Annotated in this window: 50 protein-coding genes and 2 pseudogenes (1 of these 52 running past the window's edge); 12 read left to right on the top strand and 40 right to left on the bottom strand. The window is 36.4% G+C overall.

The window, feature by feature from the left end; all coding sequences use genetic code 11:
• On the bottom strand, positions 1–103 hold the start of the coding sequence (locus DT250_RS27765) for an alpha/beta hydrolase (protein ID WP_149214047.1). Its footprint begins 806 nt before the window's first position; the window shows 103 of its 909 coding nt (coding positions 1–103); its start codon is at positions 101–103; its stop codon lies off the left edge, out of view.
• A gap of 47 nt (positions 104–150) precedes the next feature.
• The gene (locus DT250_RS27760) at positions 151–1,284 is read right to left on the bottom strand and encodes an NADH-dependent flavin oxidoreductase (RefSeq protein WP_149214046.1); all 1,134 of its coding nucleotides are present in this window, start codon (positions 1,282–1,284) and stop codon (positions 151–153) included.
• Between the two features lie 284 nt (positions 1,285–1,568).
• On the opposite strand from DT250_RS27760, the gene DT250_RS27755 reads away from it, so the two are divergent.
• Together DT250_RS27755 and DT250_RS27745 are read left to right on the top strand one after the other, a co-directional pair.
• Positions 1,569–2,114: a TetR/AcrR family transcriptional regulator gene (locus DT250_RS27755; protein ID WP_149214045.1), complete on the top strand. Its 546-nt coding sequence runs from the start codon at positions 1,569–1,571 to the stop codon at positions 2,112–2,114.
• 429 nt (positions 2,115–2,543) lie between these two features.
• Positions 2,544–3,431: a DMT family transporter gene (locus tag DT250_RS27745; protein ID WP_149214044.1), complete on the top strand. Its 888-nt coding sequence runs from the start codon at positions 2,544–2,546 to the stop codon at positions 3,429–3,431.
• A 168-nt stretch (positions 3,432–3,599) separates the two neighbouring features.
• Here DT250_RS27745 and DT250_RS27740 read toward each other — a convergent pair whose 3' ends face one another.
• Positions 3,600–4,367: a TSUP family transporter gene (locus DT250_RS27740; RefSeq protein ID WP_087957554.1), complete on the bottom strand. Its 768-nt coding sequence runs from the start codon at positions 4,365–4,367 to the stop codon at positions 3,600–3,602.
• A 109-nt stretch (positions 4,368–4,476) separates the two neighbouring features.
• Here DT250_RS27740 and DT250_RS27735 point away from each other — a divergent pair, with 109 nt between their 5' ends.
• Positions 4,477–5,262, top strand: a complete 786-nt coding sequence (locus tag DT250_RS27735) for a TrmB family transcriptional regulator (RefSeq protein ID WP_149214043.1) — start codon at positions 4,477–4,479, stop codon at positions 5,260–5,262.
• A 91-nt stretch (positions 5,263–5,353) separates the two neighbouring features.
• Here DT250_RS27735 and dnaB read toward each other — a convergent pair whose 3' ends face one another.
• The 12 genes from dnaB to DT250_RS27675 all read right to left on the bottom strand — a co-directional run bounded on the left by dnaB (position 5,354) and on the right by DT250_RS27675 (position 18,941).
• Positions 5,354–6,640: a replicative DNA helicase gene (gene dnaB / locus DT250_RS27730; RefSeq protein WP_149214042.1), complete on the bottom strand. Its 1,287-nt coding sequence runs from the start codon at positions 6,638–6,640 to the stop codon at positions 5,354–5,356.
• Positions 6,637–7,497: a DnaD domain-containing protein gene (locus DT250_RS27725; RefSeq protein WP_149214041.1), complete on the bottom strand. Its 861-nt coding sequence runs from the start codon at positions 7,495–7,497 to the stop codon at positions 6,637–6,639. The genes dnaB and DT250_RS27725 overlap by 4 nt, the downstream gene beginning before the upstream one ends.
• 197 nt (positions 7,498–7,694) lie before the next feature.
• Positions 7,695–8,021, bottom strand: coding sequence for a nucleoside triphosphate pyrophosphohydrolase (locus DT250_RS27720; RefSeq protein ID WP_149214040.1), 327 nt, complete (start codon positions 8,019–8,021; stop codon positions 7,695–7,697).
• A gap of 52 nt (positions 8,022–8,073) precedes the next feature.
• Entirely contained in the window at positions 8,074–8,817 is a 744-nt protein-coding gene (locus DT250_RS27715; protein ID WP_149214039.1) for a MerR family transcriptional regulator, read from the bottom strand.
• An 8-nt stretch (positions 8,818–8,825) separates the two neighbouring features.
• Complete coding sequence (locus DT250_RS27710; RefSeq protein WP_149214038.1) at positions 8,826–9,077, bottom strand: hypothetical protein; 252 nt, start codon at positions 9,075–9,077, stop codon at positions 8,826–8,828.
• A gap of 3 nt (positions 9,078–9,080) precedes the next feature.
• Positions 9,081–9,419: a magnetosome magnetite crystal formation protein family gene (locus DT250_RS27705; RefSeq protein WP_149214037.1), complete on the bottom strand. Its 339-nt coding sequence runs from the start codon at positions 9,417–9,419 to the stop codon at positions 9,081–9,083.
• A gap of 200 nt (positions 9,420–9,619) precedes the next feature.
• Complete coding sequence (locus DT250_RS27700) at positions 9,620–10,615, bottom strand: PD-(D/E)XK nuclease family protein (RefSeq protein WP_149214036.1); 996 nt, start codon at positions 10,613–10,615, stop codon at positions 9,620–9,622.
• A gap of 26 nt (positions 10,616–10,641) precedes the next feature.
• Positions 10,642–13,086, bottom strand: coding sequence for a restriction endonuclease-like protein (locus tag DT250_RS27695; RefSeq protein ID WP_149214070.1), 2,445 nt, complete (start codon positions 13,084–13,086; stop codon positions 10,642–10,644).
• Positions 13,061–15,595 (bottom strand): MrcB family domain-containing protein, encoded by a 2,535-nt coding sequence (locus tag DT250_RS27690; RefSeq protein ID WP_149214035.1) that lies wholly within the window; start codon positions 15,593–15,595, stop codon positions 13,061–13,063. Before DT250_RS27690 ends, DT250_RS27695 begins: the two co-directional genes overlap by 26 nt.
• A gap of 91 nt (positions 15,596–15,686) precedes the next feature.
• On the bottom strand, positions 15,687–16,658 hold the full coding sequence (locus DT250_RS27685) for a tripartite tricarboxylate transporter substrate binding protein (RefSeq protein WP_149214034.1): 972 nt from the start codon (positions 16,656–16,658) through the stop codon (positions 15,687–15,689).
• Entirely contained in the window at positions 16,655–17,332 is a 678-nt protein-coding gene (locus DT250_RS27680) for a response regulator (RefSeq protein WP_149214033.1), read from the bottom strand. Before DT250_RS27680 ends, DT250_RS27685 begins: the two co-directional genes overlap by 4 nt.
• Before the next feature lie 19 nt (positions 17,333–17,351).
• Positions 17,352–18,941, bottom strand: a complete 1,590-nt coding sequence (locus DT250_RS27675; protein ID WP_149214032.1) for an ATP-binding protein — start codon at positions 18,939–18,941, stop codon at positions 17,352–17,354.
• Between the two features lie 225 nt (positions 18,942–19,166).
• On the opposite strand from DT250_RS27675, the gene DT250_RS27670 reads away from it, so the two are divergent.
• The gene (locus DT250_RS27670) at positions 19,167–20,489 is read left to right on the top strand and encodes an MFS transporter (protein ID WP_149214031.1); all 1,323 of its coding nucleotides are present in this window, start codon (positions 19,167–19,169) and stop codon (positions 20,487–20,489) included.
• 592 nt (positions 20,490–21,081) lie between these two features.
• On the top strand, positions 21,082–22,029 hold the full coding sequence (gene blaIII / locus DT250_RS27660) for a class A beta-lactamase BlaIII (protein ID WP_149214030.1): 948 nt from the start codon (positions 21,082–21,084) through the stop codon (positions 22,027–22,029).
• Positions 22,030–22,246: 217 nt separating this feature from the next.
• Here the strand turns inward: blaIII and DT250_RS31875 are convergent, their stop codons facing one another.
• From DT250_RS31875 to DT250_RS27630, 9 genes and pseudogenes are all read right to left on the bottom strand, one after another.
• Entirely contained in the window at positions 22,247–22,405 is a 159-nt protein-coding gene (locus DT250_RS31875) for a hypothetical protein (RefSeq protein ID WP_000548946.1), read from the bottom strand.
• 110 nt (positions 22,406–22,515) lie between these two features.
• Complete coding sequence (locus DT250_RS31870) at positions 22,516–22,677, bottom strand: hypothetical protein (RefSeq protein WP_016513667.1); 162 nt, start codon at positions 22,675–22,677, stop codon at positions 22,516–22,518.
• Positions 22,678–22,965: 288 nt separating this feature from the next.
• Positions 22,966–23,370 (bottom strand): alpha-ketoglutarate permease, encoded by a 405-nt coding sequence (locus tag DT250_RS27655; protein ID WP_149214029.1) that lies wholly within the window; start codon positions 23,368–23,370, stop codon positions 22,966–22,968.
• A gap of 653 nt (positions 23,371–24,023) precedes the next feature.
• Entirely contained in the window at positions 24,024–24,995 is a 972-nt protein-coding gene (locus DT250_RS27650) for an ABC transporter ATP-binding protein (RefSeq protein WP_142314899.1), read from the bottom strand.
• Positions 24,988–25,272 (bottom strand): annotated as a pseudogene (locus DT250_RS27645) (oligopeptide/dipeptide ABC transporter ATP-binding protein); the annotation flags it as partial. The pseudogene DT250_RS27645 and the gene DT250_RS27650, both read right to left, overlap by 8 nt.
• Positions 25,273–25,467: 195 nt before the next feature.
• Positions 25,468–25,635, bottom strand: coding sequence for a hypothetical protein (locus tag DT250_RS31865; RefSeq protein ID WP_179952868.1), 168 nt, complete (start codon positions 25,633–25,635; stop codon positions 25,468–25,470).
• Positions 25,625–26,602, bottom strand: coding sequence for an ornithine cyclodeaminase family protein (locus DT250_RS27640; protein WP_149214028.1), 978 nt, complete (start codon positions 26,600–26,602; stop codon positions 25,625–25,627). The genes DT250_RS31865 and DT250_RS27640 overlap by 11 nt, the downstream gene beginning before the upstream one ends.
• A gap of 19 nt (positions 26,603–26,621) precedes the next feature.
• Positions 26,622–27,674: a proline racemase family protein gene (locus DT250_RS27635; RefSeq protein WP_149214027.1), complete on the bottom strand. Its 1,053-nt coding sequence runs from the start codon at positions 27,672–27,674 to the stop codon at positions 26,622–26,624.
• A 186-nt stretch (positions 27,675–27,860) separates the two neighbouring features.
• Positions 27,861–28,322 carry a VOC family protein gene (locus DT250_RS27630; protein WP_149214026.1) on the bottom strand — a complete coding sequence of 154 codons (462 nt, stop codon included), beginning with the start codon at positions 28,320–28,322 and terminating at the stop codon, positions 27,861–27,863.
• Between the two features lie 132 nt (positions 28,323–28,454).
• On the opposite strand from DT250_RS27630, the pseudogene DT250_RS27625 reads away from it, so the two are divergent.
• A pseudogene (locus tag DT250_RS27625) lies at positions 28,455–28,655 on the top strand (YflJ family protein); the annotation flags it as partial.
• Positions 28,656–28,796: 141 nt separating this feature from the next.
• Here the strand turns inward: DT250_RS27625 and DT250_RS27620 are convergent.
• The 6 genes from DT250_RS27620 to DT250_RS27595 all read right to left on the bottom strand — a co-directional run bounded on the left by DT250_RS27620 (position 28,797) and on the right by DT250_RS27595 (position 34,550).
• Positions 28,797–29,750, bottom strand: coding sequence for a TRM11 family SAM-dependent methyltransferase (locus tag DT250_RS27620; RefSeq protein ID WP_149214025.1), 954 nt, complete (start codon positions 29,748–29,750; stop codon positions 28,797–28,799).
• Positions 29,751–29,900: 150 nt separating this feature from the next.
• Positions 29,901–31,523: an N-acetylmuramoyl-L-alanine amidase gene (locus tag DT250_RS27615; RefSeq protein WP_149214024.1), complete on the bottom strand. Its 1,623-nt coding sequence runs from the start codon at positions 31,521–31,523 to the stop codon at positions 29,901–29,903.
• Positions 31,524–31,787: 264 nt separating this feature from the next.
• A complete protein-coding gene (locus tag DT250_RS27610; RefSeq protein WP_149214023.1) occupies positions 31,788–32,837 on the bottom strand; it encodes a M42 family metallopeptidase in 1,050 nt (349 codons plus the stop codon).
• A gap of 149 nt (positions 32,838–32,986) precedes the next feature.
• Positions 32,987–33,313 carry a nucleoside triphosphate pyrophosphohydrolase gene (locus DT250_RS27605; protein ID WP_046953867.1) on the bottom strand — a complete coding sequence of 109 codons (327 nt, stop codon included), beginning with the start codon at positions 33,311–33,313 and terminating at the stop codon, positions 32,987–32,989.
• Positions 33,314–33,330: 17 nt separating this feature from the next.
• Positions 33,331–33,648, bottom strand: a complete 318-nt coding sequence (locus tag DT250_RS27600; protein WP_149214022.1) for a hypothetical protein — start codon at positions 33,646–33,648, stop codon at positions 33,331–33,333.
• A 113-nt stretch (positions 33,649–33,761) separates the two neighbouring features.
• Positions 33,762–34,550, bottom strand: coding sequence for an enoyl-CoA hydratase (locus DT250_RS27595; protein ID WP_098095717.1), 789 nt, complete (start codon positions 34,548–34,550; stop codon positions 33,762–33,764).
• Positions 34,551–34,861: 311 nt separating this feature from the next.
• On the opposite strand from DT250_RS27595, the gene DT250_RS27590 reads away from it, so the two are divergent.
• Complete coding sequence (locus DT250_RS27590; protein WP_149214021.1) at positions 34,862–36,241, top strand: O-antigen ligase family protein; 1,380 nt, start codon at positions 34,862–34,864, stop codon at positions 36,239–36,241.
• 175 nt (positions 36,242–36,416) lie between these two features.
• Here DT250_RS27590 and DT250_RS27585 read toward each other — a convergent pair whose 3' ends face one another.
• Both DT250_RS27585 and DT250_RS27580 read right to left on the bottom strand, forming a co-directional pair.
• Positions 36,417–39,062: an S-layer homology domain-containing protein gene (locus tag DT250_RS27585; RefSeq protein ID WP_149214020.1), complete on the bottom strand. Its 2,646-nt coding sequence runs from the start codon at positions 39,060–39,062 to the stop codon at positions 36,417–36,419.
• A gap of 540 nt (positions 39,063–39,602) precedes the next feature.
• On the bottom strand, positions 39,603–41,453 hold the full coding sequence (locus tag DT250_RS27580; RefSeq protein WP_149214019.1) for an S-layer homology domain-containing protein: 1,851 nt from the start codon (positions 41,451–41,453) through the stop codon (positions 39,603–39,605).
• Positions 41,454–41,716: 263 nt separating this feature from the next.
• Here DT250_RS27580 and DT250_RS27575 point away from each other — a divergent pair, with 263 nt between their 5' ends.
• The gene (locus DT250_RS27575; RefSeq protein ID WP_149214018.1) at positions 41,717–43,150 is read left to right on the top strand and encodes a glycosyltransferase family 39 protein; all 1,434 of its coding nucleotides are present in this window, start codon (positions 41,717–41,719) and stop codon (positions 43,148–43,150) included.
• A gap of 12 nt (positions 43,151–43,162) precedes the next feature.
• On the opposite strand, the gene csaB is transcribed toward DT250_RS27575, so the two are convergent.
• On the bottom strand, positions 43,163–44,251 hold the full coding sequence (gene csaB, locus DT250_RS27570) for a polysaccharide pyruvyl transferase CsaB (protein ID WP_001241586.1): 1,089 nt from the start codon (positions 44,249–44,251) through the stop codon (positions 43,163–43,165).
• Positions 44,252–44,381: 130 nt separating this feature from the next.
• Entirely contained in the window at positions 44,382–45,902 is a 1,521-nt protein-coding gene (locus DT250_RS27565) for a putative polysaccharide biosynthesis protein (RefSeq protein ID WP_149214017.1), read from the bottom strand.
• A gap of 251 nt (positions 45,903–46,153) precedes the next feature.
• Here DT250_RS27565 and secA2 point away from each other — a divergent pair, with 251 nt between their 5' ends.
• Together secA2 and DT250_RS27555 are read left to right on the top strand one after the other, a co-directional pair.
• Positions 46,154–48,517 (top strand): accessory Sec system translocase SecA2, encoded by a 2,364-nt coding sequence (secA2, locus tag DT250_RS27560; protein WP_149214016.1) that lies wholly within the window; start codon positions 46,154–46,156, stop codon positions 48,515–48,517.
• A 13-nt stretch (positions 48,518–48,530) separates the two neighbouring features.
• Positions 48,531–49,409, top strand: a complete 879-nt coding sequence (locus tag DT250_RS27555; RefSeq protein ID WP_149214015.1) for an accessory Sec system S-layer assembly protein — start codon at positions 48,531–48,533, stop codon at positions 49,407–49,409.
• Positions 49,410–49,501: 92 nt separating this feature from the next.
• On the opposite strand, the gene DT250_RS27550 is transcribed toward DT250_RS27555, so the two are convergent.
• A complete protein-coding gene (locus DT250_RS27550; protein ID WP_000278032.1) occupies positions 49,502–49,861 on the bottom strand; it encodes a hypothetical protein in 360 nt (119 codons plus the stop codon).
• 218 nt (positions 49,862–50,079) lie between these two features.
• The gene (locus DT250_RS27545) at positions 50,080–51,558 is read right to left on the bottom strand and encodes a SulP family inorganic anion transporter (protein ID WP_149214014.1); all 1,479 of its coding nucleotides are present in this window, start codon (positions 51,556–51,558) and stop codon (positions 50,080–50,082) included.
• Positions 51,559–51,745: 187 nt separating this feature from the next.
• Between DT250_RS27545 and DT250_RS27540 the strand changes: the two genes are divergently transcribed.
• Positions 51,746–52,210, top strand: a complete 465-nt coding sequence (locus tag DT250_RS27540) for a hypothetical protein (RefSeq protein ID WP_088057384.1) — start codon at positions 51,746–51,748, stop codon at positions 52,208–52,210.
• An 89-nt stretch (positions 52,211–52,299) separates the two neighbouring features.
• Here the strand turns inward: DT250_RS27540 and DT250_RS27535 are convergent, their stop codons facing one another.
• Positions 52,300–53,148 (bottom strand): MerR family transcriptional regulator, encoded by an 849-nt coding sequence (locus DT250_RS27535; protein ID WP_149214013.1) that lies wholly within the window; start codon positions 53,146–53,148, stop codon positions 52,300–52,302.
• 79 nt (positions 53,149–53,227) lie between these two features.
• Between DT250_RS27535 and DT250_RS27530 the strand changes: the two genes are divergently transcribed.
• Positions 53,228–53,860, top strand: a complete 633-nt coding sequence (locus DT250_RS27530) for a GNAT family N-acetyltransferase (protein ID WP_149214012.1) — start codon at positions 53,228–53,230, stop codon at positions 53,858–53,860.
• A gap of 120 nt (positions 53,861–53,980) precedes the next feature.
• On the opposite strand, the gene DT250_RS27525 is transcribed toward DT250_RS27530, so the two are convergent.
• The 3 genes from DT250_RS27525 to DT250_RS27515 all read right to left on the bottom strand — a co-directional run.
• A complete protein-coding gene (locus DT250_RS27525; RefSeq protein WP_149214011.1) occupies positions 53,981–55,537 on the bottom strand; it encodes a fatty acid--CoA ligase in 1,557 nt (518 codons plus the stop codon).
• A 205-nt stretch (positions 55,538–55,742) separates the two neighbouring features.
• Entirely contained in the window at positions 55,743–57,233 is a 1,491-nt protein-coding gene (locus DT250_RS27520; protein ID WP_149214069.1) for a coproporphyrinogen III oxidase, read from the bottom strand.
• Positions 57,234–57,375: 142 nt separating this feature from the next.
• Positions 57,376–57,671, bottom strand: a 296-nt coding sequence (locus DT250_RS27515) for an LPXTG cell wall anchor domain-containing protein (RefSeq protein ID WP_149214068.1), incomplete at its 5' end; no start/stop codon positions are given.

Raw genomic sequence — 57,671 nt, 5'->3', positions numbered from 1 at the left:
CGATAAGAACTGGGTACTTCTTGTTATCATCCATTTCGTTTGGTACATGAAGATTACCAGCCATGTTCAAATTATATTTTTTAAACGTTACTTGCTTTTTCATATTAACCTCTCCATTTCATATTCGTTTTTATTAATACATTTTCATAATTAATCTTCGATGTTAAACCATGGTCCTGAAGCCTGAATAACATTCCACAGCTTTTCTGAAAGCTCCAGTTCACTTACTGTTGATTTCTTAATTGATACTTGAATTTCATCTTCTTTTCCGCCTTGCACTTTCTCTACCCAGTCTGGATTCATAATTAACCCGTGGCCGATTGCCGCAAGTGTGATTCCTTTTTCTAGCGCTAACGAAACATCATCTGGCGTTACCATAGAACCAGCTGCCATTAACGGAATTCTGCCGTTTACATGCTCGGCGATTAACTCAAGGTACGTTTTCTCGTCCTGACTATCCACTGGTTTTGCAGTAAGGGCACGTGCTAATGAAGCGTGAACGTAATCAATATTTGCTCGGATAAGATGATTGATTAACTCATACGTGTCTTTCATTCTTAAAGCACCTTCTTGCGGTTCGTCAGGTGAGAATCTGTAACCTAATGCGAACGGCTTCTTCGCGTGCTTTTTAATAACGGATTGAATTTCACGAACGACCGCTAGCGGGAAACGTAAACGATTTTCTAAAGAACCGCCCCACTCATCTTCACGTCTATTAAAGAATGGTGATAAGAAGTTTTGTAGTAAAAACCCGTGTGCGCCGTGAATTTCAACGCCGTCAAAACCAGCTTCAATTGCTCTTCGCGTCGTTTCTCCAAAATCACGAATCACTTCTAAAATTTCATCATGCGAAAGTTCTCTCGGTAATACAGATGGTGCAAACGGAGAAGCTTCTGTTTCTAAAGCACTGGCACTCACTACATCTCCGCCCGGCGTGAAATTAGGTAATGCTTTGTTCCCTGCATGGAAAATTTGAAGAATAGCTGGAGCTCCGCCGCTCTTAGCCGCATCCGCTAACTTACGTAAACTCGGGATGAATTTATCATCGTAACCTGCAAACTCATTTGTAAAACCGATACCGTTCGCCTGTACATGTGTACATCCCGTAATCACAAGCCCGACTCCGTTCACTCTCTTTTTGTAATACGTTACTTCTTCATCTGAAATCGTATAATCATCATTACTAGCCCAAGTTGTCATCGGAGCCATCACGACGTTATTTTTCAGAGTAACGCCAGATTTAAATGTAAATGCTTCAAATAAGTTGTTATATTTCGGATTCATAATTGACCTCTTTCTCGTTGTTTTTCATATATAAAATTGTCATTATTTTGTTATTTGTTCTTTTGAAGAAAGTTACTTAGAGCACGAAATGTGACTGCATCCCCCTCTCTCATTAAGAAATGATACTCGGAAGAATTAATGCGCGTTGATGTATTATCTCTCCCGTGTGTATAATATAAAATGAAAAAGAGATGTTTTCAAACGTCAATTTTAGTGAATTCACGCATTAATACACACATCCATAAAAATTGTGTATTAACTATAAAGAAAGTTTGGTGAAGACGATGGAAAAAGTAGATCGAAGGATTATTAAATCAAAAGAAGCAATCAAAAACGCTTTTATTGAACTAATGGCCGAAAAAGGATTTGATAAAATTACAGTAAAGGACATTTGCACCACGGCGGACGTCGGAAATAGAACATTCTACCTTCATTATCTAGATAAATATGATTTACTCGACAAACTCGTTGTAGAACGTATCGAAGCGCTAAAAACACTGTGCGCTCCCCTCCATGATTTAAGCTTTAGAGAAGCTTGCATCGCTTGGTTCGAAAACATGGAACAGCACTACTACTTCTTCTCAACGATGCTAGCAGGAAAAGGAGCTTCCGCTTTCCGCAAACACTTCTTCGACTACATCATCGAACAAATAAAAGATGACATAGATGTTAAAGAAGGTGTAAACAAAGGATTTAGTGAAGACATGATCATCACATTCTTCGGCTACGCTATCGTAGGAGTCGTGGAGACATACTTTATGAAAGGACTTCCTGATCCACCGGAAGTTGTCGCGGAGCAGCTTGGGTTGTTGCTAGATAGGAACTTTTAAATGAAAAGAGGCTGTTTTATAAACCGATTGAACCGGATTATAAAACAGCCTCTTTCTTATTGGGTAAAGTTCAACTAATCGGACATTTACGGGCAACCCGACTCCCACCTAACTCCTTTGTTAAAACCGAATTTTGAGGTGGGAATTTTACAGCCCGTTATAATGCCGGGAAAAACGTCGATAAATTTAAGTTACAAATATTCAGAATTAATATTAAAATGAAGAATGGGGATAGGGGTATGGGATTATAAAGTGAAACTTTAATCAGTGGGGGTTTTGTTCATCCCCCACTGATTATTAGTTGAACCAATCGGGCATTTACGGGCAGTTGATCTCCCACCTAACTTCTTTGCTCCAGCCGAATTTTGAGGTGGGAGTCTTACTGCCCGTTAATGCGGGGTAAAATTTATACATAACGAGGGAATAGAAATGAAACTACAATTAAAAGCGGATTTAGGACTACTACTAGTTACATTCTTTTGGGGTGCATCCATCTTACTTACAAAGGTTGGACTTGAAGGCATAGAAGAATACAACTTAATCGCATTACGATTTATCATTGCCTTTCTTTTATCAGGTTTAATATTTTACAAACATTTATTCAAAGTCGATTTTAAAACTGTAAAATATGCATTTATACTCGCTTCTGTCTTATTTATCGTTTACATTTTCGCGACTTTCGGCACAAAGTACACGAGTGTTTCTAACGCTGGTTTCTTACTATGTCTCACAGTCATCTTCATTCCGATCTTTTCAGCTATATTTTTAAAACACATTCCGGAAAAGAAAGTTATAGTAGGAATCATTTTAACGATAATAGGAATCGGCTTATTAACATTAACGAGCGAATTCAAGATCGGTAATGGCGATATATTTTGCATACTGTCAGCCTTATTTTATGCGATTCACGTCATCATCACTGGCAGTGTAACGAAACATGTGAACTCCATTGCACTTGGAGTCATACAACTCGGTTTCGTCGGCCTATTTAGTCTTATTTTTTCATTCATTATCGAAACGCCAAAACTGCCTAGCACAACCAACTCATGGCTAATCATCCTAGCCTTAAGCATATTTTGCACCGCAGTCGCATTCATCGTGCAAGTTATCGCCCAGCAATACACGACGCCTACACATACAGGACTTATCTTCTCATTAGAACCTGTCTTTTCCGCAGGCTTCGCTTTCGTTTTCACAGGTGAAACACTTACTGGGAAAGGATACTTAGGCGCGACACTTATATTAGTGAGTGTGTTGATTGCTGAGGTGGATTTTAAGGGGTTGTTGCGGGTTAATTATAAGAAGAATATGGAATAGTTATTTCGCTAAAGTACATAAACATACCCCGAAAATATTCGTTTGTATTATTTTCATCCTCTTACCTTAATATTTTAGATGCTATCTTCGAATAAGGTAGCATCTAAAACATGTTACAAAGAATTATTATATTTATGTAGCCTGCATAGTTAACCTTTTCTACATTACTTACTGTACATAGTCATAAAGATTTTTCGCTAACAATAAACAAGTTACTGTAATGAAAAGAGCACGAACATACCCGCTTCCTTTTTTTATAGCAAATTTGGAGCCAACAATCCCTCCAGCAATTTGAGCAATCCCCATTATAAAACCATACGCATAGTTTACTTGCCCCACATACATAAATATCAACAATGCACCAACATTACTTCCTAAATTAAGAAACTTCGCATTACCTGCTGCTTTTAAAAAATCATACCCAATAAATAAAAGAGCGAACATTAAAAACGAACCTGTGCCAGGCCCTAGAAATCCATCATAAAAACCAATAGCAAAAATAAAAAAGGTAAAAATAATGACGTGTTGACCAGATAATTTCTTATGAGTAGAAATACTACCCCAATCCTTTTTAAATATCGTATAAATAGCGACTGCACCAAGCATTACCAACATCAACGGCTTCAGTACTTCTGGGTTCATTAAATGAACGGTCCATGCACCTACTATAGAGCCTATGAAAGTGATTGGAAATAATTTTAAAGCCGATTTCAAATCAAGATTGCCAGAACGATAAAACACAATATTACTAGTTGCACTTCCCATTGTCGATGCTAATTTATTCGTGGCTACTGCACTTGCCGGATTCAGCCCTGTAAATAATAAAGCTGGTAAGGCAATGAGTCCACCACCGCCTACAACTGAATCTATAAATGCAGCCACAAACCCAAAAACAATCAAAATAATTAATATAGATGGGTCTAAATACAAATCCATACTAGTAGCCTCCCCTTTAGTCACTATTGTAATAGTAACTACCAATTTGCTAAATGTAAAGAGTTATTGTAACGTTGAAATATAAAAGCAAACATCGGAGGACGAAAAAGTGGACTACATAGTACAACAGCTTAAAAAAATTGGTTTTAATGAATATGAAGCTAAATCTTATGTATCTCTTGTGAAACAGGGGCCTGCTACAGCCTACCAAGTAAGTAAGGATTCAGGGGTCCCAAGAGCACGAATTTATGAGATTTTAGGTAACCTTGTAGAAAAAGGAATCGTCATGAAGGAAGAAATAAATGACACCACTCGCTATTCACCTCTACCTGTTGAAATCTTTTTACAGAAAGCGCAATCAGAATGGCAGTCTACTTATGAAGGAATCAGTGATTCATTAAAAAAACTCGAAACTTCCGAGAAAAAAACGGATAATCGAGTGATTACTTTAAAAGACAACAAAACAATCATTAGCTATTGTCAGGCATTAATAAAAAAAGCAGAACACCGTATTGTCATTTCAATGTGGGATGACATGTATGAAGCGTTAAAAGAGGAACTATGTGAGGTAGCTGATAAAGTTTCAGTACAAGGTATTACCTTACATGTTGAAAACCCAATTAAAAATTTAGAAGCTCATCGTATCACACCTTATACAGAAACCCTCTCTACAGAACATTGGTTTATTTTATCGATAGATTCTAAAGAGATGATTTATGGACCATCAATTGAAGAGCGTAACATTGCTTTTTATACAGATGACCCAGTTCATATATACTTACTAGAGGATTATGTATGGCATGATGTTTTAGTGAATCGACTTGTCCGACGTAGCCAAGATGATTTGCAGCAATGGATCACTGCAGAGAGAAAATCCTTCTTTATGGGAAGATAAGAAATATATTAAAAGAATCAAAGAATAAAGCATAAGTTAATGAAATGAAAAACTTATGCTTTATTTGCAAAGTCATACTCAAGTCTTTCAACTATTTCCCCTCCACAAACCGCCCAAACTCCTTCAAAAACCTCAATTTAAAACTCCCCACAGGCCCATTTCGATGCTTCGCCACATGAATCTCCGTCATCTCTTTCTGCACCGTTTCCTTATCATAATAATCTTCGCGATACATAAGCATAATGACATCCGCATCTTGCTCAATTTGTCCTGTCTCTCTTAAATCAGATAAAAGAGGGCGCTTATCTTGACGTGCTTCTACCGAACGAGACAACTGCGACAACGCTACTACACAAACATTTAATTCACGCGCCAATACCTTAAGCTTACGAGAAATTTCACTAATCTCTTGAAATCGATTGCCCTTATGCTTCGGATCACCCGTAATAAGCTGCAAGTAATCTACAATAATTAAAATCTTTTTATCACCGTGCTTCCTCTTTAACTTACGAGTTTGCATCCAAATATCTTGCACCGTAACACCTGCATTGTCGTAAATCTCAAATGGCAGTTCACCAATCTCCGCAAACGCCTTACTCACCTTTTCCCAGTCCTCTATCGCAAAACGATGCTTCGGATTTTTCAGCCTACCTCCTGACACCTCGCCTACGCAAGACGCCATCCTTTTTAACAGTTGCTTACTACTCATCTCTAACGAAAACAACCCAACCGCCGCTCCAGATTTCGCCGCATGCAGTCCAACATTTAGCGCAAACGCAGTCTTCCCCATAGAAGGGCGTGCACCAAGGACGACAAAATCACCATCCTGCAATCCGCACGTCATTTTATTGAGCGACGTATAACCAGTCTCAATACCAGTAATCTCTTTCGCATCTTGATGGAGCTCTTCATATAAATCTACTAGCGCATCCTTCAAATCAAACTCACATACACAGTCCTTTTCCTCTAACTCACAAAGTGCCGTAATCGTCTCACCAATAATTTTCTCACTCTTCTCCGCAATAAGGCGCTCTCCCATCTTGTGCCCGAGAACACCCGCCTGATACATTTTCCAGGCACCTCGAACAAGCCCCTCATAATAAGAGAAGTTGGCAGTTGTCGGCACACCATCCATTAACCCTATAAAATACGCCATTCCCCCGATCCCCTCTAAAAACTTCGGATCTACCCTAGAAATGAACGTTACAAGATCAATCGGTTGCCCCTCTTCTTCCATCTTTCGCATTAACTGAAATATAGACTTGTGCACTGACAGAGAAAAATACTGCTCCGTCAAACGGCACTCCTTAATAAGCTCTCCATCAAGTAATAGAGAACCTAACACCGTCTTTTCCGCCTCCACATTTTGAATACTCATGGACGCCACCCGCGCTCCGCTAAAAAGCGCTGCAACTCTTCCTCAGACGGCGCATTCTTCTCCCACTCCTCACACCTCGCCAAAAACTCCTCCGTCTCCCCCGTACTAACAGACGACTCCTTCTTCCGAAAGCTCGCCGTATCCGCCTCAACCTCACAAACTTTCGTAAATCCTTTTCCGTGCCACCCTCTCAAAATCCCCTTCACATAAGCAACCGTCCGCTTATTATTCTCAAACGCAATTTGAAGAGCCTTCAGCACAAGCTCCTCTGACAAATCTTCCATCCACGCACTCAGTTCCTCCACAGTATGCGGAGACAAACTACCGAAATGTTGCTCATAAAAAGAAAACACGCGACTCCCCGTTTCTTCCTCTATAACCTCTTCTTCCTCTGTCTCCTCGCCAACTGGCTCAACATCATCCACAGCCAAATCACTCGGCATGCCGAAATGCGCTAAAAGCATCGGAACATTCAGCTCCTCCTCAACGCACTTCTGAAGAAACATATGTACAAACTCCTTATTCTTCACACCCTTAAGCTCACGAAGCACACACTTCTCCACATTCGTATTCGTCACCGGATTATAACGAAGCCAATTTAAAACGAATAACTCCCGTGTATCCGCATCATAAAGAATCTTCCCATAATCAATGAAGCGCTGCACAAGCTTATCAACAGTCTCCCGATTATAACCCGTCTCCATCTCAGCTAACCGCTTCGGAAAAGGAAAAATCCCACACTGCGTCGTCTTCGAACAAGTTAACAAGTACACATAAAAATACCGCTCCTCCGGCGTCAAATCCAAAACAAAATCATCCTGCCAAAAATTCACCTGCACAGTACGATACACCGCCATCCCAATTCCTCCCGTCTCCATTCAAAAATGAAAATTTCCTCTTTGTACTATATATAGGAAGGAGGGCCGGGTTTTTGGCGTGTTATTTCAAATTTTTTTTCGACTCCTACTACGGTGTTTGTTGTTGTTTTTGTTTTGTTATGTTTTTTCTTAGTGATTTATTACTTGGTAGGGGCTTGTAAGGGGCTTATGAGGGGCTAGTTATCGGTTACTTCGATTAGGAAGACTCGATCTGAAAAGCCACCTCGTTCTTCTGCTTTCTTTTTACGGATGTTGTTGATTTCTTCTAGTGTTGTGCCTTCGTGTTCCGCTAGGGCGTTTATTATTTCTAGGAGGTCGGATAGTTCTTCAAGTTTATCGGGTTTTGTTTTTGCTTCGATGTATTCTGTTAGTTCTTCTTGTGTTTTCTTGCAGAGTTCCTCTATGTATTCATCTTCGTTTAGGATTCTTGTTGTAGGTGTTTTTCCATTAGCTTTTATTATTTGTGGGATTTTGTTTCGGATTAGTTTGTTGTAGGTTGGCATGGGGTTTTCCTCCGTTTGGTTTTTCTTCTATTATAATGGAAAAGCAGTTTAACTAGTTGTTAAACTGCTTCATTGCTTCTTTTATATAGTTTTCTTCTTTGGTTGTGAAGAGGGTTGGTAATTCGGATAGTGGAAGGTTCGATTTTTGGATTATATCCTCTATATCACTTTGAGGTGTATCAAGATAATTCGTTATCTCTTCTATTACATTGAAAAATCTCTTCAAGGTAACTTGAACATCTTGATGACTCGGATCCTTCTCTTCTACTTTATACTTTTTCAACTTCCCTATCACATCCATAAAGCGCCGATCGAACTTTTCTTTTAGTTCCTTATTATTATAAAAGGCTCGAACACTATCCGTTGAAAAGTGTTCCTCTAGCCATTCCTTATTTTCTTTCTCCCATATGAATGTTTGCAAAAACGAAGAAAACAAAGCGACATCCACTCGTTCTTCCTTTTGAAACTTCTTCGTCATCTCATCCATATGCGAAAGCACCTTAGCAATTCTTTCTTGCTCTGCTAAAAGCAATTCCCTTTGAAAATGCATTTGTCTTAAAAAGTCATCAGTCTCTACATCACGCTGCAATATAATATTTTGAATTTCCCCAAGCGAAAAACCGAGATGCTTAAACGATTGAATTTGCTGCAGCGCATACAAATCATCTTTCGTATATAACCGATGCCCGCCCTCAGTATAATCGCTCGGCTTTAATAAATTAATCTTGTCATAATAACGAAGCGTCCGCACCGTAACATCCCCAACACTTGCAAACTCACTAATCATCCACGCCATATCATCACCTACTCCGATAACTTCTGTTTTACATACTGAAGCATACGAGAAAAATTCATCTCGTTCTGCCTACAATATTGAAACAAACCTAAAACAAGTAACAAAAAAGGAACATTACCTCTATAACGATTTTCATATTCACTAATACCATCATAAAAGCACTCATACTTTCGTCTTCGTAAAACGATATAAATCGCAACAAACAACACTGCAATCATAATAAAAATTCTCTTTCCCCTTATCTCCACTTCTTGTTTCATCACCTATTCTCCTTCCACGATATACTTATCTTCTTTAAATAAAGGAACTCGAATGAAATAACGATATGGTTCGTCGCGTATTACTTTCCACGCAACAATAATCACTTGAACGACCTCAAAGGCAAACACAATCCAAAACAAAACACCACTAATACGCGAACTAATATTAAATAGAAGAAAGATTAACAAATGAAAGTTGAACGCCTTGCGGCAATGGTATTTGTACACTTCATTTTTACGTGCCAGCGTGATGTACATGAGTAGTGGTGAAAAGATTCCTATTGCGGCTGAAAGTAATAGCATGATGATGGTGTTTCTTTTTTCTTTTGTGGTGGTTTTCATGGTTGGTGTAGTCACCCCTTTTTGATTTGTCTTCTTTAGGTTAGGGGGTGACGTTGGGGGAGGTGCAAGGGGATATATAGAAAAATTGATTAATACTCATATAGATAAAATCAGATCTTTACCTTGACAGGGTGGAGGTCATCATTTTAAGATTTCGCATCCACGTTATTTACAATTTATCCGACTAATATTTATCTAATCTATTTCACAATTACATCTATTGTTTTTAAAAATTTCTCCACTTCACCTAAAACTCCCATCGTTCCAGGAATATCAATTATCCCTTTTCCATCTCCCACTCTATAATCCCTCACCACAGCAACCGTCATATATCGCCCATTACCAAATCTAGGTTTCTCCACATTGAAAGAATAATTATGATTTCGTTCGATTAGCGCTTTACTCCACTTATCCCTAAGTTCTTTTCTTCTATCCTTATCAGCAACATGTATCTTAAAACATAATCTGCCTTCTTCTAACTGCAAGTACTGCCTGCAATCATTATCCTCTTGTTCATTCCACCATAAGGCATAGAATCCACCATTCGGATTAGCTACATACCCGTATTGACCTTTGATCCCACGTTGCTTTAGTTCCTCATAAAACCCTTCCCAAGCTTCACCTTTCCACTCACTTAACGGAAGTGTCTTATATGAATCATATTCTTGCTCTATTTCTCTTAAATAAAAATAATAATCTAAAAATATTTGATCTTGAACGCCTCTATCTGTATTTTCTTGTAAAAATTCAAGCATTTGTTTTCTTGTAAACAACATATACTTTGCATCAATCACTGCTGAATAATCACTTTGATTACCTATTTTATAATAGATAGGCAACAAGTCATTTTCTTCATATTTTTTAAATTTCATTACATCTTCATAATAACGTTTCAGTTGATTAGAATGTTCTTTTGTATACGTTTTATCTTCAATTAAAATAGCCTGATTACCGTTAATTTCAATGAGTATATCTAAACCTTTAAATTGTTTCGTAATCTTAATTTCTTTAATAGCGGCTGGAAAGTTCTTTTTATGTATGTCATATATTCTTCTAATAAAATCTATACCAGCTTCATGTAAGTATTCATCGGTTTCTTTATAGATTGGTTTCGCCCACTCTGCTAACCAACAAATAAAAGCATCTTGCGACAACTCACTTGTTCCATGTGAAAATAAATTCGGTCTCTTATCCATTATTTAATCCCCTTTGTATCTAAACTCTATTCCCTAACATTTAACACTTCTAAAACTTCCCTAAACAACACCGATCCTCTCCCAACAACCAACTCCAAAGCAACCTCTTTAACTAGCCCATCTCTCCCCACCATAACAACCTCATTCTCATAATCAACCCAAATCTGAACATCCTGCACGTAATAACTCTTAATAGAAGAAGCCTCATCTAAATTACTGTGATCCAACTCAACCTTAACCTGCTTTGTGAAACGACGCAGCGTTTTCCAAAGAATTCGTTCTTCTTTTGATTTCATAAATAGTTCTGGGAGTTCTTGTACTTCTTTTAATAACGACATAGTTGTTATTGTGTATGTTTGAATGCCATATCCTACTGGACGGATGAGGTGGTCTAGTTTTTTCCATGGTTCTAGTTCGAAATGTACATAATCATCGTTTTGTTGCATTTGAATATGCTTGATTTTGGCGACGTATTGAATTCCGCCTTTTTCTCCATACCATTTTTTCGGTGCATATAACGCTATGTATTTCGCTTCTTGCCATCCTGGTTTTAACTGTGTGACTGGTAACTGGTATAAGCCTTCTTTTCTATATGCTTCATAGTCGGCTTCAGTTTTCACACTGCCCACTAATACTTTTTCTTCTAGTGAGGAGTGCCATTCTTCTTTTGTTCCTCTTGGAAGAATGCCTTCTCTTATAATTTCTTCTGGGCTTTTTTCAATGAGATGATCTAGAAATTGTTCAACCAGTCTTGTTGCGTTTGGTAAGAATGGAAAGCCACCGATATTTACTTTTTCGATACTTTTATAAAATGGATGGTTCTCGTACGCTTCCTCTTGGTTCCATGGGAATAATACGTACGCTCCGTAAGCTGTCCGCTCAAAAGGCCCCTCTTGTTCCACTACTAGTGCGTCTCTGTAACGGTGCATTGTATTAATGTCTTCTTCCATTGGACCAGGGGTGCCATACTTCCTTTTATAATGAGATCTTTCAGCAAAATCAATTCGATATTTCGCATCAAAAATGTATTGATATTGATAGCTCTTTCCCTTTTTCTCAATAGCAAGCATCGTATCTGGTTTTTGTGTAACTGTTGGCAGTCTACCGTTTCTTTTCTGGAAATACAGTTCTATTATTTCATCAGTGACTGGATGCTTGAACGTTCTTTTTGCGGTTTTACTTTCATCTAACGTTACGTACAAACCGTCTCGTTTAACTTGAATTACATCTTGATGGAGCGGTATATATTTTTTTGATAGAATTTGTCCAAGCTTTAAATACGTCCAGTATTCGTATAACCTTGCAACATCTTTTACCGACATTTTGAAAATTTGTCCTCGCAATGTTAAACCTCGCGATAGCCTTAAGAAGATTTGATATGCATCTCTATAGCCTGCTGCCATTTGGATCACGAGTGAAAAGACTGAACGATCTAAATTTCCGATTCCTCTCCAAAATCGATCGTTCAATTCATTTTTCATTCGATACTTCATATTTTTTACACGCTCTAGCAAATCTTCATCAGTTACACCACGTGTATATCTAGACTTTGGCTCTAGCGCCTTAAGTAAATCATCTATTTTATGTACGACTCTTTGAATCATCCATTTAACAAATCGATTTTCCAGCGTATCATAAGAAACTTCCTTATAAGCTGTAATCCCTTTAGTCGGTATATTGTTTTCTCCTTGCAGCAAGTGTGGTCGCTTTCGCAAATAGTTCATTCCGACGGAATCCAATTTACGAATTTTTTCTCCTCGTACAAGCTGATGCCTAGTCATAAGCTTATGATGCGGTTGCCTTTTTATATGCGAGATCGACTTCATAAATCGCTCAAAGGAATCATTTAAAATACGATAAAATTCACTCTTCGATGGATTTGTAGCGTAAATTGCAGATGCTCCTAAGTAAGTTCTCTTTAGTAAATGAAACGCTAAATTATAAATTTCATCATTTACTTCATCTAATAAGGCTCTGTAATCATCCTTATAATCAAGTTTTGCCGGGAAAACTTCAAATGTAACAGTTAATAAAGTTTCTTGCTCGTCTTTAATTTCGAATGTTGTATTTCCTACTTCATTTGGAAACGAAAGATTCCCCATTAACACATGAAGTGATCCCATTTGAATAGAACTAACTTGTTTTCGAAAACCCGGATGTTCATGATAAAAAGAGAACTTTTGGTCCCTTTTTGGAACAACAACAAGCTGGTAACTTCTATTTTCAAAAAAGATTGGCGGGTGTTCGTTCCATTCATCTAGCATCTGCAATCTCGCATCAAATACAGAAACGGATTCCGTCTTCCCATCTACACGAAAATACATCATTTCATCCACGTTCATAGCTTGATATTCTTTTAAACTCTCGTATTTTTCATGATAAGGATTTCCCTTAATCGTCAATGATAGCTCTTCTGTTTCAATCTTAACTAGCTCTATCTCATTATTAGATCCAGAAAGAGGTGAAACCATCATACTCGAACCTCCTTAACATATGAGATAGCTTGTTAGCTGAACGAGGATACTTAGCATAGGAAGCATCATTATTGCCACTATCATATTCTTCATTTGCACATAATACATACAACTGCTTCAATACCTCTTCTGTTCTTCCATCGCTCCCCGCAAGACGCGGTAAAATCTTTTGGTATATTTGATAATCGAGTGCTTCATCAAATGACAATAACTTTCCTTGTTCGTTGTATGCCATATAGAAACAAATTTCATCTCGTATACGGTATCCAACTTGAGCACCTACTGAATCAAGTATTTTATTTATTTCTATTAAAACGTTCGATATATTTCTCACAAGATCTTCATTTTCTTTAAAGCATTCTTTTAAATGAAGATACTTGGTTGCTAAAGAGCTATTAGAAACAATTTCAGCTTCCTTCTCTTCTACATCCATTAAGAAATTAAAATAATCTAAGTTAACGGTATTAAACTCAATTGTATTCGCACGATCTAATACTTTCTTACTTAACGGATGTGTCGTTTCATCCATATTTACAGTTCCGATAATATATACATTTGATGGAATTATAACGCGCTTATTCGTAATTGATTCTGGAAGCACCGGTGACGTAACAATTTTTCCATCTTTCCATTTACGACTTTCAATTACACTTAAAAAGTCACTAAAGTAGTATTCCACTCGAGCTAAGTTCATCTCGTCCAACACTACAAAATAAGGTCTGTTTGGATTTGCGTCTGCATTTTCAAGAACTTTAATTAACGGTCTTTCTTGAAACTCCCCTTGAAGGTTCACATACCCAAGTAAATCAGAGCTATCACTCCAATCAGGTCGAACCGGAATAAGCGTAAATTGTCCATTCTCTTCCGTTGCCCCTAAACTCTCCGCAAACCACTGAACAATTTTCGTTTTCCCTGTACCTGAAATACCTGATAAAATTACAAACGGCTTCGTCTTTAATGAAAGGAAGAAATTAATAAGATCCTTTTTCTCATAATAGAAACCTTTACTTTGAATATAAGAAGACACATGATCGATAATTGATTGTTGATCTAAATACACTTCTTTCCTCTCATAAACCATTTCATATTTCGTTCCTTCCTCTTTATAAGCAATAAATCCCTCATAATAGCGAAGCATTTCTTCTAGATCCTCTACTAACTCATTTTCACTTGGCATTTTATTAGAATCGTACGAAATATAAGCCGCTGTCGAATTCGCATATCCTTTCGCTTTTGGGCTTGTCCCTAGGAAAATATCATCATCTTTTTTCACCTTTTGGGACATATGTATTTGCTCGCGAATCTCTTCTTTAATTTTTTGCATCTCTTCTTTAGACGTTTCCGTCACACCTTGTCCAATGGTTAAATAAAGTCGTTGCATATCTTCACTAAATAAGTAAACGATATAATAACCTCGCTGCGTGGATGTTGTAATATCTCTATGCATTAGCGCAATCCACGGAACTGTTGCCCAATTCCCTTTTCCGACTGACCCTATCACACTGTACTGCTTCTCATTTATAAATGGTAAACGAATGATCTCTGTTGCTATACCATTTCGGACTGTTAATCCTAATTTATGTCCTGCAAATTTTTCTGTTTTTGCATCCAAATATTCTTTCATTATCTTTAAAAAGCCTTCACGTAAACTACTACTCATATTACCGCCCTTTTCTTCACTCTTTTTTATGTATTGTTCGGCTGGAATCCATTCAGCATTAATTATTTCCAATTTCTCAGACCACATCAAGAGATTATGCGTACGTTCTTTTGCTAATGATTCTAGCATTAAATTATCCCCTCTAGAGTTCCGAACAATCGTCATCGCTAAATGTACTAAAGCTTCTTTCTTTTCCCTTCTCGAATACGCTTTTAAAAGATTAAGTACAAACATAACTATGCGAAAGTATTCCTGCTTTAAAACTAACTTTCGAATAATATCATTCTTACTTTTCGCCTCAATATATTCAGTTAATAAAGACGTATTAATATTATGATTATCCTTTAAAAATCCCAGTAATCTTAAATCTTGTCTTCCTTTAGATTTAACTCTATACAAATTACCATTGGTTTGATCACTTAAATTTTTCGGATCGTATGTATTGTTTATTACCTCTTCCAAAAACCCAACAACTTTATGATACTGCTCACATGGCAAATTATCAGTTTGGAACTCTTTAAATGTAATAGCCCCTGATTCCTTTACATCCACAAATGGAAGCTGTGAAAAGAAAGCTACCAAGAAAGTATTACATTCACCCGCTTGTCCAAACTCTTCACTCTTTACTGTACGCATAGCAATAAATTTTCTCCAAGCATCCTTAAGAATTTCAAAACTCACTTTAAAATAAGGTGATGCTTCCTCTTCATATTGCTCACGTGAAAATTTAGCTTCAACGTATAATCCTTCATCATCTTTATTTATAAACAGATAAGTTTTATCACCATTTATATCTTCAATCTGCTTCGTTAATTTAGCCAATTCAATTATGAGTTGCTCTAACATTTTCATCCCCACCGTTACAATTAATTACAATTACTACTATTTTACCAAACTATGTATAAAAGAAAAATCATACGCCATACCGTATGATTTACTAATTCTTATTATTCCCCACTAACTCCCCATACTCCTGACTACTCCGCTCAAGAAATATCCTCGTCTCCCCACTCCCCTTATAAAAACTCTCCCAACCCCGCTCCCTCAAAATCCCCTTCCAACTATCACTCTCCACCATCCTCTTAATGACACCATCCCAATAAGTAACCTCTTCCTCCGTCATATCTTTTGGGCCCATAATTCCTTTCCAGTGCTGGAAGATAACGTTGATTCCTTGTTCTTTCCATGTTGGGATTTCTGGTAGTCGATCTAGTCGTTTTGGTGCGGATACGGCTAGTATTTTTATTTTGCCGGTTTTGTATTGTTTTTCGGCTTCGGATAGGGTCATGGTTGCGGCGCCTATTTGTTTGTTCGTTAGGGCGTTTATGATTTTTTCTTTGTTTTCGTAGACGAAGAATTGTAGTTCGGCAGGGTTTATGCCGAAGGCTTTGCTTACTTGTACGAAGGATAGGTGATCGTCGTTTCCTAGGCCGGGGGCAACGCCGATTTTGAAGTTTTTCTTGTCTTGTTTGAGTTGTTCCATTAGTTGCTTTGCGTTTTCTATGTTTGATTCTTTTGATACGACAACGACTTCCCAGTCCGATGCGAGTGTTGCGAGCGGGGTGAAGTCTTTATATGTTAGTTTACTGTGGCCTAGTAGGTTGTTCGTTATGAGTAAGCTTGAGTTAATCGCCAGTACGTGACCGCCTTTTTGTTTCGTATATTTCCATCCGACGTCACCGCTGCCACCTACTTTGTTTGTGACTGTAATTGGTTTTGTGAAGATTTTTTCTTCTGTGAGCGTTTTTTGCATCGCCCGTGCTGTTAAGTCCCATCCTGCTCCTTGAACGTTTGGTGCAACGATTTCTACTTCTTCTATGTTCACTTTATTCGTATGGGATTTTTCCGAAGAACAACCAGCTATTACTCCTGTCATAATCCATATACATAGTAATAATCGCTTCTTCATAGTCCTCGTCCTATTCGATATTTTCGTTCTGGTCGTCCTATAATGCCGTATGTGTACTCTACTGTGCATTCGTTTGTCGCTACTAAATATTCTAAGTATCTTCTTGCGGTTGTTCTGGAGGCCCCCATTTGTTCTCCCATTTCTTCTATTGTAATTCCCTCTTCGAATCCTTTTATAATCCCTTTCACTTTTTGCAGCGTTAACGGATCCACACCGGTCGGTAAGTTTTTCATGTCTTGTGTTTGCGAAATACCGAAGAAGTTATCGATGAGTGCTTGATTCACTTCATTGTTACTATGTAATAATTGTTTCTTTCTTTTATAGTCTTCAATTGTGCGAACAAATTTTTCTAACGTGACCGGTTTTATAAGGTAGTTGCTTACGCCGTTTCGAATTGCTTTTTCTAGCATATGGTTTTCATTCGCCGCAGTAACCATAATGACGTCAACGTTTGGAAAGTCAGCATGGATTTTCGGTAATAGTTCCGTTCCGATTCCGTCTGGTAAGTAATTATCTAATAGAAGTAAATCGATGTCTTCCCTTTGTAGTAATTCCATCGTTTCTTTCGCGTTCAATGCTTTTCCGATCACTTTTACGTCCTTTATTTTTGATAAAAACTCTTCCTGAATTTGCGCGACGCGGAAATCATCTTCTGCAATTGCAACCTTCAACATATGCCCATCCCCCTGTTTGTTATGTACTTTCTCTCAATGTTTTCGGAAGGTAAATTGTAAAAATAGCTCCCCCATTTTTCTCGTTTTGAATTTCAATTGTTCCCCCTAGTACATCTACCATTTCTTTCACATTTGCTAGTCCGTAACCACGATCATTTCCTTTCGTTGAAAACCCTTTTTGAAAAATAGTCGTCATTTTTTCTGCCGGTATTCCTGCTCCACTATCTATCACTTCAAACACAATGTCATGTCCAATATCCGTAACGAAGAAGGAAACATTCTTCTCCTCTTGCCCACTCACCGCATCAAACGCATTGTCGATTATGTTTCCAAGAATCGTAATAAGGTGCGACACCTTTATATGGTCTGGTAACGGATGAAGCGCACTATCTCCTTCAATATGAAAATCAATTTTCTTCTCAGACGCTGTTCCGATTTTCCCTAATAAAATAGCTTGTACTTTTGCATCATGAATTTGATGGAATAAAATATGGTTTTGGCTTTGATGAATGTTAGATTCTTGCTGGATAAATTCAATTGCTTCTTTGTAATGTCCTAACTGAAGTAATCCTGATAAAACGAAAAGTTTATTTGTAAATTCATGCGTTTGAGCGCGTAAATCCTCGGAATACTTTCTTACCTCAGATATCGTATTCACTAAGTTTTGCAGTTCTGTTTTATCTCTAAAACTACACACAACGCCTACTGTACTGTTATTTTCGAGTATCGGTGTCCTATTTAAAATAAACACTTTATTTTGAAACGCGATTTCTTGATCGTTTTCTAGCACTCTTTCCATATTAAATTCCGGTAAAACTTTTGAAATGTGCTGCTGCATATAATCATCATTTACATGTAGCATTTCTTCTGCCGACGTATTCATCATCGTAATAAAGCCATTTTGATCAATGGCGATAATCCCTTCTTTTATAGATAGTAGTATCGCACTTCGTTCCCGGTATAACGCTGCGATTTCATTCGGCTCTAAACCGAGTGTATCTTTACGAATGCTACGTGCTAAAAGAATGCCACCAACAATTCCAGCTACTAATACAGCTAAGGAAAAGAGTATAATTTCTTTCGTTCTACTCAGTATGTTAGATTCAATACCTTTTATTAAAAACTCTACTGTCACAACACCTACTACTTGATCATAGTCTCCGTTATGAACAATAATGGGTGCCTTCGCCATTAAAGCAGGACCACTTTCACCATTTCCTTCAAGCGTATAATAACCGCCAAAAGTGAGTGCTTCATAGTTATATGGATTGTTACTCTTTGTACCAATTAACTCCGAATTAGAATGGGAATACATCACCCCAAGGCGATCTTCTATAATGACATAATCTGCGCCAGCTTGTTCACGAACTTGTTCCGCAATGGATTGAATCGCACTTTTATGCTCGTTATTTTGAAAAGCTTCTTTTATAGCTGGCATAAAAGAAAGCGACTTCGCTGTTTGCAGTGCTAGCTGCTCCACTTGGCGCTTCGTATCAACGGACTGAATGTAAACAAATATTCCTGCTAATAGGAGAACGACAAATAAAATTAACGCGATAATTAAGCTTACTATTTTCGTTTGTAATGACACTTTACGCGATTTCTTCATACTTCATATCCTTTGATAAAATATTCAAAACTATCAATCTCCTTTTTCTATTATTATGACAAAACGAATAATGAAGCAACTATAAAAACACTCAATGTACATAAAGTACAAAAAGAATAAAATTGTCATAATATTGAGATTTTATTCTATAGACAGTACAATTCAACTATAATGAACGCGCTTTCATATTTATCATTTTATTTATAAGCACGAGGAGGAATGATTATGGCTCAAGTAAAATCTAATCGAGTCGCCGGCAATATTTTCAAAGGTTCTGTCGGCAATTTAATTGAATGGTACGATTGGTACGTTTACTCTGCTTTCGCTGTTTACTTTTCAGCAGAGTTCTTTCCTAAAGGAGATCCAACGAGTCAGTTACTGAACACAGCAGCTATTTTCGCAGTTGGATTTTTAATGCGCCCTATCGGAAGTTTATTAATGGGACGCTATGCGGATCGGCACGGACGCCGGGCAGCATTAACACTTTCCATTACGGTTATGGCGGGTGGTTCTTTAATTATCGCCTGTACACCTAGTTACGAAAGCATCGGTATTATGGCACCCATTATTTTAGTTCTTGCCCGTTTACTGCAAGGATTATCACTTGGCGGAGAGTACGGAACTTCCGCAACGTATTTATCTGAAATGGCTAGTAGTGGACGCCGCGGCTTTTATTCAAGTTTCCAATATGTAACGCTCGTTGCTGGACAAATGGTTGCGTTAGGCGTTCAAATTGTTCTTCAGCAATTGCTAAGCGAACCAGATATGAAAGCTTGGGGCTGGCGCATTCCATTCATTATTGGAGCGATGGGTGCAGTAGCTGTATTATGGCTTCGCCGCACAATGGATGAATCGGAGCAGTTTGCAAACATAAAATCACAAAAACGCGAAAGCGCAGGAACCGTTCGCGCTCTTATGAAACACCCGAAAGCAGTATTAACAGTAGTCGGCCTAACATTAGGAGGCACTGTCGCATTCTATACGTACACAACATATTTACAAAAGTTCATGGTAAACACAGTCGGTCTTCCGAAAGAAGTTGTAAGCTGGATTAACTTTGTCGCACTACTTATCTTCGTCGTACTTCAGCCAATTGCGGGGCTATTATCTGATAAAATTGGACGCCGCCCACTATTAATGGCTTTCGGTATTCTCGGAACGTTACTAACAGCACCAATCTTCTTCTTCATGGAAAAAACGACAGAACCAATCGTAGCGTTCTTACTTATGATGGTCGGTCTCATTATCGTTACTGGTTACACATCGATTAACGCGATTGTAAAAGCAGAACTCTTCCCGACTGAAATCCGTGCACTTGGCGTAGGTTTACCATATGCACTAACCGTTGCGATATTTGGCGGAACAGCTGAGTTCATCGCATTATGGCTAAAGAGTATCGGAATGGAATCACTATTCTACTTCTACGTAGCTGGATGTATCGCGATAAGCTTTATTACGTATTGGCGTATGGATGAGTCATCAAAGACTTCGCAGATTGAGGCGGAGCTTGGTGGTGGGGATCAATTAGTTAATAATAAATCTAGTTAAAATTATGTATTCTATGTTCTTCGGTTATCTGAAAAAGCATAATTCATTAATATGCAATTTAAAAACCTCTACTTATATGTAGAGGTTTTTGTATGACGAAAAAACACGTAGTTCCATTGTTATTTTACAAACCCCAAATTCTTCCTCATCTTAAAGTGGAACAAATTTATTACTTAGAGTGTCTAATAAGTGTATTTCTAATATGAGTTGTCCAGATTGGATACAACATATCCCGTTTGACATCTATTTTTATGTATTACAAAAAAATGAAAGGACTTATTATTCCCAAAAGTAAAAAACATGTATTGTAATACTACAGTTAAGTATTACAAGTTTAATACTTTCACAGGTGAACCATTACAAGTGGAAACAAAAAAGAAATAACGCAAACTGTGACTTATCAATCATATAAAGTGAAACTTTAATCAGCGGGGGTCTTACTGCCCGTTAATGCGGGATAAACGTTTTGGATGTCATTTAACCTGTGAAATTTTAGCTGCAGTAGTATTGTTACCCAATGCCATCTTTAATTGCATTAGTATTTAGAATACCTAGACAAAATCCATATATTCTTGAAAGAGGTTGAAAATTTATGTTCGTTTTAAACAAGTTCTTTAACATTTTACATTACAAAAAGATTGTACCTGTAGTATTACTTTCATGTGTATCACTTATAGGCTGTTCCAATAGTAATGCTCAATCTGAACCACCTAAACAAACGAATCAAGCTAATCAAATTAAACAAGAAAATACAGGAAATCAATCTTTTGCTAAACTTGAAAAAGAATATGATGCTAAGCTTGGTATTTATGCACTGGACACAGGTACGAATCAAACTATTGCTTATCATTCAGATGATCGTTTTGCGTTTGCATCTACATCTAAATCATTAGCTGTGGGCGCTCTTTTACGCAAGAACTCATTAGAAGCTCTTGATCAAAGGATTACGTATACTCCTGAAGATCTTTCTAATTATAATCCAATTACTGAAAAGCATGTTGATACAGGAATGACGTTAAAAGAACTTGCAGATGCTTCTGTTCGATATAGTGACAGCACAGCACATAATTTGATTCTTAAACAGTTAGGAGGTCCCTCTGAATTTGAAAAAATCTTGAGAGAAATGGGAGATACTGTTACTACTTCAGAACGATTTGAACCTGAATTAAATGAAGTGCATCCAGGAGAAACACATGATACCAGTACACCAGAAGCAATAGCTAAGACGCTTCAATCATTTACATTAGGGACTGCACTTCCAACAGAAAAACGTGAACTATTAGTAGATTGGATGAAGAGAAATACAACTGGAGATAAATTGATTCGTGCGGGCGTACCAAAAGGATGGGAAGTAGCTGATAAAACAGGCGCGGGATCTTACGGAACAAGAAATGATATCGCAATTATTTGGCCACCAAATAAAAAGCCAATTGTTCTTGCTATACTTTCTAATCATGATAAAGAAGATGCTAAATACGATGATAAACTTATTGCAGATGCAACCAAAGTCGTGTTAAATACCTTAAAAGCTACGGAATAAATGATAATATGTTAAAAGTTTTCTATTTTAGGCGGGTGTTTTCATCAACTAAAAATTTAATAGTGTCCCAAAAACGAAATTTGGTGCTAACTTGTAATAAAAAGCTCATTTTTATTGTTTGGGGATAAATCATTCTTTAAGCTTGATGGCGATTTGGTGCTATCCCTAAAACATCTGGACTTTAATAGCCAACTAAAAAATGCAAACAAAAAGACCTTTAATCAGTCGTTTTGTTTGCATTTCCTTTTTCTAAAACCACAGAAAAGATAAGTACTATAGTTAACAGCATAATAAACCTTACTTCACTTCCATCACTTACAAAAAATGAATACAAAGTATATATTAAAATTAATATTCCATAAATAATTTTGTGCAATGTACTCCCTCCTTTTTGCCCTATATATTTTAGTATAAAAGTTTGATTCAAGTCCTATATCCAAATGAAAATAAAAATACTTTTCTCTTGTTCATTTATCTATTTTCTTTTTATAACTCAAACTTCTTCGAATCGTACTTTTCTAGAGTTTGCTGCAATTCATCTTGTTCATATGGAATATGCTTATCTGTCTGTATATCTTCAACATTTGCTCCACCTGCTAATAATCTCCTGTACATAAAAGAGTGCCCTGTTAATACTGTTTTAATCATTTTGTATCGCCCTCCTTTTGTTTGATTACTTGTATCATAAAACAAGTATCTGAAGTTGATATGTAGTCTATCTAGAGTGTATGTAAATTTAGAAAATCTCTAATAAAATGTTTGTATTATAACGTCACCACCAAAACTATTGCCCTAAACACCATGATTTGAAGAGATAGGCCCCCATGTTCTAGTCTCAATTCCTCCTACAGTTCTATATTCAGTAAAACTGGTTAATCCCTATAATATAAAAAGAGCACCACTTTTTGGATGCTCTTCGTTATAACTATATATTATTTAATTTCCTTCTTTTGCTGGTACCATTTTTCCTTCTTGAGAGTCTGTACCCTCTGTTCTTTCAACAGTTTTTGCATGTTCTAGTTTTTCAGGGGCTCCCATTTCAAATCCAGATTGAGAATCTGTACCTTCTTTTGTTGGTACCATTTTTCCTTCTTGAGAACCTATACCTTCTGTTCTTTCAACAGTTTTTGCGTCTCCTTTAGGAGTTGCTGGCACTGCATCTTTAGGTAAATCAAAGTTTTGTGAGAAAGACGTTGTTCCATCTGCACTTTGTGTAATTACTTGATTTGAACTATCTTCATTTGACTTTAAATTGTCCATTTTCGCATCATCTGCACCTACTGCACCTCCCGCTACCAATCCTGTACTTAAAAGTGCTCCTGCTAATAATGTTTTAATCATTTTTCATTACCTCCTGTTTATTTGTAATATTCATCAAAAAAGTATCTAGAGTTAATGTTTTAGTCATTATCTTTATCTACTTGCTTTTTGATTACATTTAGCATAAGACAAGAATCTATAGTTGATATGGACTGTATCTGGAGATTATGTAAAGAAAAATAGATGATCAATTGTATATCCTAATGAATGCTTAGACAAGATTGAAACTTTATATGAGTTTGAACAATTGAGTTCCCCTTTGTTTTTGGGTGTAAGGTTTTTAGCTGGAGTGGAGTGAGGACTAACCTTTTCTAATTTGAAAGCAAACTTTTTATTATTAGTTTACATTCAAAACACTGTAAATAAAGATGTTAAAAATCCGTGAACAAAACACCACATCTCACTGATGTCCACCACATCAGAAGTATGGCAGGGAATTAAATATAATCCTCCCCTGTCTTTATGCATTGAGATAGAAAAAATTATAAATATAGACTTAAATATTTTTTTGAAAGGATATTATTTAACAAACATAAAAAAGAGCTACAGCTGTATGAGAACCTTAGCTCTTTTTTATGTTTATTGTTTATTATATAAATTATTTAACGTTACAAGCCATACCAGTTATCATATTACCAACTGAAATACCACCAGGTTCCCCCGATGCTCTCCCTCTAAAACAAATGACAAGCCACCTCATGCCCCTTCTCAATCTCAACCATCTTCGGTACTTCCTGCGCGCATTTTTCAGTGGCGAATTTGCAGCGCGTTCTGAATTTGCAGCCGGATGGTGAGTTTAGCGGGCTTGGTACTTCGCCTTGCAGGATGATCCGTTCTTTGCCTGTGCTTGTTGGGTCTGGTTCTGGCATGGATGAGAGTAGTGCTTGTGTGTATGGATGTGCCGGTTTTGTGTATAGGTCTTCGCTGTCGGCAATTTCTACTATGTTTCCTAGGTACATGACTCCGATTCTGTCTGATATGTGCCGTACCATTGATAGGTCATGTGCGATGAATAAGTATGTGACACCTGTTTCTTCTTGGATGTCTTGCAGCATGTTTACGACTTGTGCTTGGACTGAGACATCTGGTGCTGAGATTGGTTCGTCACATAGGATAAAATCTGGTTTTACAGATAGTGCGCGCGCGATGCTGATGCGCTGTCTTTGTCCTCCGCTAAATTCGTGCGGGTAGCGATATAAGTGTTCTTCTTTTAGGCCTACCTTTTTTAGCAGGTCTAAGATGATTTCTTTTTGTTCTTCTTTTTCATAAGTGCCGTGAATGTTCATTGGTTCGCTAATAATTTGGAATACATTCATTGCTGGGTTTAATGATGCGTATGGATCTTGGAAAATGATTTGCATTCGTTTTCTATATTCTTTTAGTTCACTTTCCTTTAAACTTGCGATGTCTTTTCCGTCGAATAGGATGTTCCCTGAAGTGACATCGTGTAAACGAATGATGCTTCTTCCTGTCGTTGATTTTCCGCAGCCCGATTCGCCTACTAATCCGAATGTTTCACCTTTTTTAATTGTGAAGCTTAAGTCATCGACTGCTTTTAATTGCTCTATTTTTCTGCCGAATAGTCCCTTTTTAATAGGAAAATATTTTTTTAAGTTCCGAACTTCAATTAAGTTTTCTTCATGCATGTGAATCACCTACCGCCCTATCGTTTAACCAACACATGGAACGTCTTTCGTTTCCGATTTCAAAATATGGCGGACGTTCTTTTTCACAAATTTCCATCGCATGCGGGCAACGCTCTGCGAATGGGCAACCTTGTGGCGGGTTTAATAAGTTAGGCGTTACACCTTGAATTGGCGCGAGTCTTTCTTTTACGCCGTTCGATATTTTCGGCAAGGAGTTTAATAGCCCTTTCGTATATGGATGATTCGGTGATTGGAAAATATCAAATACAGGTCCTTCTTACATGATTCTTTCTTGTGAATTGTTTCTATATTTTATATTAATAGAGTTTGTTATTCAAAGTTAAGACCATAACACTCAAAATAGGAAAACAAAAATGAAAAAGGCTACTTTGATACCAAGTAGTCAATGTGTCCTATCAGAAAGGTGTTGTAACCTACAAAGAAATTAATTTATATGCTGATCAACTTGTCTTCAAACTGAAAGATGGAAAAATTGAAACATACTTCTCGTTAAAATCTTGTATGCATAATAAATGGATAAAAAGTTAGAAAATCCATAGGATAAGCCTTCTGCTTGCCCGCAACCGTACCACGCCCACAAACAAAAAAGACCACCAACAGGCAGTCTCTCAAAACTCAATCCTATTCCCCACTCCACGCTCCACCGCTTTCTCATACAAATACTTCGCAACAATAATATCCACTACCGCCAAACCAACCGATTTGAAAACGGTAATCTCTTCATCGTTTTCGCGGCCGGCTTTTTCCCCGCTTATGATTTGGCCGAGTTCAGCGTGGATGTCGCTTGCTTCAAATAAACCTTCTCGCACTGGAACTTGAAGGTCACCTGTTTCTTCTAATGCTGCTTCTTTTGATTCGACTACTACTTTGTTAGCACCCGCGATAGCGTGAGATGGTAATTCTTGCATGTTTGGCCTGAATGAGCCAACGGCGTTTACGTGAACGCCTTTTTGTAGTTTTTCTGAGAAGACTGGTGTGGATGCGTTCGTAGTTGTGATGATGATGTCTGCTTCGCTTATTGCTTCATTTGCATTGGAATAGACATATGCAGGTTTATTGAATCTCTCTTGTATATATTGCGCAAATGCATATGCTTTTTCTTCTGTTCGATTGTATAAAATGACTTTTTCGATAGCTCTTACCGCAAATACAGCTTCTGCAATTCCCTTCGCCTGTTCTCCGGTCCCGATTATGCATAAAGTTTTTGCGTTATGACGAGCTAAATGTTTTGTCGCTACTCCTGATAGAGCCCCTGTTCGAATCATCGTTAAGTAGGATCCTTCTAAAAGTGCGAGCGGTTCTCCCGTTTGAAAGTCTGATAGCATAACAATCCCGTTTATCGTTTTCTTTCCTATCTTTTTGTTCTCGGGGACTACTGTTACTACTTTTAAGCCAAGTACCTCAAGTCCTTCCGCTACTGAAGGCATAATTAATGCAGTGTTTTGCTCGTTCGCAAATGGTAATGAGCTGCGAATTGGTGTAATCGTTCTTTCTGCGGAAAATTCTTTTAAAGCAAGCGCCGCGTATTCAATGACTTCATTCATATTTACTAAGTTTCGTTGTTCGTTCGCGCTTATGACTAGCATATCTTTCCACCTCCTCCTCTTATCCTAACAAAAATCCCCGATTCAAATCATCTCTCGGATCTATAACGAATTGATGAAACCCTGTAATAAATGCATGCCCCGTTATTTTCGGAACGACAGCTTCATATGTATCTACCGCTGTTACCGACAATACTTCCCCCTCGAATTTCCCGTCAGTAATGCATTCGTGGACGAAAAGTTCTCCCTTTTGTAAGGCATCTCTTTCAAAAAGAGTTGCGATTCTTGCGGAAGTTCCTGTGCCACAAGGAGAACGATCAACTTGCCCATCAGCAAAGATTGTTACATTTCGTAAAGTTGCGTCTTCCCCTTTCGGTTCATCTGAGAAAATAACGCCGTATATTCCTTTTAACCCTTCTTCAAGCGGATGCTTTACTTCCATTTTGCTCTCGATGTAGTGCTTAATTTTACCGCCCCACGCTTGAATAGCAGCTAAGTCTTTGAAATCAACCTTCAAACCAAGTTCTTTACTATCTACTACCGCGTAGAATGCTCCACCAAACGCGATATCTACTTGAAATTCATAGTTATCTATTTTAATAGGAACATCTTTTTTGTATACAAATGAAGGGACATTTTCAAATGATACGGACTCTACTTCGCTCCCGTTATATTTTGCGTACGCAATCACTTCCCCGGCAGGGCTATCAATAATGAACTTTTGTTTCTCACCTGTCACTTCAAACATACCTGTTTCAATTCCGACTGTAATAACAGCGATAATGCCGTGCCCACACATCGTACTCCAGCCTTCATTATGCATAAATAATACGCCAAAATCAGCGTGAGCACTTGCAGGTGGAGTAATGATACAACCGTACATACCGTGATGTCCTCTCGGTTCATACATAAGAACCTCGCGAAGGTGGTCCAAATTCTCCATACAGTACGCGCGTCTTTCTAGCTGCGTTTCCCCTTTTATTTCTGGCACGCCGCCTGTAATAATTCGAAGCGGTTCCCCAGCTACGTGAGCATCAATTGTCGTGTACACTTTACTAACCTTCATTTCTATCTCTCCCCTATATGTTGATACTATTTTTATTGCAAATATCATGCCAACGCATAGGGTATAAATTGGTATACATTGTGTAAAAAAGCATACACTACTGTCTATTTTTTTATACAGTAGACAGTGAGTGACTCTTAGCCCGCACAAAACAAAAAAGCCATAACGTCACTACTTGAGCAAAGTTATGGTTCCTTCTTAAATTATTTCGCGGGATTGGAGCCAAAATCAAATTTATATGTCACTCGGAAATTTTTCCCACTCACTTAAATGCATGACATCTTGTTTTACGTTTTTCTTTTCAGGAAGTAAACATAGAAATTCTAAAGAATTACCGTCCGGATCATAAAAGTAAAGATTCGCAGTAGGTGTCCACGTCTGAACCATAGGCTCAGACGGTTCAAGACCGAAAGCGGACCTTGGGTTTATTCCTTTATTAAGAAGCCATTCTCTTGCATGAGTGATTTCTTCATAGTTAACCTTGAATGCAAAGTGACTTTTATGGAATTCCTCTTCTGATACCTCCCAAATGCCCAGCATTTGTTCCTTCTTATTATCTTTATCAAACCAAAAGAATGCGACACGGCGTTCTTCAATTGTGCGAGCATGAAATAATCCAAGTTTCGTATAAAACTCTTTTGCTACTTCTAAATTTTTTGTTTTAACATGCGTTTCATATAAAGTACCTGGAAACAAAGCATATTCCCCCTTAATATTTTTAGAAATTCTTACTATAAAGCCTATTTTAATAACCTAGAAATAGAAGTAATATCATATTCCCCTTAAATCTTTTTTCAATTTTGTAGTCCTAATGCTGAATAAAAAAGAAAATTCTCTCCCCCCGCCACATATACTGTTCAAAAGCAAAAAGGAAGTGATCCAATGTATTACGGAACGAAAGGCTGGTACGTAGCTGAATTAAAAAAATTAGGCGTGCGCTATCTTGAAGGACGAAAACTAGAAAGTTACCGCGGGCACGTCTTACGCAATTTATTACTTGCACAACAAGAGAAATTAAAAGAACAGTAATATAATAATGTAACGATATCAACAATTCAACATAGGATATCGACTTACCGACAAATTCCGCTAATTCATCTATCTAAACTACCAACCAATCACACATCAATACAAACAAAAAAGGTCACCCAAACGGGTGACCTTCCTTTCTTATTCACAAACAAGAATTTGTCTAGTAAATGATCCTTTTCTTGTAATACAGCGATCTGTAATTTCAAATCCTGCTTCATGAATCATGTCGTCCATTGTTTCCATCGTGACAACGACTACCTTTTTAGCGATGCGGCGCGCGCTTGAAAGAATGGAAAACTGGTCTTCTGGTGTTGCATGCGTAAATAAGTCGTACGGCATATCGATAATTGCAACGTCGTAGTTCTCAGTAATTTCCTCAATTGGACCTATTGTTACTGTCCCTTCAAATCCGAAATGTGCGATGTTTTTTCTCGTTCCAAGCACCACAAGTGGATTTATATCTCTACCAACGATGTTAATTCCCATAGAAAGTGCTTCTACTACTACTGTTCCAATACCGCAGCACGGGTCAATTGCTCGTACTCCATCTGGATTTGGTACAGCGATATTTGCAACTGATCGCGCAACACGTGTGCTAAGAGATGTCGAATAACTGTGCGGTTTTTTTATGTGATGATACCAAACTGGCTCACTTTCTACATAGTGTCCGAAGTACCAGCGTCCTCCAAGAGGAACAATCCCGAATACACGCTCTGGATTACGAACATCTGCTTCTCCTTCAATATGCATACCGAGGTCGCGTTCAATGAGACGTCTTTCCCCATATTCAATTTTATTTTCTTTGCCAAGATCATTGATTTTAACGAAGATAACTTTAAATGACGCCCCCGCCAAATCAATTTGTTCTACTTGTTTTAAAATACTTTCTAAGTCGTCTCCTTCATACATAACCTCAACGCGCTCTTTAATAAATGCACTTCTACTCGGTTCAATTTTGACATCACTTTTCAAAATATTAACGTGAGACTCCGTTCCAAAGAACGAGCGCATTTCCAAGTAACATAAAGCACGCTCCTCCTCGCGAAATGCATACGTATATATACATGCAGGTGTTTTACTATGATTATTCAATCTATGATCATCCTCTATCGTTTAAAATTATTATGATTACAATTATTCGAATATCTTTTTTACGTAAAATTAAATGATATCACATGCCAGAAATAAAGAGAAACGTTAATAAATAAAAGAGACTGCCTATTGGCAATCTCTTTTGATTCCTTAACGGAAAGAAGATACGTTATTACCCTTTGCTTCGTAATAATCTAAAATCCCTTGATAAATCGCTTCTGCTGCACGTTGTTTCTGTGCTGCTGTAGCGAGTTTATTTGCATCATTCTTATTATCTACAAATGCTAATTCTGTTAGTACAGCTGGCATTGTATTATATTTTATTACGTACCAATTATCCTTTTTCACACCACGGTCATGTGTTCCAAGTGCTGCTACAAGGCGTTTTTGAATTTTGTCTGCTAATAAGCGACTGTCTTCCGAATGTGGATTCGTTGATCTTGTCGGTGCTGCTGCATAATAGAATGTTTCTGTACCATGTCCATCTTTACCTGTAGAACCGTTACCGTGAATACTTACGAAGATATCACCCTTATTTTCATTAGCAAATTCTACTCTTTTTCTTAAAGAATCGCTAGAATCTACTCCTGGGCGTGTATCGTTCGTACGTGTTAACTTAACAGTAAATGGTGTCTTGTTCTCAAATATTTTTTGTAATCGTAAAGATGTGTCTAATACGATTTTACTTTCTTCCTCATAATAACCAACATTACCCGAGTCAATTCCACCGTGACCTGGATCAATAATAATCGCTTTACCTTCTAAGAAGTTCTCTTGTTTTACTGGGTTTAATTGATTTTTATCCACCCATTGGAAGCCACTATTTGTACGGATACGAATCCAACTATCTTTTTCTTCAACAACTACTACTTTTTGCGCTTCACGTTTCGCTAGCACTTTAGAAGAATGTGACGCTTCTGCATATGTTGTAAATCCTTCATTAATAACTTCTGTTTTTTCTTTTAAAGGTGTCCATTTCTCACCTTTGCTCGTTACAATTTTAATCCATCCATCTCGCTCTTCTTTTACTACAACTTTTTGTGGATCATGTTGCATGTCAGTAATTCCTGAAGATAAAGATGGTTGGTGATATGTAATAAACTTACGATCTATATACATTTCCTTCGTTGTTTCTTCTGGTTTGCTCGTATTATCATTATTTTTCTTTAGCTTGTCCGCTTTATACGTCATTTGCGCTGCTTGCTCACGTGGTATAGACTGATTTGGACTCCAAATTGTCTTCCCAGTACCCGCTGAAATCTCTAACGCTACTAAAATATTTGCTGCTTCTTTACCGAAATGACCTTCTAAATCAGTAAATTTATTCGTGATTGGGGCTTGTACTAAACCTTTTAATTTATAAGCCTTAACAAGCATAGAAGCCATTTCAGCACGCGTTACTTTTCCATCAGGATCAAATACGCCTGCTCCTCGGCCTGCAATAATATTTTCTTTTTCAATTGCTGCAATATACTGAGTTGCCCAATGATTTTTTGAATCATTAAAAGATGGTTTCCCAGCTGGATCCACTTTTAATCCAATTGCTTTCGCTATAATTGTCGCTGCTTCCGCACGTGTTAAAAGACCTTTTGGCGCAAACGTATCACTTGTCATACCGCTAATTACATCTCGATCTACTAAATAGTAAATTGCGTCTTTTGCAAATGAGTCGTCTGCAACATCTGAAAACTTCTTCGTTTCTGCTAAACTACTAACTGGATAAGCTAGTAAACTTGCTGCTAACATACCAGCAGCTATTGCCTTGTACTTCATAAAAATTAAATCTCCTCTCGAAATCTCACGTTATACAATTCTCTTAATCAAAATAATATTAAAAATATTAACTGGTAAATAACTCCTATAATAGTTTATAACATTCTATCACTGTAGTAAATACGTTTCCTACCTATATTATTAAAAATGGGTATATAAGGAATAATAAATATAAATACATTTCAAAAAGCGATTAATTACCCACCAAATGAAAAGCTGATTAAAAATAATATTTTTAATCAGCCCTCTCTATTTTCTATGAAATTATTCTTCAATTAAATGAGACATTACATATGCATATACTAACGCTTCTGTATGTACAATCGAACTTTCATGTGTGCGCTCAAATGCATGAGAAGAATCAATACCCGCTCCAATTAATGCATGTTTCACATCAAATCCAGCGTGAATCGCAGCTGATGCATCCGATCCATAGTACGGATAAATATCTACTTTATATTCAATATTGTTCGTTTTCGCAAGCTCTACTAAATGTTTACGCAGTGCATAATGATACGGACCACTAGAGTCTTTTGCACAAATAGATACAGTATACTCGTCAGATGCTTGTCCATCACCTAGCGCTCCCATATCAACTGCTAAATATTCAACCGTTTCTTCTGGAATGTTAGAGTTACCACCGTATCCAATCTCTTCATTATTAGAAATTAAGAAATGAGTTGTATATGGTAATGTTATGTTTTCATCTTGTATTCTCTTAATTAATTTTAATAAAATCGCAACACTTACTTTGTCATCTAAATGACGTGATTTTATGTATCCACTCTCTGTAATTTGAACGCGCGGATCGAATGAAACGAAGTCTCCTACTTCAATTCCTAATTCACGTACTTCATCAGCTGAAAAGACACGCTCATCAATACGAACCTCAATATTTTTCTCGTCGCGTTTCGCTTCACCTGCATCTTTATATACATGCACAGATGTTTGATGTATTAAAATCGTTCCTGTATAAGTCTTACCGCTTGATGTTTCAATTTCGCAATATTCCCCCTCTACAGAGTTCCAGCGAAATCCGCCAATCATAGAAAGACTTAGACGACCGTCAGGCTTAATTTCTTTCACCATCGCCCCTAACGTATCAACGTGTGCCGTTAATAAACGGTGCTGTGCATCATTTTTCCCTTTTACCGTTAAAATAAGAGCGCCTTTATTGTTACGCTTCGTTTCTACGTTCCACTCACTTACATAGTTTTCAATAAAACGAATGATTTTCTCTGTATTTCCAGACGGACTCGGAATAGAGACAAGCTCCTTAATAAGTTCCATCGTTTCTTTCGTATGATGTGCCATTGTCGTTTCCTCCTCATTTTCTCTACTATTCAGTATACCGAATTTACTATGAATCCTCTACTAATATAGTTTAATTTTCTAAATTATATTAAAATTCACTTTAACAAAAAAACATAGCGTTATTCATAAACACTATGCTTTCTATCAAACTATTCTTCTGACACATCTAATAAATAAATGCCTCTTTCAAACCCACCGCGCTCTATTTCTTTTTGCTTTCGTAGACGTTCTACATCTTCAATTGTTGCACCTTCTGCACGCGCTAAAGAGATAATTACTTCCAGTGCATCCGCAAGTGAATCTAGCGCATGTTCACGTTCTTTCATAGAAGCGAATTCACGAATTTCTTCCGTTCCAATTTTCGCTAAAGCTTGTATGTATGCTTGTCCTGTTAATTTTTGTGCTGTATATGTTTTTCCAGACCTTAAAATTTTCTCTGGAACACGATCTCTTACTAACTTGTTATATGCTGACATCATTCACCCTCCTATATTTAATAACATCCGAGCTCTGCTTTATAGAAAAACCATTTTTTCTTCACGCACGCACTAAGCATATCAATTCCAGGTCCATGTGCCCTTACGTGTGGAAAGAAATAGTGCTCTGATTCTTCTTCCTTACCATATAAAGTTTGGTACTCAGCTGGAATTGATTCTTTTTTCACATCTTTTTCTTTCGTCACCTCGCCAGAAAACGCAACGCTTGGATGTCCTTCAAAAAACAAAGCAGTTCGCACCGCCATAGATGGTGTACTATGCAAAGCATAATATGCTATTACAATCATGCCGATCACACCGATAATTTTCTTCATACATTACTCCTTAAAAAAAAGTGCTAACACAATTATACTAAAATGTGTTAGCACTTTCTCCTCTTTACCTTAAATTAACCGGCAGTAAAACTATCATTAATTAAAACTTCACTTTATTCCCCTTTAAATGCTGGCAAACGTTTTTCTAAAAATGCAGCAATGCCTTCTTTATGATCCGCTGTTTGTCTCATCGCATATTGGCCGCGTTTTTCAAGCTGCAATGTTTGTTCTAAATTAGAACGATTTACTTCACATAAAATTTGCTTCGTTTGAACCATCGCTTTAATCGGCTTTTGTGACCATTCACTAATTTTTTGCTTCACAGCCGTTTGGAAATCCTCGCCGATTACTTCATCAATTAAACCGATATCAAGCGCTTCTGTTGCTGATAATTTCTTTCCTTCCCAAATAATTTTCTTCGTCATATTTTCACCGACGCGCTTTTGAAGGAAGAAATGGCCGCCACCATCTGGAATTAAAGCGATTCCAATAAAGTTCATCGCAATAATGGATGATATATCTGCCATCACATAGTCAGCTGTTAACGCAATACTTAACCCAAGACCAGCAGTTGGTCCATGAATAGCACTAATAACAAGCTTCGGCATCGTATATAAAGTTACAACAACTTCAGAAATAGTATTCATAATACCATCAAACTTGCTTTCATCATTACTTGAAAGCATCGATTTAATATCTCCACCCGCAGAAAAACCGCGGCCGTTTCCGCATAGCACAACAATATGAGCAGAACTCTCCGCAACTTCTTTCAGCTTTTGTAATAGCTCTTTTAACGTTGGCTCATCTAATGCATTTAACACCTCTGGGCGATTGACCATAACCGTTGCAACGTGCCCTTCATATTTCACAATGACAGATTCTGTTTTACTTGTTACTTCCATTATATATACCCCTCTTTTCTACATAATGATTATACTTATATAATTATAGAAAGCAGGTGAAAAACCCTTCTTTTTTTCTTAATTTTCTGTCTAATAATCTCGTAATTTGTATATAACCTCGTATAAAACATACAATTCCGTTGAAAAATATAGCAATTAAAGTCGGTTTATCCATACTTTTCATCTATTTACCATTACAATGAAATGGTGTATTCTTAAGTTTGATATAAAAAATCAAATATAGAAATTCATTTTCCTTCCTATTATATATAGAAGTGCTGAAATAAAGGAATGAAGAAATGGAGGCACATATGGTTACTAAGTTAAAACAGACGGATAACTACTTCCCGCATTTCCTACTGCTATTCATTGTGTTTCAACCAATTTTAGATTTATTAACATCTTTTTCAATCTATGTATTACACATGAGCGCAACCGTCGGAATCGTAGTCCGTTTCGCCTTTATGCTTCTTGCATTAGGTTATCTACTTCTTCATCATAAACAACACGGTGCAAAAAAGTATATTCTCTACTTATGTCTCTTTGGCATCGTACTCGCAATCGGCCTTGTGAATAATTTAATGGTCAAATCTCCAGTTTCATTTGGAGAAGAAGTGAAATTTATTTTGAAAAGTGTATATCCAATTGTACTACTGTTTGGATATATTATCGCACTAAAAGAATTAAAAAATAACGAATATGTATTTCATAAAATCATTACCTATTTCTTATATGCAACGTTAATTTTGAGTATTTCACTCATTGCAGCAATGGTAACAGGTACAGATTTCCAAAGCTACCCGCACTCCAAGATCGGTTCAAGAGGCTGGTTCTTTGCGGGAAATGATTTAAGTGCTATTTTTGCAATTATGTTCCCAATCGTTGTCTTATACTCAGTTCATAAAACAACTTCTTTCTCGAAATTTTATTACTGGATTCCAACTGTACTCGCGATGTATGCAAGCATTATGGTCGGAACGAAAGTAGGATACGGTGCAATTGTTGCTACACTTGGCGTAGCACTGCTATTCTCATTCATTGAATATATGATGAACCGCAAAAAAGAAGGAAAAGGATTCACACATCTTGTAAACACAGTGGTTGCGGCTGTCGTATTAGGAGGATTACTAGTCCTTACACCGCACACTCCTATCGCAAAAAATATGAGTATCCATCTACAAATGTATGAATACAAAAAATCAGTACAAGAAGAAAAAGACCGAGAAGAAGGAAAAGTAATTAAAGAAGAAGAACATAAAGAAGGCGAACTAACAGACTCTGAAGTGAAAAGTTTAATTTACAGTGATCGCGACAAGTTTTTAAAAGTATATAAACAATACTATAAAGAAGCACCACTATCTCAAAAACTATTTGGGATGGGCTACGCTGGTAACTATACAACAAAAATGAAGTTAGTCGAAATGGACTTCCATGACCTATTCTTCGCATTTGGTATTGTCGGATTCCTTATGTACTTACTACCACTTCTTTATTTCGGTATAAAAATATTCATTCGCATCATCACAAACTTCAAGAAACTATTTAGCGTAAAGCATATGCTACTAGCTAGCACACTCGTCCTATCACTCGGCATAGCCTTTATGTCCGGCCACGTATTAACAGCACCAGCCGTAAGTATATTCTTTACTGTCATACTTGCTTATATGGTTGTTGATTTGGAAATTGAATAGCATTGAAATGCCATGCCCCTATTTTAAGGGCATGGCATTTTTTATACTTACTATGTTTACTTCTTCCAACAATCAAACAGCATAAGTCCCCTGCTCGCACATAACTGAATCATAGAAAAAATCCCTTGCAGGAAATTTCCTACAAGGGATTTTCACCTATAATAGATATAATCTATTATTTACGAACGATAGAGCTTGATGCAGTTACGCTACCAAGTGATAATTGGTTACCTGCAGCATCTGTAATTTTGATGCCGTCTTCGTTAGCTGCACCTTTTGCTACTACACTAATTGTTGCAGCTTGAGCAACGTTTAGATTTTCTGTAGTTGTTAAGTAAATAGCAAATTGTTCTTTTTCGCCACCGCGCTCAATACCTTTAATTTTTGCATCGTTGCCATTTACAACAACTTTTAAGTCATTGATAAATTCAGCATTATCTTTAGCAAACGCTGCAAGGTTTTCATCAGCTGTTACTTTGATTGTATTTGAAACTTCAGATTCATTGCTATCTTTCACATAAACAGCGCCTGTTAATTTTGGAGCTGTGTTATCAGCGAATTTGATTAATTTTTCAACTGGAGCTTTTGTTTGAGCGTTAGCTACTACTTTGCTTCCAGAAGCAGTTAATACGTTTGTGCTAATTGTAAATTTAGCATCTTGAGCTTTTGATAAATAATTTTTAGGTAAAGAAATCTTAACGATTTGTTTGCTACCAACGAACTCTGCAGTTGTACCTGTTGGTAATGCTTTACCGTCAATTTTGTAGTTCTCTACATCTTTCGCGTTACCACTCATATCTTGACCGTAATTTACAGTGATTACATCGCCTTCGATTGAAATAATGTCAGCACTTTTTTCTACTACAGGTGTTACGATACCTGTTGTAGAAACAGTTGTATTGAATGCAACGTTGCTGTTTGTATTTACAGAGTAAGAAGCTAAGTTCTCATCTTTTGCAAAGTTAACAGCACCAGCTTTTACTTCTACTGTGTAAGGCTCATCTTTTGCTTCTGAAGCAAGTTTAATATTTAATACATCGCCAACAGCTGTGATTTCAGATGTTACAACTACGCCATCTTTGTCACGTACTACGATTTGGTCTTTATTATTTACAGCAATTTTACCGTTGAATTTAACTAGTAAGTTATTACCTTCAACTTTGTTTAAGCTATCAGTAGATACTTTTGGTGTAGCAGTATCTTCAGTTAAAGAAACACTCGTATCAACTGGTTTACCAAGTAAGTTTACTCCATCTTTGTAGTTTTTAATGTTAACACTTAAGTCAACCTTCTTTTCACTACCTGCATATAATGGGTTAAGAGCTCCCTTTGCATCTTCTTTAACAGAAACGATGTATGAAGTTGCATCTTTTGGATCAATTGTAAATTGTACTACACCGTTACCACCTGCAACATTATATGCTGCTGTTGGGAATGTATAGTTACCTTTTTTTACAGTTACTTCAGGGTGTTGGCTTAATGGCTCAGAGAACGTAACTTTGAAAGTACGGTTGTTAATAGCTTTAACTTCTTTCACTTCTGGTGCTGTTGTATCAGAAGATACAGTGTATTTTGTTGTTAAGATTGATGCTTTATTAGCATTTACGCGTAATGTATCTTCAGCATCGTATACAACTACTTCATGATCGCCTTTTGCGAAGATTCCATTATTATCAATTGCAGAAGTTGTTAAAGTATATACACCTGGTGTTTTACTTGCAACTTTTGCACCTTCGATTTTAACGCCATCAATTTTAACGTCAGCATTTTCTTTTACTGGTTTGTTGAATGTTAACTCAACTGTTTTACCAATAACGCGTGCACCTAATAATTCCGGAGCTTTTGAGTCAGAGAATGTTTTTTCTGAATCAAGATATTTTTCTACAGGTTTTAAGTCAGCACCTAATACGCCTGTAGTTGAATGTACTGCATATTTGTCAGAGTTAGCAAATGCTTTGCCAGCTACTAATTTGAAAGTTACGCTCTTACCGTCTTTTGAAAGAACACCTTTTTTACCAGCTTCACCTTCAAAATCAGCAACTGTTAAATCAGCGCCATTTTGTTTAAAAATGTAGTTAGCTTCGTTAACTGCAGATTTTTCATTTACTGGGTTTGTGAATGTAACTTTAATTTCTTGAGCGTTGATTGCACTTACAGATTCAACTTTAGCATCTGTTTTTACTTTCGGGCTATATGTCATTGCATTGTAGATGAACTGAGCAGCTTGCTCACGAGTTACAACGCCGTTTGGATTGTATTTGCCTTCACCTTCACCAGATACGATACCTAGGCTTGCAAGAGTCTCGATTGAAGATTTTGCAGTTGCCCAAGATAAACCGTCGATGTCACTGAAAGTTTGTTTGTTTTCTTCATCAGCTTTGAAACCGTATGCGTTAACAAGAAGCTGTGCCATTTGTGCACGAGTTAATTTCTCGTCTGGACCGAATTTATTTTCGCCTAAACCAGCCATAATTTTGTTAGCTTCAGCAGTTGCGATGAATTTAGCATAAATGCTGCTTTCTGGCACATCTGTGAATGGAGTTTTTGTTGATCCAGTTTCAAGACCTTTTGCTTTTACCATGAAAGTAGCTACTTGAGCACGAGTTACATCGTCACCAAATCCGAATAGGCCATTACCAGTACCTACGATAATACCTTTTGCAGCCATAGAGTTGATCGCATCTGCAGACCAATGTCCTTTAGGAACATCTTTAAATGCGCCCTCTTCTGCTGCTGCAGCAACTGGAGCTACTACGCCAGCCACCATTGCAGCTGTCATTGTACCAGCCATTAATTTGTTAAAAGACTTATTTTTTGCCATTGATTTATTTCCTCCTTGAGAAATATAATACTAGCTTTAGAAATATGTATTTGAAAAACTAGTGATTTACTAAATTCATATATTAATTTACAAACACTCTTTGAAGAATAGTAATTTATTAGCCATAATAAATACTATCTTTTTCCAAAAAGTTAAACCATGTATATAATACGTCATAATTCTTTTTTTTAAAAGATTTTTTCATCGCATAATTCGACAAATTCGCAATCTTTGTCGAATTATATATTTATCAACTTTTCTAATATGTAAACGCATATACATCGCTTGTATTTAATATACAAATAGCATTATAGCACATAATATAAATGAAATGACAATTTACACTTTTTAAAATTATCGACACTCTTCGACAGAAATACGCTTTATTTCTGTTATTTTGTCGAATTATTTGTTATAAATTTCTATAAAGTGGTATTATTTTCATATAAATGTTATTAAATAACATCCAGTACGCTCATTCATTTTTTTCGAAAAACAAAAAGACTGATCCTCTAGGTGATCAGTCTTTTTGTTTTTTCTTTATTGGTGTTTTACGTACTCTACATTTTCTTTTGCCACATATGCTTCATTTACAGCAGGGTCATCAGAAATGATTTTAACCCACGCTTGTCCATTTATCGTTTCTTCGCCTGTAACCGTAACAACTTTATTTGCCGCTAAGTTATACAGTCGTTCATTCGACGTACGAGGATCTTTTTTCGCTTCCACCTTATTCGTTACACGTGCAAGCTTATATTTGTTGTACTCTTTTTTACCTAAGTACGAATCAAAACGGAACATATGCCCTGCTACTTTTTTACCCCAGTTTGCATCAGATGCATATTTCATATTTAAACCGCCAGCTTTATCACCTGTATATGTTGCAGTATAACGCCAATGTGCTGGATTTAAATATCCTTCATTCATATATACTTTTGCAGCATGTTCAATACAATCTTCTTTTGAATTAAATGATAGACCATTACCAAATGGACTATTATCAGTTGCATTTAAACCAAATAAGTTATTTTTATCTCGTGCAAGGTCACTTGTCCCATATAAACTTTCATGAACTGCTAATGAATATAGGAATAATGCATTTACATTATACTTACTTTCTACTTCTTTAAATTTCTTTCCTAAACCGATTAGCGGCGAATCTGGTCTAACTGATTTTACATAACTATCTAATTGTTCTGCCGTGTACTCTGTTTTCGTACGTAATGATAGATAATTAAAATATTGATAGAACGTTTCATTTCCGAATGTTTTTCCATCTACACTATACATTGATTGCCCTTGCTTCATGAACGAAGGGGCTGCACCAAATCTATATTCTGTATATCCAGGTGAGCTTGTATTATACGTGAAATATCTGTGATATAAATATCCATCTGATTTTACGTAATAGGATGACTTCTTCATTTCATTTTCAGGAATTAAAGTAATTTCATTTTTCTTTACATAACCTGTTAGGTCAGAGATTTGCACTTTCACACGATCTTCTCCAACTTCTAACACTTTAAATTCCGTTCCATACTTAATATATGTATATACTGTTTGTAAATTATCGCCGTACACATTAATTGTATCTCCAGGAATTTGCTTCGCTGCTGCAAAGCCATCTTTAATCCATACGTAATCATTTTCATATTTTACTGCATTGATGCCTTTATTTTGTGCAGCTGTAACAGCTTCTTTATATGTAGCGTAACGCTCTACTATTTTCCCTGCATCATTTAACAATACATAATTCTTTGTTTCTACTGGAGTTTCTCCTCCGTTGTTACCAATTTTACCAAGCATTAAGTTCAGCATCGCCGAAGCCATACCTCTTGTCGCTGATAAGTGTGGTCTAAACGTATTATCTTCTGGATAACCTTTAATAATCCCTGTAGCTACCATAACTTGTACATGTTCTTTATAGTTAATACGATTCGTATCAGCAAATGTAAGCGGACTTACAGTTACGTTAACCTTTTTATAATCTAGCGCCTGTTTTACCATTACGGCCATTTCTTCACGTGTAATCACATCATTTGGTGCAAAAGCCTCAGAACTACGCCCTTTAATAATTCCCGCTCCAAATGCTCTACTTACACCGTCATATAATCCGTATGTTTTTGGCACATCATTAAAATTCGAATCTGCTTGCGGAAGTTGCAGGGCTTTCGCTACTAATGTAGCAAACTCTGCTCTCGTTATCTCTTTGTCAGGTAAATACACATCATTTCCATATCCTGACATAATCCCTTTATTAATAAGAGTACGCATATGTTGCTCAAATGGATGACCTGTAATATCATCACTCGCCGCATAACTTGAAATAGGAGTTAAAAGCAATGACCCCGTTAACGCGACTGCTGTAATACCTTTTGAAAATTTCTTCACGGTTATGTAATCCTCCTCGTAATCTACGAATTTATCATTCCAACACCGATTATATACTAATTATATAAACATGATAAACAAAAATTAACATACAGCCTTTTTAAAATAAATATTTCATTATATTAAAGTATTATATTTCCTACTAATCTTCCTATGTACTCCATTCCTTTTACAACCGTAAAATCCTTTATGATATAATGACGTAGTTATTTCTGTTTATATAGAAATAACTACAAAGATATTACATACTACGGAGGATCATTATGCCTAGATTATATGCATTTGCATTTAAATCACTGCAAATATTAACATTGTTATTTTTTGTAATGACTCTTATATACTCATTGCAATTTTTAATAACTGAACCGAAGTACGATCATCCCTATTTCCTTATAGTGGCACTTATAATCGTTCTAATCGGTATTATATTCATGTCTATCATCGTGAATCGTTTTTTCACTCAAACACAATTTCTCATATTTATTTGTCTACTAGCATTCACACTTCGTCTTGCATGGGTGTTAACAGTTCAAACAAATGTCGTACAAGATTTCGCACAAATGTATAATGGAGCCGTTGATGCAACAAATAACAATTTCTCATTCGCGGACAAAGCATATTTTACTACTTGGGTATATCAATTAGGCTTTACAATGTACCAAGCTGGTGTCATCAAATTGTTTGGCGAAGGTGTACTAGCGATTAAATTATTAAATATACTATACTGCACTGGCATTACGTACTTTATATATCGCATAGCTACGCATCTATTTAACGAATTTAGCGGTAGAGTTGCCGCACTTATTTTCGCAACGTACATTCCTAACATTATGATGACTTCCGTTCTAACAAATCAGCATCTCGCAACATTTCTATTCTATGCTGGTTTTTATCTTCTCGTAAAAAAAGGAATCTCGCATTCATATGCGTGGATATTTGTTAGTATTCTTATTGCATTTGGCGATATTATGAGGCCGATTGGTATTGTTATTTTACTAGCTCTCATTCTTTTCTTGCTGATCACTCATATAATTGGTGATCAACAACTGAATAAAAAAATGGTTGTATCAAAGCTAATTGGCATGATTGGCATTTATTATATCGTGCATTTCATCTTTAGCTATACATTAATTGCTACAGGGGTTACACAATATCCATTATCTAGTCGAGACCCTTATTGGAAATTTGTAGTCGGATTCAATACTGAAACAACAGGTGGATTCTCTTTCCCTGACCATAAACTTGTTTTTCAATATCCGATTGGCGAGGAACGTTTCGAAATTGAAAAACAGCTCATTAAAGAAAGAACTGCCGATAAAGGACAACTGTTATTGTTATTCAAAGATAAGTTTAAAGTTATGTGGGGAGATTATGACGCATCCATTTATTGGGGATTAGAAGGTCATCCAAAACCCGAATTATCAAAATTACTGTGGACGTTAGAAAAATTATGTTACGTAAGCATTTGCATATTCGCTTGCATAGCTTCCATCAAAACGATAAAAGAACAACGGAATAAAACGTTACTGTTCTTCTCATTATTAATTTTAGGGTATGAAGGCGTGCACTTCTTCATTGAAATTCAATCGCGCTATCGCTACTTTATCATCCCGACATTTATGATTATACAAGGTTACGGTGTCTATCTTATTACACAATATATAAAAGAAAGATTTCAACGTAAAGAAATACACTAACAAAAAAACACTCTACTTTTTCTGTAGAGTGTTTTTTTCTATATGATAAATAATTTTCTTGGCCGCTTGTTCTCCTTGCAGTTGCAGCTCATCTACCCTTCTTTGCAGGGATTGCTGTATCTCTTCATGCTGCGTCACTTGCTTTTTCGCAATTTTATATAAATCGTCTGCACTCCAGTCTCCATCCACACTTCCTATAACCGGTTGATTCACTTGTCTTAAAAATGAATCGATTTTTGGATCGTATGAAATTCCAACCATCGGTGTTTTCGCGACAGCCGAAAAAATAAGAGCGTGAAGACGCATACCAATTAAAAGGGTACACTCTGATAAAATAGATATTTTCTCATCAATATCCATTTTATATGGAAGCATATACGTCTCTTCTCCCATTAAATCCACTACATCACGCGAAGCATTTTGATCAAACGGACCATGCATCGGGACGAATAAAATTTGGTACCCTTCTTGCTTTAATTTTTTTAAAGCAATCGCTAACTTTTTTATATAATCTTCTTTTGCATTCCAGTGACGCACACTCACTGCAATTATTTTCCCATGCAGAGAATGTTTTTGTAGCCAATCTGATTGTTTTTTTCGTTTCCATGTTAAAACTGGATCTGGAACAAGTTCAATATCCCTTTTCATGCCAAGTTCTTTTAAGTATAAAAATGAATCCTCATCTCGAACTGATATATATGCAGCTTTCGACAAATGCCATTTCACTAATAGTCGATTATGCCTTTTTGTAATCGGACCTATTCCTTGTGAATAAATGTAATACGGTTTTTTTAACATACGAGCAAACCCCATAATACCCGTATAGTATAAAATACTTTTTATACTCGTTTTATCTTGGAGGAGGCTCCCTCCGCCACTAATAAGCCCGTCACTTTTTTTAATTGCATCATAAACCGATTTGATACTCCAACGATCCACCGCTTCTACTCCGTACATTTTCCTTGTATAGTCAGGGTCATTTGACAGCACAACGAGTTCAATATTCGGATTCTCTTTATGTAACGATTCAATAATCGATTGTAGAATAGCTTCGTCTCCAACGTTATAAAAACCATAATATCCTGATAAAACTAACCGCACTCTTAATCTCCTCCAACATTTGGTAACCAATCATTTCATTCATCATAACTGGTACCAACTCCTTACCTAAAAAAGCATCATCACAATAAACCCGTCCGAATTCCAATCCTTACATTTCGTAGTTCTATATTTATTTTTTCAAAAATGGTATTTGTTTTTTTGATATCCAGTTTAATTTCAAAGCACATACCGCATACAAAATTATTGCAATAGCAAGTGCTACACCACTATATAATAACGCAATAATTCTTGAAGATGTAACATCTATTATAGTAGATAGTTCATATAGTCCTAATCCTAAAATACAAGATACACCTATTACAATAAAAAATCTTCCTATACGAACAGAATAGGAAAGATATTTTCGAATGTACAGATGATTTACGATACAGATTAACACATATATAATCAATGTACTATACGCCGCTCCATCTATGCCAAACTTTTTTGTTAATACTATGTTTAAGAAACATTTCACAAAACTTGCGCCAATAACAATCCACGCAGCTTGGGCAGAGCGGTTAATCCCTTGTAAAACTCCTATTGATAATACCATAACCGATGTGAAATACGAACTACCAATCATAACAGCTAACATACTGCTTCCTTTCGCATCTGTAAACAATCCCACATTTAACGGAACCGTTAATGCAATTAACCATATCGTTAACGGGGCTGTTAACACATGCATAAGTGAGTTCGTATTTTGAACTGTCGTTTTTGCTAAATTCACATCTTTTTTTGCTAGCGCAGACGTTAATAATGGTATTAATGGAAATACAATTGCGCTTGCGAAAACAACGATTAATTGTGTAAATGCAGAACCGCGGCTATATATACCAAATTGCGCTTGAATTTCGGCCGACGATCCTTGTAGCACGTGCGGCACTGTTAGCGAATCCACCAAATTTAAAAGCGGCATGGATAAAGCTCCAATAGCAATCGGAATAGATACTTGCAATATTTTCTTTCCATCTTTTTTCAAATCTTGCAGTGAATATGAGTTGCCCTTATATTGATATGAACTTTTATTGTATGTCATACGTAAATATATAAGCGAACTTATTACCCCAAGAAAAGATCCAATCATTGCCCCACTAGTAATGATAGCACTACCTTCATTCCAATATACTAATATATAAGCGATGATTAACATAAAAAATACTCGTACAAATTGCTCAATGACTTGTGATATTCCCGTCGGTTTCATATCACCGAATCCTTGAAAATACCCACGATAAACCGCCATATATGGTGCAACGAGCAAGGCCAATGACGTAACTAGTAAGGGTACCCTCGTTTCTTGTCCACCAAGCATACTTGCAATTTCAGTAGAAAATAACACGATCACTAAACACCCGAATATTCCAAATGCCATCCCTATAATCGATGCCGATTTAAATAATTTTGCAATTTCTTTATGCTTATTTTTTTCATTCAACTCTGCAATCAATTTTGAAATTGCCAATGGGACACCAGCTACTGATAAGGTAAGGGCAATCATATATACAGGAAACACGAGGCGAAAAATACCAAGCACTTCATCTCCTGCAATATTTTGCAATGGAATTTGAAAGAAACTTCCAAGCAATTTCGACAAAAAAGTTGTAATTGTTAAAATTGCTGCACCTTTTACAAACTTCTTATTCATGTTTCTTCTCTTTTCTTTTATACATATATTCTCAAACGAATTATTACTAAATATAGAGACTGCTTTCATCTCATTAAATTATCATACCAAATTTCTTATATATTGAATACTTTCTTTTTTATAGCAAAATGAAAGTATACTTACTCAAAAAAACGAGTTCGCTCAAACTTCCTACCACTTTCCATTTCTACTTTTTTCTAGTATAACTATACTATAATGTATCTATTGTCAGTAAGAGGAGTGTTACAAGAATGCTGAATTCGGTCAAGAAGTTATTGGGAGATTCACAAAAAAGAAAGATTAAAAATTATGAACAACTTGTGAATGATATTAATCAATTAGAATCTGTAATGGAAACATTATCAGATGGTGAACTACGCCAAAAAACTGCTACTTTTCAACATATGTTACAAAATGGAAAAACAGTTGACGATATAAAAATAGAAGCATTTGCTATCGTTCGAGAGGCCGCAAAACGAGTACTTGGTCTTCGTCACTACGACGTACAGTTAATCGGTGGCCTTGTATTACTAGAAGGAAACATCGCTGAAATGCCTACAGGAGAAGGAAAAACTCTCGTTTCTTCTTTACCCACTTACGTACGTGCTCTTGAGAAAAAAGGCGTTCACGTTATTACAGTAAATGATTATTTAGCAAAGCGTGATAAGGAATTAATCGGGCAAGTTCATGAATTTCTTGGATTAACAGTTGGATTAAATATGGCACAAATGGAATCTATCGATAAAAAGCGCGCTTATGAAGCGGATATTACATACGGAATTGGTACTGAGTTTGGTTTCGATTATCTTCGTGATAATATGGCATCATCTAAGTCACAACAAGTACAGCGCCCATATCACTTTGCAATTATTGATGAGATTGACAGTGTTTTAATTGATGAAGCTAAAACCCCGCTTATTATCGCTGGGAAAAAGTCAAGCAGTTCCGATTTCCATCATTTATGCGCGAATGTAATGAAAACATTCCAAGACACTGAGCATTACACTTATGATGCGGAAACAAAAGCATGTAACTTTACAGAAGATGGCATTACAAAAATTGAAGATTTATTTGATATTGATAACTTATATGATTTAGAGCACCAAACTTTATATCATTATATGATTCAAGCATTACGTGCACACGTAGCTTTCCAACTAGACGTCGATTATATTGTCGAAGACGAAAAAATTATGCTTGTTGATATTTTCACAGGACGTATTATGGATGGCCGCTCTTTAAGCGACGGGTTGCATCAAGCACTTGAGGCAAAAGAAGGTTTACCGATTACAGATGAAAATCAAACGCAAGCATCTATTACTATTCAAAACTTCTTCCGTATGTATCCAGCATTATCAGGTATGACAGGTACTGCAAAAACAGAAGAAAAAGAATTTAACCGCGTATACAATATGGAAGTTATCTCAATTCCAACGAATCGTCCTATACTTCGTGAAGATAAAAAAGACGTCGTATATGTAACAGCCGACGCTAAATATAAAGCTGTCTGTGAAGAAGTAATAAATATACATAAAAAAGAACGTCCTATTTTAATTGGTACGATGTCCATCCTTCAATCTGAAACAGTTGCACGTTATTTAGATGAAGCTAATTTAACTTATCAACTATTAAATGCCAAAAGTGCTGAGCAAGAAGCTGATTTAATTGCATTAGCTGGAAAAAAAGGAAAAATTACAATTGCTACAAACATGGCAGGACGCGGAACCGATATTTTGTTAGAAAAAGGCGTCCATGAGCTTGGCGGATTACATGTAATCGGAACAGAAAGACATGAATCTCGCCGCGTTGATAATCAATTAAAAGGGCGAGCTGGTCGACAAGGTGACCCTGGAAGTTCTCAATTCTTCCTTTCATTAGAAGATGAAATGATGCAACGCTACGCAGGTGAAGATGTAGAGAAGCTAAAAAAACCACTTAAAACTGATGAAAACGGTTTAATTCTAAATACTAAAATTTATGATTTAATTAACCGTACGCAATTAATTTGTGAGGGTAGTCATTTTTCAATGCGTGAATACAACTTGAAATTAGATGATGTCATAAACGACCAACGAAATGTAGTTTACAAACTTCGTAATAACCTTTTAAACGAAGAAGTAAATATGATAGAAATTGTCATTCCAATGATTAAAAATACACTAACCGTTATTGCTAAAGATCATTTATTAGAAGGAATGCTTCCTGAAGAGTGGGATTTTACTAGACTAGTAGAAGATTTACAAAAAGTTTTATCTACCGAAGAAATTCCAGCATTATCTGCTAATAACGTTCATTCTACTGAGGACTTACAAGAGCTATTAAAAGATACTCTTACAAGTTATATAGAACGTGTTAACGATTTAGAAAGTAATGAAGATGCACAAGAAGTATTACGTCAAATTAGCTTGCACTTCCTGGATTCTGGTTGGACAGACCATTTAAGTGCAATGCAACATTTAAAAGAAGGTATTGGCTTAAGACAATACCAACAGGAAGATCCGGCACGACTTTATCAAAAAGAAGGTTTTGAAATCTTTTTACACACATTTAGCCATTTTGAAAAAGAGGTTGCTTTATATTTAGCAAGATATATAACTGTTCCACAAAATATATAATGAGGTGAATTGCATGCTATCATTTTTAAAAAAGGCAAGAAAAAAAGGTAGAGACTCTGTAATTTCTGGTTCTAAATTATTAGGAACCGAAGAAAACAGCAATAATACCAAAAACGTAAAACCTAACTTATACTTCCATCCTTCTTGGAATGAGGTTTCACAAGAACAGAAGTATATTTATCAATTTTTACATAAATCTTTACCTACCTTACAAGAAAATCAAATTTCGCTAGCCGGAATTGAAAGTAAAAAACATGAAAATGCTTATTATATTACTACATTCATTCGTAGTAGTGTAAAACATCCAATTCAATTTGAAACTCTTACTCTATCTTTATTAAATAAAAATGGAGAAACATGTGCACGTCAAACATTTGATTTATCACACTTAGAAGAAATCCCATCAAATGTAAATATGCCTTGGACTTTCGTCTTTGAAGAAAATTCAATTACGGAAGCAACGCTATCACCTGAAGACTGGCAACTAGTATTTGAATTAAAAGGAAAACATTCATTAGATTTAGATCCTATATGGAAAGAAAAGCTACCTGCAAGTGCAATAATGAAATTACAAGAAATTATTACTAACCTAAATCCACCTACAGAAGATGAAATTAACTTCCTAGGGCTAAACGCAGTTGTAGAAGAAAACGGAGATTTGAACGCAACTATTTTAATTCGTAATGGCTATAACCAAAACATAACTCTTGAGCAACTTCCATTGCATATTTCAGATCGCTCTGAATCTACCGTTGCGGAACAAACATTTGTATTAAAAGATTTTCAAATTAAGGCCAATTCTACGAAACCTTGGACCTTTACATTCCCGGCTGATTCAGTATCAAAAGAACCAATCGATTTATCTAAGTGGAAAGCGTTTATCCCACAATAACCGTCATTACTCGCTAAGCGAGTAATGAAAAACACGTCGTATTCTTTTATGAATACGACGTGTTTTCCTATGTAAACTATTATGTAATTCAACTACAAACGTTCAATATGATACGCTGCTTCCAACTTACAAAAATCATCTATATTATTTACTTCGTGATCTTTTAAAATTTTTAATTGCTCTTCAGTCGGCTCTTCATTAATAAGCTCGTTAATTTTCTCATTCACTTTTACTGCTAGCGCTTGATGGAAATCTGGATGTTCTTTCAACTTGTCATCTACTTTATTAATCCAAGTTGATTTTGTATATAAATATTGTTTCCACTGTTCAACAAATTGTTGTATGTCAAACTTTTCTTCGTTCCATTCAATTTCCTTCATATACTTCTCAAAAGAAGCAACGATTGAACGTGTAATCCCGACTTTTACTCCATGTGGTAACTGTTTGTACATCAAATATTCCCTCCAGCTTAAAGCGATTTCTTTTCAGTGTAAAGAAATCTTAAAATTCTTACACTTATTACGATAGCATACTGCTAATCTAAAATGTTACTATACTGCTAAGTGTAGCAATTGTCAACAGACGTATAACATCTGGATATTCAAATTCAATACATACATATGCGAATAATCAGAAACCCTCACATTTTATCACATGAGGGTTCTTATCTCTAACTTGTTTTTGCCTTTAAAAATTGTAATTGTTCCCTCTGCTCATTACTTGCCATCGTCACGATTATTTGTTCAATACTCGGATGCAATTGCTCAAGTGTCACACTCGCGCCCGCTTTATCCGATTGCTCAACAAAGTTTAACAATGCCATCGCTCCTGATACATCCATATAGCGCACATCTTTCATACGTAAAACAACTGGAGACTTTACGTCTTGTAAAGTCTGAAAAACACGATCCACTGTTAGGAAAGAAAGTGGACCTTTAATTTTATACGTCGCTTCCTTTTCTTTTACAATAGAAGCTTTACGTTCTTTACATTTCACCATGTATATCATGAACGAAAGAATAATACCGAATGCAACAGCGATCATTAAATCAAACTTCACTGTGACAACCATCGTTACGAGCATAACAATGACATCACCTTTTGGTGCTACATGCATTTTCTTCATGCTTTCCCAATCAAACATGCCAATACCAGTTAAAATTAAAATACCTGATAATACAGCAAGCGGAATGTATTGTACGACCGATCCAAGTCCCATAATGAAAATAAATAATATAACACTATGCATACTTGCTGAAAGCGCCGTTTTACCGCCACTTCTTATATTAACGATAGACCGTACAGTCGCCCCTGCCCCTGCTAATCCACCAAACAATCCGCTCACCATATTACCGATACCTTGTCCGACCAGTTCTTTATTACTTTTATGACGTGTACCTGTCACATTATCCATTACGACCGATGTTAACAACGAGTCAATCGATCCTAATAAAGCAATACTAAGCGCTGGTAAAATAAGTTCTGCCATCCCTGTTCCACTTAAAGATGGAATATGAAGCGTCGGCATCGCTTCTGGAATCGTCCCAATCTTCTCAATCACCTTATTTAATGACAAGTTTCCGATAATCGGTAACTTCACTGTAAGCCCCTCTAACGCCGAAGAAAATAAAGGAAGCATAGCTGTCACACCGACTAATGCAACTAAACTAGACGGAATGGCCTTAATCCATTTTCCAGAAACAATCATTACAATAATCGTTAATACTACGAGTAGAAAACTATTTTGCACGTGCTTTATTTCACCTAAAATAATAATTAATGCGATACCGTTCATAAATCCTGAAACGACAGGATACGGAATATATCGCACGTAAGAGCCAAGCTTACATACACCGAATAAAATTTGAAACAGTCCCGCCATCATAAAGGCTATAAAACTCGCCTCTAACCCGTGCGTCGCAATTACCCCTGTCGCAATTACCGTAATCGGTCCAGTTGGCCCGGTAACCTGCCCCGGTGTCCCACCAAATAACGCCGCAAATAAACCTGCAAAAATCGCACCATACAATCCGACTAGTGCTCCTTCAGACGTTCCTGTTGCAGCAATACCAAATGCAATGGCAAGTGGCAACGCAACAATCGCAACAGTAAAACCTGCTAAACATTCCTTTGCTATTTTTTGAAACATAAAAAAACCACCTTTGTATAAAGTCCATTTTCCATTGTACACCTAAAAGAATATATTCGTTAGCCCACTTTTTACAGTCTCGTGACGTAAACGTATTCAATTGCAAGCTCACACCGCATCTTTGGAAACCATTGTAACTGTGCTATAATAGATAAATTAAATCTTTTATTATATATTTGGAGGCACTATGCTAACTTTTGAAGAAAAATTATCGATTATTGAATCTTTCCCAGAATTAGAAAGAAAGAACGTATCATTAAAACGCGTGAACTTTCACTTTGAAGAAAGTCGTTTAGATAAAAAGAACGTTGTATATCATTTACATCCAAACGGAAACGGATTTGTATATGCAAATGGTATTAAAGGTTATAAAACGGATGATAAAGGTATGATTAACATCCGCGAATTTTCAGCAGATGAATTACGCTCAGTAATCGAGCAATCAATCGAACTATTATCACAAGAAGAAATCGTAGTTCCTGCAGAACCTGCGAAAGAAGAAGAATGGCATAACGAAGACGGCCATATCCTTACTCTTATCTCAGAGGATGATATGTGGAACGTGTACGCTGGTGTAAACTTAGACGGTACATTCAACTCTTATCCAGAAGCTGCGGAATACCTTGATGAAGAAGGATTTTCACGTAAGTAATACGATTTAAGGAGGCCGTCCCATTTTTTAGGGATGGTCTCTCTTATTAATAAGTAGGCTTTTTGGATCGTCCCCCTAAATTTATAGCATCAAAACTTCTTATTCTCACTATCCCCTATCAAAATTTGAATTTGACAACTATACGTCTCCGCATTAAAAATATCACTAACTAACTCCACTTCAATAAAACTCTCTACTTCTATACTATTTTCTTTCATATATTTAATCATAGTATTTCTACGTTCCTCTTCATTCTCTTTACTATACGCTAACGTTATATATTTCCCGCTCGGTAATACTTTTATATTTTGCATCTCTTCCATATGTACATCATCTCGTACTTTATTAAAAACATACTTCGGTTCTACATCCCAATTTGCATTTACGTTGTAGAGAATCCCCATCTCCATTTCCATTTTCTCTTCATAATCTTGCACGATTTTCTCTAAATCGGAATAATACAGTAACTCCTGTAAACTCCCTACTTCTTTACAAGGCGCAACAACGACATAACGCTGTTCAAAAAATTCAATAGATATTTCATCATTCTTTAATATTTCCTGTGAACTCACTACTTTAGCATGTAAGTCATCAATCGTTTCCATTACCTCTTTCATTTTCTTTATATGCTCTTCCGCTTCTTCTCTCTTCACTTGTAAAAATCGTAGCAATTTATCCGTATTACGTTCCTTAAAAATCTCTTGCAGCTCTACTATGCTCGTGTTCAACTCTCGACAGCTTTTTATAATATCAATGTGAATAAATTGATCTATAGAATAATATCTATACCCCGTTGATTCATCAACATGTTTTGGAATAAGAATCTCCATCTTATGATAGTATCTTAGCGCTTTTATCGTAATATCCTTTATTTTTGCAACTTCTCCAATAGAAAACATTTTTTTCATTTGCATCTCTTCCCTTATATTTTTTCGCATACAACCATTGACTCTCCCCTTAGAGGAGCCCTTACTATTTATAATAAGTCATTTACATTAATAAAGGGAGCATACAATTATGAACACAGTAAAATATAGAAGTCTTGTTAAGGAAGACTATGAGCCTATAAAACATTTAATCGGTGAAGCATTTGGATTTAATGAATTCATTACAGATAAAAAATTTTTAAACTCAGTATTAAACTTTTATCTACACAGTTGTATTTTAGGAAGTTCCTTCAGTAAAGTAGCCGAAAAAGATAATAAAGTGATCGGTGTCATTTTAGGCGATTCTGAAAAAGATAAAAACCGTTTAAAGAGCTTCCATAACACTGTTAGCTTTGCCTTTAACACGCTAAAGCTATTCATAACGATTAAAGAGAATAGAGAATTTCTAAAAGCATTTATACAAGTACAAAAAACATATAAAGAACTCATTCAAGGAAAAGAAGATCAATTTCAAGGCTGTATACAATTATTCATCGTATCCGAAGAATCTAGAGGTCTTGGAGTTGGGAAGTCTTTACTAAACGATTTGTTCCAATATATGAAAAAAGAAGACGTAACATCTTTATATTTATATACAGATAACGAATGCAACTATGAATTTTATGATAGACAAAACTTCCAACGCATACAAGAAAAAGCAGTTAATTTTGGACCAAAGGAAGAAGATTTCAACGTATTTTTGTACCGCTATAACTTTAACTAATTAATATGTATACTTGATGCTTACAAAAATAATAAAAAGCGGAGATACATACTCTCCGCTTTTTTACATATACACTATTTCCTTATTAAGAAAGATAATCTTATTTGTATAAATCGGTTTCTATTGTTTTGCACCTTTCAACGACTCTCTCAGGACAAATTTTTGTAATTTCCCACTCGCATTACGAGGCAGTTCATCCACAAATAAGTAATGACGTGGACGTTTATAATCTGCTAATTCATCACTTTCTTTACAATATATTTCCAAATCCTCTTCTGTAATCGCTTCATCTTTCTTTACAACAACAGCCACAACACGTTCTCCCCATAATTCATCTGGCTCACCAAGCACCGCAACATCTAATACACCAGGATGACTATGAAGGAAATCTTCAATTTCACGTGGATAAATATTAACGCCTCCGCTAATTACCATATCATCCACACGATCTGCGACGAATAAATAGCCATCTTTATCGAAGTAACCTAAATCACCAGAGTGATACCATCCTTTATACATCGATTTTGCATTTGCTTCTTCTCGGTTATGATAACCAGCCATCATAGTCGGGCCGCGCAAAATAATCTCCCCAACTTCATAAGGAGGCAATACATCATCCGGTTCTGCTGGTGCATCTTCATTCGGTTTTACGATGCGAATTTCATGACTAAAACAAGGTGTTCCCGCTGAACCTGCTTTCGTAATTTGATCGTCTTCTACGAGAAACGCAACGACTGGCCCCATTTCTGTCATTCCGTAAATTTGTACAAGATCAATATAAAGACATTCTTTACATTCCTTCACTAATGCTGGCGCCATCGCCGCTCCACCATATATACCAATCTTCATCGACGTTAAATCGTACTGTGTTAAATCTTTTTGCAGTAACATATTCCACATCGTCGGTGCTGCAAAAAACGTCGTAATCTTCTCTTCTTGAATCGTATGTAATACTCTATCCGTATCAAAATGATGCAAAATAACATTCTTTCCGCCAACTTGAATGCGCGGAATGATTCCAGCATTTAACTCGCCGCAATGATATAAAGGTGCTACAACAAGTCCGGCACTATCTCTATTATATTTTAAGAAATACGTACAAATCATACTATGCTCAGTCATTTCACGATGACGATGCAATACGCCTTTCGGATGACCTGTCGTACCGCTCGTATATAATATAGAACAATCATCCATTTCATCAATTTCGATATCTACTTTGTCAGAAGATGCCGCATTAACTTTTTCATGGTAAGAACTAGCATAGGAAGGTGTATCGTCTTCTACATACCAAAAAGACGAATTTGGAAAATCTCGTTCAATGATAGCAACAGTTGATTCAACCGCTTTTTCAAAGACTACTACTTTCGAGGCTGCATCTTGAAGGATGTACGATAATTCTTTTGCTTTTAAACGGAAGTTAATCGGGTTAAAGATCGCCCCAATTTTCGCACAAGCTAAGTAAACGTTTACAAATTCGCGGCAATTATATAAGTAAACAGATACAGTATCTCCCTTTCTTACCCCTTCTTTCAACAGAGCTTGCGCCGTTTTATTTATTTGCTCATCCCACTGTTTATATGTCCAGCGAATATTTTTTTCCGGCTCTACTAACGCCTCTTTATTCGGATACTTACCAACCGCTAAATCAAATATTCTCCCTATCGTCATGTACATGCCAACAATTTCCCCCTTTTCTCTTTCATAAATCTATCATTTCGTCCATAAGTAGACATTGTCCTCTAATGATTTGACTAATTTTTCTGATTATTATCGACATAGTTTTACAAACAGTGTGGTCTCTTGATAAATGAAATTATTGCAACTTACTCACAACAATATAAAAAAGAGGCTGTTCCAAATCGGAACAACCTCTTTCTTCTTATACAAATAGCTCTTCTAAAATTTTTAGTTTGTCTTCTGTATATTTTACGAAGCCATCGTTATATGATTTTGGATCTTTCGGATTTGCGAAGTGCGTAATTGCACCTGTCTTCGGATGAACAAATTTACTTGATGCACCACAACCAAGTCCGATAATAGATTGAACTTCTTCCATAATAACAATATTATAAATACTTTCTTGCGTCGGCATTGCATAACCAACGTTCTCTAAGTTACCTAAAATATTCTTTTGACGATATAGGTAATATGGTACGTAATTATGCTTTTGCGTCCACTCTTCTGCTTCATGCATCATCGCTGTAATTTCTTCGCGACCTGCTACTTTATATTTACGTTTGTTTTGCGTCATTTCAGAAGCACGTTTGAATGATAACGTATGAACTGTTAACGATTCTGGCATTAACTTTTCTGTCTCATCTAACGTGTGCTTGAAAATATCTAACCCTTCACCAGGAAGACCAATAATTAAGTCCATATTAATATTGTTCATTCCCATTTCACGAGCTAAGTGATACTTCTCAATTGTTTCTTCTACAGTATGATGACGCCCAATTGCTTTTAATGTCTCTTGATGGTATGACTGCGGATTAATACTAATACGGTCAATGTTCCATTTATTTAACACTTCTAGCTTCGCTGGCGTAATTGTATCTGGGCGACCTGCCTCAACTGTTACTTCACGCACATTTTTCACATCTGGGAACGCTTCATACATTTCTTCATACAGCATATCCATCTCTTCTGCTGTAATACTTGTCGGTGTACCGCCGCCGTAATAAATCGTCGTAACTGTTACACCTTTTTCTTTTAAAAACTTACCAATTTCACGAACTTCATAATGTAAACCACCTAAGAATGAATCAACAGAGCCTTGGCGTCCGTTAATTGCATACGCCGGGAATGTACAATATGCACATTTTGTTGGGCAGAATGGAATACCGATATAAATACTTACTTCCTCTTTCAAACGGTATAAATCCGGAACTACCGCTAATTGGCAATCCACAATACGCTGAAGAAGTTCAATTTTCTCTTCATGAATTAAATAGCTTTCACGAAGTTCTTGGTGTGCTTCTTCTTTTGACATACCACTTTGAAGCATTTTATGAAGAAGTTTCGTCGGACGAACTCCTGTTAAAATGCCCCAGCTTTGTTGAAGACCAGTTAACTGCTGAAGAACAGAAAGATATACATAAGAAACAACGTGCTTCACTTGCTTCATACGCTCTTTTTCATCTGTGAAAGCAGATAAATCTTTTGCGAATGTTTCTTCATACACATTTCCAGTAGCAACATCTGTTAAACGAGCTGATGCTTTCACATTCTCTTCAATGTGTATATCAACGATAAGATTTGCTTCCTCTTGTTCAAATCCAATCGTACTATCTTCAAAAAATAAGCCGCCAATATTTTGCAGCGGACGTAAAAAACGATCATCTTGTAGCGTTTTAATTGAAATTAACAACATTATCACCTTTTCATTTGCAAACTCTCTTTAGTTTACTTGAAGGGCGTTTGCAGGTCAATACAGAAGGTTTTACCTTATTTCTTCTATTTAAAAACTTAAAGGCAGAAGAGATGACATTTCTCTTCTGCCTTTTATAAATCTATTAGCTATTTTTAGTCATAAATCTTAAACGCATTCCTAATAACACAAGAATTACACCTATAAATGGCAGGTAATTTGTATTATGCCCTGTAGCTGGAAGTTTTTGATCATTGGAACTGCCTTGCTCTTTTTCTGGTAAGTTAGGCTTTCCTACTTCTTCACCTGGCTTCTCTGTTTCTCCGCCCGGTTTCTCTGTTTCTTCACCTGGCTTCTCTGTTTCTCCGCCCGGTTTCTCTGTTTCTTCACCTGGCTTCTCTGTTTCTCCGCCCGGTTTCTCTGTTTCTTCTCCTGGCTTCT

It is taken from the genome of Bacillus sp. AR2-1 (assembly GCF_008368755.1).
GTDB lineage: Bacteria > Bacillota > Bacilli > Bacillales > Bacillaceae_G > Bacillus_A > Bacillus_A wiedmannii.
The sequence above is the reverse complement of the archived record's forward strand: the minus strand, read 5'-3'. Positions and strand labels throughout refer to the sequence as shown.

Bases quoted from the DNA above. Each gene is read 5' to 3' on its own strand.
- DT250_RS27595 (WP_098095717.1), bottom strand. From the start codon at position 34,550: ATGGAAGTAACAAGTAAAACAGAATCTGTCATTGTGAAATATGAAGGG.
- DT250_RS27550 (WP_000278032.1), bottom strand. From the start codon at position 49,861: ATGTACAAACAGTTACCACATGGAGTAAAAGTCGGGATTACACGTTCA.
- DT250_RS27585 (WP_149214020.1), bottom strand. From the start codon at position 39,062: ATGGCAAAAAATAAGTCTTTTAACAAATTAATGGCTGGTACAATGACA.
- DT250_RS27755 (WP_149214045.1), top strand. From the start codon at position 1,569: ATGGAAAAAGTAGATCGAAGGATTATTAAATCAAAAGAAGCAATCAAA.
- DT250_RS27670 (WP_149214031.1), top strand. From the start codon at position 19,167: ATGGCTCAAGTAAAATCTAATCGAGTCGCCGGCAATATTTTCAAAGGT.
- DT250_RS27690 (WP_149214035.1), bottom strand. From the start codon at position 15,595: ATGTTAGAGCAACTCATAATTGAATTGGCTAAATTAACGAAGCAGATT.
- DT250_RS27745 (WP_149214044.1), top strand. From the start codon at position 2,544: ATGAAACTACAATTAAAAGCGGATTTAGGACTACTACTAGTTACATTC.
- DT250_RS27530 (WP_149214012.1), top strand. From the start codon at position 53,228: ATGAACACAGTAAAATATAGAAGTCTTGTTAAGGAAGACTATGAGCCT.
- DT250_RS27635 (WP_149214027.1), bottom strand. From the start codon at position 27,674: ATGATATTTGCAATAAAAATAGTATCAACATATAGGGGAGAGATAGAA.
- DT250_RS27700 (WP_149214036.1), bottom strand. From the start codon at position 10,615: ATGGATAAGAGACCGAATTTATTTTCACATGGAACAAGTGAGTTGTCG.
- DT250_RS27710 (WP_149214038.1), bottom strand. From the start codon at position 9,077: ATGAAACAAGAAGTGGAGATAAGGGGAAAGAGAATTTTTATTATGATT.
- DT250_RS27535 (WP_149214013.1), bottom strand. From the start codon at position 53,148: ATGCGAAAAAATATAAGGGAAGAGATGCAAATGAAAAAAATGTTTTCT.
- blaIII (WP_149214030.1), top strand. From the start codon at position 21,082: ATGTTCGTTTTAAACAAGTTCTTTAACATTTTACATTACAAAAAGATT.
- DT250_RS27615 (WP_149214024.1), bottom strand. From the start codon at position 31,523: ATGAAGTACAAGGCAATAGCTGCTGGTATGTTAGCAGCAAGTTTACTA.
- DT250_RS27575 (WP_149214018.1), top strand. From the start codon at position 41,717: ATGCCTAGATTATATGCATTTGCATTTAAATCACTGCAAATATTAACA.
- DT250_RS27555 (WP_149214015.1), top strand. From the start codon at position 48,531: ATGCTATCATTTTTAAAAAAGGCAAGAAAAAAAGGTAGAGACTCTGTA.
- DT250_RS27605 (WP_046953867.1), bottom strand. From the start codon at position 33,313: ATGTCAGCATATAACAAGTTAGTAAGAGATCGTGTTCCAGAGAAAATT.
- DT250_RS27640 (WP_149214028.1), bottom strand. From the start codon at position 26,602: ATGCTAGTCATAAGCGCGAACGAACAACGAAACTTAGTAAATATGAAT.
- DT250_RS27705 (WP_149214037.1), bottom strand. From the start codon at position 9,419: ATGAAAACCACCACAAAAGAAAAAAGAAACACCATCATCATGCTATTA.
- DT250_RS27590 (WP_149214021.1), top strand. From the start codon at position 34,862: ATGGTTACTAAGTTAAAACAGACGGATAACTACTTCCCGCATTTCCTA.
- DT250_RS27685 (WP_149214034.1), bottom strand. From the start codon at position 16,658: ATGAAGAAGCGATTATTACTATGTATATGGATTATGACAGGAGTAATA.
- DT250_RS27680 (WP_149214033.1), bottom strand. From the start codon at position 17,332: ATGTTGAAGGTTGCAATTGCAGAAGATGATTTCCGCGTCGCGCAAATT.
- DT250_RS27600 (WP_149214022.1), bottom strand. From the start codon at position 33,648: ATGAAGAAAATTATCGGTGTGATCGGCATGATTGTAATAGCATATTAT.
- DT250_RS27720 (WP_149214040.1), bottom strand. From the start codon at position 8,021: ATGCCAACCTACAACAAACTAATCCGAAACAAAATCCCACAAATAATA.
- DT250_RS31870 (WP_016513667.1), bottom strand. From the start codon at position 22,677: ATGATTAAAACAGTATTAACAGGGCACTCTTTTATGTACAGGAGATTA.
- dnaB (WP_149214042.1), bottom strand. From the start codon at position 6,640: ATGAGTATTCAAAATGTGGAGGCGGAAAAGACGGTGTTAGGTTCTCTA.
- DT250_RS27650 (WP_142314899.1), bottom strand. From the start codon at position 24,995: ATGCATGAAGAAAACTTAATTGAAGTTCGGAACTTAAAAAAATATTTT.
- DT250_RS27695 (WP_149214070.1), bottom strand. From the start codon at position 13,086: ATGGTTTCACCTCTTTCTGGATCTAATAATGAGATAGAGCTAGTTAAG.
- DT250_RS27715 (WP_149214039.1), bottom strand. From the start codon at position 8,817: ATGGCGTGGATGATTAGTGAGTTTGCAAGTGTTGGGGATGTTACGGTG.
- DT250_RS27675 (WP_149214032.1), bottom strand. From the start codon at position 18,941: ATGAAGAAATCGCGTAAAGTGTCATTACAAACGAAAATAGTAAGCTTA.
- DT250_RS27565 (WP_149214017.1), bottom strand. From the start codon at position 45,902: ATGAATAAGAAGTTTGTAAAAGGTGCAGCAATTTTAACAATTACAACT.
- DT250_RS27760 (WP_149214046.1), bottom strand. From the start codon at position 1,284: ATGAATCCGAAATATAACAACTTATTTGAAGCATTTACATTTAAATCT.
- DT250_RS27540 (WP_088057384.1), top strand. From the start codon at position 51,746: ATGCTAACTTTTGAAGAAAAATTATCGATTATTGAATCTTTCCCAGAA.
- DT250_RS27610 (WP_149214023.1), bottom strand. From the start codon at position 32,837: ATGGCACATCATACGAAAGAAACGATGGAACTTATTAAGGAGCTTGTC.
- DT250_RS27655 (WP_149214029.1), bottom strand. From the start codon at position 23,370: ATGATTAAAACATTATTAGCAGGAGCACTTTTAAGTACAGGATTGGTA.
- DT250_RS27740 (WP_087957554.1), bottom strand. From the start codon at position 4,367: ATGGATTTGTATTTAGACCCATCTATATTAATTATTTTGATTGTTTTT.
- DT250_RS27525 (WP_149214011.1), bottom strand. From the start codon at position 55,537: ATGTACATGACGATAGGGAGAATATTTGATTTAGCGGTTGGTAAGTAT.
- DT250_RS27725 (WP_149214041.1), bottom strand. From the start codon at position 7,497: ATGGCGGTGTATCGTACTGTGCAGGTGAATTTTTGGCAGGATGATTTT.
- DT250_RS27520 (WP_149214069.1), bottom strand. From the start codon at position 57,233: ATGTTGTTAATTTCAATTAAAACGCTACAAGATGATCGTTTTTTACGT.
- DT250_RS27545 (WP_149214014.1), bottom strand. From the start codon at position 51,558: ATGTTTCAAAAAATAGCAAAGGAATGTTTAGCAGGTTTTACTGTTGCG.
- secA2 (WP_149214016.1), top strand. From the start codon at position 46,154: ATGCTGAATTCGGTCAAGAAGTTATTGGGAGATTCACAAAAAAGAAAG.